Origin of the sequence: Leifsonia sp. NPDC102414 (assembly GCF_044765685.1) — a bacterium.
Lineage (GTDB): Bacteria > Actinomycetota > Actinomycetes > Actinomycetales > Microbacteriaceae > Leifsonia.
On record NZ_JBIWKN010000001.1, the window covers coordinates 1,083,934 to 1,140,673 of the forward strand.

Annotated in this window: 50 protein-coding genes and 1 other RNA gene (2 of these 51 running past the window's edge); 26 read left to right on the forward strand and 25 right to left on the reverse strand. The window is 69.1% G+C overall.

The annotated features are described in order from the left end of the window. From acnA to dut, 5 genes are all read right to left on the reverse strand, one after another. Window positions 1-7 carry the beginning of an aconitate hydratase AcnA gene (acnA, locus tag ACIRCZ_RS05215; protein ID WP_402850361.1) on the reverse strand. It extends 2,807 nt beyond the left edge of the window, so the window shows 7 of its 2,814 coding nt (coding positions 1-7); the start codon lies at window positions 5-7; the stop codon falls past the left edge of the window. Between the two features lie 145 nt (window positions 8-152). Beyond that, on the reverse strand, window positions 153-2,528 hold the full coding sequence (locus ACIRCZ_RS05220; RefSeq protein ID WP_402850364.1) for an HAD-IC family P-type ATPase: 2,376 nt from the start codon (window positions 2,526-2,528) through the stop codon (window positions 153-155). Between the two features lie 3 nt (window positions 2,529-2,531). Continuing rightward, window positions 2,532-3,326, reverse strand: a complete 795-nt coding sequence (locus ACIRCZ_RS05225; RefSeq protein ID WP_082581463.1) for a DUF3159 domain-containing protein — start codon at window positions 3,324-3,326, stop codon at window positions 2,532-2,534. Between the two features lie 10 nt (window positions 3,327-3,336). Further along, window positions 3,337-3,963, reverse strand: a complete 627-nt coding sequence (locus ACIRCZ_RS05230) for a DUF3710 domain-containing protein (protein WP_055896254.1) — start codon at window positions 3,961-3,963, stop codon at window positions 3,337-3,339. Beyond that, window positions 3,960-4,418 (reverse strand): dUTP diphosphatase, encoded by a 459-nt coding sequence (gene dut / locus ACIRCZ_RS05235; RefSeq protein WP_402850369.1) that lies wholly within the window; start codon window positions 4,416-4,418, stop codon window positions 3,960-3,962. Before dut ends, ACIRCZ_RS05230 begins: the two co-directional genes overlap by 4 nt. Before the next feature lie 38 nt (window positions 4,419-4,456). On the opposite strand from dut, the gene ACIRCZ_RS05240 reads away from it, so the two are divergent. Next, window positions 4,457-4,903: a DUF3093 domain-containing protein gene (locus tag ACIRCZ_RS05240; RefSeq protein ID WP_055896248.1), complete on the forward strand. Its 447-nt coding sequence runs from the start codon at window positions 4,457-4,459 to the stop codon at window positions 4,901-4,903. A 10-nt stretch (window positions 4,904-4,913) separates the two neighbouring features. Here ACIRCZ_RS05240 and ACIRCZ_RS05245 read toward each other — a convergent pair whose 3' ends face one another. Further along, a complete protein-coding gene (locus ACIRCZ_RS05245; RefSeq protein WP_026307201.1) occupies window positions 4,914-5,207 on the reverse strand; it encodes a DUF4193 domain-containing protein in 294 nt (97 codons plus the stop codon). A 206-nt stretch (window positions 5,208-5,413) separates the two neighbouring features. Here ACIRCZ_RS05245 and sepH point away from each other — a divergent pair, with 206 nt between their 5' ends. Both sepH and ACIRCZ_RS05255 read left to right on the forward strand, forming a co-directional pair. Continuing rightward, a complete protein-coding gene (gene sepH / locus ACIRCZ_RS05250; RefSeq protein WP_402850377.1) occupies window positions 5,414-6,583 on the forward strand; it encodes a septation protein SepH in 1,170 nt (389 codons plus the stop codon). A gap of 53 nt (window positions 6,584-6,636) precedes the next feature. Then, the gene (locus ACIRCZ_RS05255; RefSeq protein WP_402850380.1) at window positions 6,637-7,905 is read left to right on the forward strand and encodes an acyltransferase family protein; all 1,269 of its coding nucleotides are present in this window, start codon (window positions 6,637-6,639) and stop codon (window positions 7,903-7,905) included. Here the strand turns inward: ACIRCZ_RS05255 and ACIRCZ_RS05260 are convergent. After that, on the reverse strand, window positions 7,853-8,989 hold the full coding sequence (locus tag ACIRCZ_RS05260) for an alkaline phosphatase family protein (protein ID WP_402850383.1): 1,137 nt from the start codon (window positions 8,987-8,989) through the stop codon (window positions 7,853-7,855). The genes ACIRCZ_RS05255 and ACIRCZ_RS05260 overlap by 53 nt on opposite strands. A 64-nt stretch (window positions 8,990-9,053) precedes the next feature. On the opposite strand from ACIRCZ_RS05260, the gene ACIRCZ_RS05265 reads away from it, so the two are divergent. Continuing rightward, on the forward strand, window positions 9,054-11,531 hold the full coding sequence (locus tag ACIRCZ_RS05265) for a DNA topoisomerase (ATP-hydrolyzing) subunit A (protein ID WP_402850386.1): 2,478 nt from the start codon (window positions 9,054-9,056) through the stop codon (window positions 11,529-11,531). Window positions 11,532-11,622: 91 nt separating this feature from the next. Here the strand turns inward: ACIRCZ_RS05265 and ACIRCZ_RS05270 are convergent, their stop codons facing one another. Next, window positions 11,623-13,707 (reverse strand): type IIA DNA topoisomerase subunit B, encoded by a 2,085-nt coding sequence (locus ACIRCZ_RS05270; RefSeq protein WP_055896235.1) that lies wholly within the window; start codon window positions 13,705-13,707, stop codon window positions 11,623-11,625. 212 nt (window positions 13,708-13,919) lie between these two features. Between ACIRCZ_RS05270 and ACIRCZ_RS05275 the strand changes: the two genes are divergently transcribed. Genes ACIRCZ_RS05275 through alr form a run of 3 tightly spaced genes read left to right on the forward strand, consistent with a single transcriptional unit; the run spans window position 13,920 to window position 15,986 of the window. Continuing rightward, window positions 13,920-14,156, forward strand: coding sequence for a hypothetical protein (locus tag ACIRCZ_RS05275; protein ID WP_402850389.1), 237 nt, complete (start codon window positions 13,920-13,922; stop codon window positions 14,154-14,156). Between the two features lie 31 nt (window positions 14,157-14,187). Then, window positions 14,188-14,913, forward strand: coding sequence for an alanine racemase C-terminal domain-containing protein (locus tag ACIRCZ_RS05280; RefSeq protein ID WP_402850392.1), 726 nt, complete (start codon window positions 14,188-14,190; stop codon window positions 14,911-14,913). Beyond that, complete coding sequence (gene alr / locus ACIRCZ_RS05285) at window positions 14,910-15,986, forward strand: alanine racemase (RefSeq protein ID WP_055896226.1); 1,077 nt, start codon at window positions 14,910-14,912, stop codon at window positions 15,984-15,986. The genes ACIRCZ_RS05280 and alr overlap by 4 nt, the downstream gene beginning before the upstream one ends. A 258-nt stretch (window positions 15,987-16,244) precedes the next feature. On the opposite strand, the gene ACIRCZ_RS05290 is transcribed toward alr, so the two are convergent. The 5 genes from ACIRCZ_RS05290 to ACIRCZ_RS05310 all read right to left on the reverse strand — a co-directional run bounded on the left by ACIRCZ_RS05290 (window position 16,245) and on the right by ACIRCZ_RS05310 (window position 22,092). Next, window positions 16,245-16,961: a type 1 glutamine amidotransferase gene (locus ACIRCZ_RS05290; protein ID WP_055896223.1), complete on the reverse strand. Its 717-nt coding sequence runs from the start codon at window positions 16,959-16,961 to the stop codon at window positions 16,245-16,247. Beyond that, window positions 16,958-18,232 (reverse strand): MurT ligase domain-containing protein, encoded by a 1,275-nt coding sequence (locus ACIRCZ_RS05295; RefSeq protein ID WP_055896220.1) that lies wholly within the window; start codon window positions 18,230-18,232, stop codon window positions 16,958-16,960. The genes ACIRCZ_RS05290 and ACIRCZ_RS05295 overlap by 4 nt, the downstream gene beginning before the upstream one ends. Window positions 18,233-18,241: 9 nt before the next feature. Next, on the reverse strand, window positions 18,242-19,555 hold the full coding sequence (locus tag ACIRCZ_RS05300) for an RNA polymerase sigma factor (protein ID WP_055896217.1): 1,314 nt from the start codon (window positions 19,553-19,555) through the stop codon (window positions 18,242-18,244). A gap of 235 nt (window positions 19,556-19,790) precedes the next feature. Beyond that, window positions 19,791-21,131, reverse strand: coding sequence for a nitrate/nitrite transporter (locus tag ACIRCZ_RS05305; RefSeq protein WP_402850398.1), 1,341 nt, complete (start codon window positions 21,129-21,131; stop codon window positions 19,791-19,793). Window positions 21,132-21,159: 28 nt separating this feature from the next. Beyond that, the gene (locus ACIRCZ_RS05310) at window positions 21,160-22,092 is read right to left on the reverse strand and encodes a proteasome assembly chaperone family protein (protein WP_055896211.1); all 933 of its coding nucleotides are present in this window, start codon (window positions 22,090-22,092) and stop codon (window positions 21,160-21,162) included. 130 nt (window positions 22,093-22,222) lie between these two features. Here ACIRCZ_RS05310 and ACIRCZ_RS05315 point away from each other — a divergent pair, with 130 nt between their 5' ends. The 3 genes from ACIRCZ_RS05315 to sucB all read left to right on the forward strand — a co-directional run bounded on the left by ACIRCZ_RS05315 (window position 22,223) and on the right by sucB (window position 26,868). After that, a complete protein-coding gene (locus ACIRCZ_RS05315; protein ID WP_402850401.1) occupies window positions 22,223-23,755 on the forward strand; it encodes a leucyl aminopeptidase in 1,533 nt (510 codons plus the stop codon). A 109-nt stretch (window positions 23,756-23,864) separates the two neighbouring features. Then, the gene (gene lpdA, locus ACIRCZ_RS05320) at window positions 23,865-25,238 is read left to right on the forward strand and encodes a dihydrolipoyl dehydrogenase (protein WP_055896205.1); all 1,374 of its coding nucleotides are present in this window, start codon (window positions 23,865-23,867) and stop codon (window positions 25,236-25,238) included. A 64-nt stretch (window positions 25,239-25,302) separates the two neighbouring features. Next, a complete protein-coding gene (gene sucB, locus ACIRCZ_RS05325) occupies window positions 25,303-26,868 on the forward strand; it encodes a 2-oxoglutarate dehydrogenase, E2 component, dihydrolipoamide succinyltransferase (RefSeq protein ID WP_402850405.1) in 1,566 nt (521 codons plus the stop codon). On the opposite strand, the gene ACIRCZ_RS05330 is transcribed toward sucB, so the two are convergent. Continuing rightward, window positions 26,869-28,707 carry a hypothetical protein gene (locus tag ACIRCZ_RS05330; RefSeq protein WP_402850408.1) on the reverse strand — a complete coding sequence of 613 codons (1,839 nt, stop codon included), beginning with the start codon at window positions 28,705-28,707 and terminating at the stop codon, window positions 26,869-26,871. Window positions 28,708-28,817: 110 nt separating this feature from the next. On the opposite strand from ACIRCZ_RS05330, the gene lipB reads away from it, so the two are divergent. Genes lipB through ACIRCZ_RS05345 form a run of 3 tightly spaced genes read left to right on the forward strand, consistent with a single transcriptional unit; the run spans window position 28,818 to window position 31,199 of the window. After that, on the forward strand, window positions 28,818-29,465 hold the full coding sequence (lipB, locus tag ACIRCZ_RS05335) for a lipoyl(octanoyl) transferase LipB (RefSeq protein ID WP_402850411.1): 648 nt from the start codon (window positions 28,818-28,820) through the stop codon (window positions 29,463-29,465). Then, window positions 29,462-30,451, forward strand: a complete 990-nt coding sequence (gene lipA, locus ACIRCZ_RS05340) for a lipoyl synthase (protein ID WP_402850414.1) — start codon at window positions 29,462-29,464, stop codon at window positions 30,449-30,451. The genes lipB and lipA overlap by 4 nt, the downstream gene beginning before the upstream one ends. A gap of 49 nt (window positions 30,452-30,500) precedes the next feature. Further along, window positions 30,501-31,199 carry a DUF4191 domain-containing protein gene (locus ACIRCZ_RS05345; RefSeq protein WP_055896192.1) on the forward strand — a complete coding sequence of 233 codons (699 nt, stop codon included), beginning with the start codon at window positions 30,501-30,503 and terminating at the stop codon, window positions 31,197-31,199. A 108-nt stretch (window positions 31,200-31,307) separates the two neighbouring features. Here ACIRCZ_RS05345 and ACIRCZ_RS05350 read toward each other — a convergent pair whose 3' ends face one another. Then, window positions 31,308-31,745: an RDD family protein gene (locus tag ACIRCZ_RS05350; RefSeq protein WP_402850417.1), complete on the reverse strand. Its 438-nt coding sequence runs from the start codon at window positions 31,743-31,745 to the stop codon at window positions 31,308-31,310. 139 nt (window positions 31,746-31,884) lie between these two features. Here ACIRCZ_RS05350 and glnA (ACIRCZ_RS05355) point away from each other — a divergent pair, with 139 nt between their 5' ends. Further along, window positions 31,885-33,309: a type I glutamate--ammonia ligase gene (gene glnA, locus ACIRCZ_RS05355; protein ID WP_055896186.1), complete on the forward strand. Its 1,425-nt coding sequence runs from the start codon at window positions 31,885-31,887 to the stop codon at window positions 33,307-33,309. 258 nt (window positions 33,310-33,567) lie between these two features. Here the strand turns inward: glnA (ACIRCZ_RS05355) and ACIRCZ_RS05360 are convergent, their stop codons facing one another. From ACIRCZ_RS05360 to glnA (ACIRCZ_RS05370), 3 genes are all read right to left on the reverse strand, one after another. After that, a complete protein-coding gene (locus ACIRCZ_RS05360; RefSeq protein WP_268765813.1) occupies window positions 33,568-33,699 on the reverse strand; it encodes a hypothetical protein in 132 nt (43 codons plus the stop codon). Between the two features lie 137 nt (window positions 33,700-33,836). Then, window positions 33,837-36,860: a bifunctional [glutamine synthetase] adenylyltransferase/[glutamine synthetase]-adenylyl-L-tyrosine phosphorylase gene (locus ACIRCZ_RS05365; protein WP_402850422.1), complete on the reverse strand. Its 3,024-nt coding sequence runs from the start codon at window positions 36,858-36,860 to the stop codon at window positions 33,837-33,839. 5 nt (window positions 36,861-36,865) lie between these two features. Further along, the gene (gene glnA / locus ACIRCZ_RS05370; RefSeq protein ID WP_055896181.1) at window positions 36,866-38,203 is read right to left on the reverse strand and encodes a type I glutamate--ammonia ligase; all 1,338 of its coding nucleotides are present in this window, start codon (window positions 38,201-38,203) and stop codon (window positions 36,866-36,868) included. A gap of 103 nt (window positions 38,204-38,306) precedes the next feature. Between glnA (ACIRCZ_RS05370) and panB the strand changes: the two genes are divergently transcribed. Then, window positions 38,307-39,158: a 3-methyl-2-oxobutanoate hydroxymethyltransferase gene (gene panB, locus ACIRCZ_RS05375; protein WP_082581462.1), complete on the forward strand. Its 852-nt coding sequence runs from the start codon at window positions 38,307-38,309 to the stop codon at window positions 39,156-39,158. Here the strand turns inward: panB and ACIRCZ_RS05380 are convergent. Then, complete coding sequence (locus ACIRCZ_RS05380) at window positions 39,155-39,367, reverse strand: SPOR domain-containing protein (RefSeq protein WP_055896176.1); 213 nt, start codon at window positions 39,365-39,367, stop codon at window positions 39,155-39,157. The genes panB and ACIRCZ_RS05380 overlap by 4 nt on opposite strands. 12 nt (window positions 39,368-39,379) lie before the next feature. Between ACIRCZ_RS05380 and map the strand changes: the two genes are divergently transcribed. From map to ACIRCZ_RS05420, 8 genes are all read left to right on the forward strand, one after another. Then, window positions 39,380-40,246, forward strand: coding sequence for a type I methionyl aminopeptidase (map, locus tag ACIRCZ_RS05385; protein ID WP_402850427.1), 867 nt, complete (start codon window positions 39,380-39,382; stop codon window positions 40,244-40,246). A gap of 62 nt (window positions 40,247-40,308) precedes the next feature. Continuing rightward, on the forward strand, window positions 40,309-41,064 hold the full coding sequence (ppgK, locus tag ACIRCZ_RS05390; protein WP_055896171.1) for a polyphosphate--glucose phosphotransferase: 756 nt from the start codon (window positions 40,309-40,311) through the stop codon (window positions 41,062-41,064). Window positions 41,065-41,295: 231 nt separating this feature from the next. Beyond that, window positions 41,296-41,385, forward strand: a complete 90-nt coding sequence (kdpF, locus tag ACIRCZ_RS05395; RefSeq protein ID WP_157480388.1) for a K(+)-transporting ATPase subunit F — start codon at window positions 41,296-41,298, stop codon at window positions 41,383-41,385. Continuing rightward, complete coding sequence (gene kdpA / locus ACIRCZ_RS05400) at window positions 41,385-43,031, forward strand: potassium-transporting ATPase subunit KdpA (protein ID WP_402850432.1); 1,647 nt, start codon at window positions 41,385-41,387, stop codon at window positions 43,029-43,031. Before kdpF ends, kdpA begins: the two co-directional genes overlap by 1 nt. Window positions 43,032-43,034: 3 nt before the next feature. Beyond that, window positions 43,035-45,212, forward strand: coding sequence for a potassium-transporting ATPase subunit KdpB (kdpB, locus tag ACIRCZ_RS05405; RefSeq protein WP_402850435.1), 2,178 nt, complete (start codon window positions 43,035-43,037; stop codon window positions 45,210-45,212). 18 nt (window positions 45,213-45,230) lie between these two features. After that, entirely contained in the window at window positions 45,231-45,839 is a 609-nt protein-coding gene (gene kdpC, locus ACIRCZ_RS05410; protein ID WP_402850438.1) for a potassium-transporting ATPase subunit KdpC, read from the forward strand. A 2-nt stretch (window positions 45,840-45,841) separates the two neighbouring features. Next, window positions 45,842-48,346 (forward strand): DUF4118 domain-containing protein, encoded by a 2,505-nt coding sequence (locus tag ACIRCZ_RS05415; RefSeq protein WP_402850441.1) that lies wholly within the window; start codon window positions 45,842-45,844, stop codon window positions 48,344-48,346. Next, on the forward strand, window positions 48,343-49,071 hold the full coding sequence (locus tag ACIRCZ_RS05420; protein ID WP_402850444.1) for a response regulator: 729 nt from the start codon (window positions 48,343-48,345) through the stop codon (window positions 49,069-49,071). Before ACIRCZ_RS05415 ends, ACIRCZ_RS05420 begins: the two co-directional genes overlap by 4 nt. On the opposite strand, the gene ACIRCZ_RS05425 is transcribed toward ACIRCZ_RS05420, so the two are convergent. The 5 genes from ACIRCZ_RS05425 to ACIRCZ_RS05445 all read right to left on the reverse strand — a co-directional run bounded on the left by ACIRCZ_RS05425 (window position 49,008) and on the right by ACIRCZ_RS05445 (window position 53,761). Then, complete coding sequence (locus ACIRCZ_RS05425; protein ID WP_402850447.1) at window positions 49,008-49,448, reverse strand: hypothetical protein; 441 nt, start codon at window positions 49,446-49,448, stop codon at window positions 49,008-49,010. The genes ACIRCZ_RS05420 and ACIRCZ_RS05425 overlap by 64 nt on opposite strands. 54 nt (window positions 49,449-49,502) lie before the next feature. After that, window positions 49,503-49,882, reverse strand: an RNA gene (gene rnpB, locus ACIRCZ_RS05430) — RNase P RNA component class A. 91 nt (window positions 49,883-49,973) lie between these two features. After that, window positions 49,974-50,708 carry a zinc ribbon domain-containing protein gene (locus ACIRCZ_RS05435; protein WP_402850450.1) on the reverse strand — a complete coding sequence of 245 codons (735 nt, stop codon included), beginning with the start codon at window positions 50,706-50,708 and terminating at the stop codon, window positions 49,974-49,976. 55 nt (window positions 50,709-50,763) lie between these two features. Next, the gene (locus ACIRCZ_RS05440; RefSeq protein WP_402850453.1) at window positions 50,764-51,582 is read right to left on the reverse strand and encodes a Nif3-like dinuclear metal center hexameric protein; all 819 of its coding nucleotides are present in this window, start codon (window positions 51,580-51,582) and stop codon (window positions 50,764-50,766) included. A gap of 10 nt (window positions 51,583-51,592) precedes the next feature. Further along, entirely contained in the window at window positions 51,593-53,761 is a 2,169-nt protein-coding gene (locus tag ACIRCZ_RS05445) for a purine-cytosine permease family protein (protein WP_402850456.1), read from the reverse strand. An 80-nt stretch (window positions 53,762-53,841) separates the two neighbouring features. Between ACIRCZ_RS05445 and ACIRCZ_RS05450 the strand changes: the two genes are divergently transcribed. Next, on the forward strand, window positions 53,842-54,651 hold the full coding sequence (locus tag ACIRCZ_RS05450; RefSeq protein ID WP_402850459.1) for a thymidylate synthase: 810 nt from the start codon (window positions 53,842-53,844) through the stop codon (window positions 54,649-54,651). After that, complete coding sequence (locus ACIRCZ_RS05455; RefSeq protein WP_402850462.1) at window positions 54,648-55,127, forward strand: dihydrofolate reductase; 480 nt, start codon at window positions 54,648-54,650, stop codon at window positions 55,125-55,127. The genes ACIRCZ_RS05450 and ACIRCZ_RS05455 overlap by 4 nt, the downstream gene beginning before the upstream one ends. Window positions 55,128-55,190: 63 nt before the next feature. Here ACIRCZ_RS05455 and ACIRCZ_RS05460 read toward each other — a convergent pair whose 3' ends face one another. Further along, on the reverse strand, window positions 55,191-55,838 hold the full coding sequence (locus tag ACIRCZ_RS05460) for a DUF1345 domain-containing protein (protein ID WP_235500500.1): 648 nt from the start codon (window positions 55,836-55,838) through the stop codon (window positions 55,191-55,193). Window positions 55,839-55,906: 68 nt separating this feature from the next. On the opposite strand from ACIRCZ_RS05460, the gene ACIRCZ_RS05465 reads away from it, so the two are divergent. Continuing rightward, window positions 55,907-56,740 carry the 5' portion of an aminotransferase class I/II-fold pyridoxal phosphate-dependent enzyme gene (locus ACIRCZ_RS05465; protein WP_402850466.1) on the forward strand. 468 nt of this gene lie beyond the right edge of the window, so the window shows 834 of its 1,302 coding nt (coding positions 1-834); it begins with the start codon at window positions 55,907-55,909; its stop codon lies beyond the right edge, outside the window.

The following is a 56,740-nucleotide window of genomic DNA, read 5'->3' on the forward strand; positions in this document are numbered from 1 at the left end:
CAGACACGTTGCCCTCTCCTTCATCGGCAGGCCTGGTGACGCATGCCTTCGAATGTCCATCTTGGTTGTCCGTCGAACCGAGTTTCCAGCAAGGCAATCCTAAGTCCGCCGCTGGAAAAGATATCTTGACGTCAAGATAAATCTACCACGCGTCAGACGCGATCGAACACCAGGCCGCGCCGTCTGGCGAAGCGATAGAACAGTTCGATTCCCGCCGCTCCCACGGCTCCCACCGCGATGCCCCAGGCCAGCTCGGGCGACAGCGGCACGTGCATCTGGAAGAACTCCGCCGTGGCCGGGATCACGCACACCAGCACCATCGCCGCCGCGACGGACGCGAGCAGCGCGAGCCGCGGTCCGCTGAGCGGTCTGGTCAGCACGCACAGGATCCACAGCGAGACGCAGAACAGCGCGATCGTCGTCACGCTCCTCGCCTCCCGCAACGGGATGCTCCGATACAGCGGCAGGTAGGCGATCACCGCCGTCGCCCCCGCGATCAGTCCGGTCGGGATGGAGTACCGCAGCACTCGGCGAAGCACGCCTGGCGTGTAGATGCGGGCGTTGGGCGCGAGCGCAAGGAAGAACGACGGGATGCCGATGGCGAGCGTCGAGACGAGCGTCAGCTGCCGAGGCAGGAACGGGAACGGCAGCAGCAGTGCTGCACTGACGAGCGCGAGGACGATGCCGTACACGGTCTTCGCCAGGAAGATGTTGGAGACGCGCTCGACGTTCGCGATCACCCTGCGGCCGAAGGCGAGCACGTCCGGCAGCTTGTCGAAGCGGTCGTCGAGCAGCACCAGCCGACTGACCGCCTTGGTCGCCGCCGTCGCGCTGCCCATCGCGATGCCGAGGTTCGCATCCTTGATCGCCATCGCATCGTTCACGCCGTCGCCGGTCATAGCGACCGTCCTGCCCTGCTCCCGCAGCAGCCCGACCGCGGTGCGCTTCTGTTCGGGGCTCACCCTGCCGAAGATGTCGGCCGTGGCCAGTGCATCGGCGAGAGCTGCGTCGCTGTGGAGCGTGGACGCATCCACTGCCTCGCCGGGAAGGTCGAGGGTGCGGGCGATGGCGGCGACCGTGATCGGGTTGTCTCCGGACATGATGACGACGCGCACCGCCTGCTCGCCGAAGTACCCGAGCGTCTGCCTCGCTTCCGGCCGCACGGTCTCGCTCAGCACGATGAGCAGCGCCGGCAGCACCTCCCGGCCGTCGAGCGGCACGTGCGAGCCCGGCGGCAACTGCTCGACGGAGCGGGCGAGCGCGAGCGTGCGCTGGCCTGTGGCAGCGATGGCGTTCGCCCTGGCCAGCTCGTCCGGATGCGCGGCGAGCACCATCTCCGGCGCTCCGAGCAGCCAGGACGACTCCTCGCCGTCGACCGCCATCACGAGCCCGCTGTACTTGGTGGCCGAGGAGAACGGCACCCTCCGCAGCACGCGGAACCGGTCGGACGTGAACGCGCTCGACAGGATGCCGGACGTGGCGTTGCCAGCGTCGTCCGCGCCGAACGCCGCGAGCGCGATCCGCGCGAGTTCCTCGGGGACCGCGTCCCCCGCCGCCTCCGTCCTGTCGAACACCAGCTCGCCTGTGGTGAGCGTCCCCGTCTTGTCGAGGCAGAGCACGTCCACGCGAGCGAGCACCTCGACGGCGGCGAGCTCCTGCACGAGCACCTTCCTCGCGGCGAGCTGGATCGCAGCGACGCCGAACGCGAGGCTCGTCAGCAGCACGAGGCCCTCCGGGATCATCCCGACGACCGCGGCGACCGCATCCAGCAGCGCCCTCCGCCAGCGGGCATCCACGAACAGCTCGCTCCACCCGCCGTACGCGAGCACGCGACCGACCAGGGTGATCAGGATGACGGGGCCGAGAATCCAGGACAGGTACACCAGGATGCGGTTGGTCGCGTCGCGCAGCTCGGAGTGCACGAGCGTGTGGCGGCGGATCTCGCTCGTCAGCTTGCTCGCGTACGAATCGGCCCCGACCGCGGTGACGACCGCGTACCCGGTGCCGGAGGCGACGTGAGAACCGGAGAGCAGCGTTGCGTCGTCGTCCTTGAACACCGGGTCGGACTCCCCCGTGAGCATCGACTCGTCCAGCGACAGCCCTGTGCTCTCGACCACGCGCGCGTCGGCAGGCAGCTGATCGCCTGGTCGCAGCACGAGCAGGTCGTCGAGCACCACGCCCTCGACGGGTACGGTGACCACGGCGCCGTCGCGGCGCACCCTGCTCTCCGGCGCGGCGAGCAGGGCAGCGCGGTCCAGGACGATCTTCGCCCGCACCTCCTGCACGATGCCGATCAGCGCGTTCACCACGACGACGCCGTAGAAGAAACCGTCGCGCAGGTCGCCGAGCACGATCACCGCCACGAAGCAGACGGTCAGAATGCCGTTGAAGAGGGTGAAGATGTTCTCGCGGAGGATGTCGCCGATGGAGCGCGAACTCGGCTGACGCTGGGTGTTGCCGCGACCGTCCCTGTGACGCTCGGCGACCTGTGCGCTGGTCAGCCCCTCCCTGGTTCGCGCATCCAGCATGGCCTACCCCTCTGCTGGCTTCTTCTGCGGTGTCGGGAACTGGCCGCGCACGACGAACCAGGTGATCAGGAGCAGCGGCGCGTAGAGCGGGACGCCCATCAGCAGCTTGGTCAGCGCGAGAGCACTCGTCGCCGCGTCCGTGTGGGCGAGGTAGAGCGGGACCTGCACGAGCAGCCTGGCGGCGAACAGCAGGAACCAGAGGAAGGTGAGCGCCTGCATCACCCGGAATTTGCTGCGCACGCTGCGCCAAGCGAGGCCGTCGCCCATCAGGTATCCGGCGGCGAGACCGATGAGCGGCCAGCGCACCAGGATCGAGATCAGGAGCGCTGCGCCGTATGCGGCGTTCGTCCAGATGCCGAGGATGAAGTTGTCCTCGCCGCGCCCGGTGATGAGCGCGAGGATCGCGGAGATGCCGACGCCGAGCAGCCCGGCGATGGCCTGGGTCACCGGCGTCTTGCCGATGATCCGGATGGCGGTGAACACCACGGCGACCGCAACGGAGCAGCCGATCGACAGCGGGACGTTCTGCGTGAAGGTGAACAGGATCAGGAAGACGAGACCGGGGACGATCGTCTCGGCGAGACCACGGATGCCGCCGAGCGCGCCGAGCAGGGCGACGCCGGTCGGGGTGTCGCTGTCGGCGAGCTGGCCGAGGCCCGACTTCTGCGCGGCACGGGCGAGGGACTCGCCGATGGTCGCTGCGGCCTTCTCGTCTGGATCCAGCTGCTGCGGGTCGCTCTGCTGCGCATGCTCGGTCGAGCGCTCTGCGTCGTGCTCCCTGTCGGAGCGGTCGGTCACGGTGTCCTGCCTAGAGGGAGGTGTAGCTGTCAGGGCCGGCCTCCGGCGCCGTCGGCATCCGGAGCGGGATGAGGTCGCGCGGCGGCATCGGCGAGTTGCCCCTGACGACCACGATGCTGCGGAACAGGTCTTCGACGAGGGCCGCGGCCTCCGGCTTGATGGCCGCGTCGCCCGCGATCACGCCGCGGAGGAACCAGCGGGGGCCGTCGACGCCGACGAAGCGTGCCACGCGGGTCTCCCCTGGACCGCCTGCTGGGGCGGCGACGGGGATCTCGGCGACGAGCTCCGGTCCGAACACGCCGTCGCGCTCGGAGGTGCGACCGCCCTGACGGTTGACCTGCTCCGTGATCTGCTCGCGGATCTCGTGCCAGAGCCCGCTCGAGCGCGGTGCGGCGAACGGCTGGACCTGCAGCGTCGAGTTGGCGTAGTCCAGGCCGACGGCGACGACCCGCTGCGTCTCCTCCTCGACTTCGAGGCGGAGGTGCAGGCCTTCGCGCGGGAGGATCTTGACGCCGCCGAGGTCGACGTACGGACGCACAGGGTTGGCCTCGCTCTCGTCGAGCGGACCCTCCGTCTCGCGGTCCTCCGGCGCCGACTTCTCCCAGCTGTCGCTGCCGGTGTCGTTGCTGTCGCTCAAGCGTGTTCTCCTGACTGGGTGACTGTGTAGCCGGACGAACCGAAGCCCGCTGTTCCGCGGTGGCTGTCCTGCAGACGGTCGACGGGCACGAAGACGGCCCGCGTGACCGGCATGACGATCAACTGGGCGATCCTGTCGCCGACGGCGATATCGTACGGCATCGAACTGTCGGTGTTCAGAACGGTCACGCGGATCTCTCCGCGATATCCAGCATCCACGGTTCCCGGTGCGTTCACGATCGTGATGCCGTGCTTCGCCGCCAATCCGCTGCGAGGAACCACAAAGCCGGCGAAGCCGTCCGGGAGGGCGATAGACACACCGGTCGGCACCGTGTGGCGCTCTCCTGGGGCCAGAGTCACGGCCTCGGCAGCGCACAGATCGGCTCCGGCGTCGCCCGGGTGGGCGTAGACAGGGAGGGTGTTCGCGACGATCGGAACATCAACGGTATCGGTCACGTGTCGAGGGTAGTGCAGAAGTCTGATCGAATAGGAGCATGGACCTGTACCGTGAGCGCCTGTGGGCGGCCCCCTGGCTCTACATTTCGACCGCCCTCGTGATCCCCGCGACCATCCTCGTCTTCGCGCCGATCAACATGGTGGTCGGGATCGTTCTCGCCATCGTCTTCTACCTGGCGATCGTCGGGATGATCATGGCGTCGGCCGCACCTGTGCGCGTGACGAAGAGCGAACTGATCGCCGGGCGCGCGAGCATCCCGCTGGAGTTCGTCGGAGAGCCGACCGCGTACACGGGTGACGACGCATCCCTGCAGCGCGGCCGGCTGCTGGATGCGCGGGCCTGGCTGCTCATCCGCGGCTGGGTCAAGCCCGTCGTCAAGGTGCCGGTGCTCGACGCGAGCGACCCAGCGCCGTACTGGCTGATCTCAACAAGAAACCCGGACCAGCTGGTCCGGGTTCTCGATGAGGCTCGACTCGCGTCGTAACTGTTCGCCCTTAGGCGGCGCACTCCACACAGATCGGTCCGAGCTTGGTCTCGTGGTCGATCTGCGAACGGTGCTTCACCAGGAAGCAGTTCACACAGGTGAACTCATCCGCCTGCGGCGGGAGCACCACGACGTCGAGGTCGAGGTCCGACAGGTCGGCTCCCGGAAGCTCGTATCCACCCGGGTTGTCAGCGTCTTCGACGTCGACGACACCGGACATCTTGTCCGGAACTCGCTCCTTGAGGGCCTCGATCGACTCCGAGTCGTCTTCGGTCTTCCGCGGTGCGTCGTAATCCGTTGCCATGCCCATCCACTTCTCGTACTTAACGGCCGATTCTTCGCAATCGGCGGCCATAGTTTGCATCATCGGGGTGCGAATAGCAAACCACTCGGGTGCCTCTCGGCTATTGCTCGGTTTTCAACTTCCGGCACGCCACGGTTATTCCCCGGATTCCGCTCGTTTCCATGGCATCCTGGGCCGGTACGCACGCAGCTGGGAAGGCATCCACCATGCAGGATTTGAAGGTCATCGGGGTCGAGAACGGCGCTCTGCTCGCCGTCGGCGACGACGGTGAGCGGTTCCGCATCGCCGTCGACGATGTGCTGCAGTCGAAGATCCGCCAGGTCAGGCAGGAGACGTCGGCCACCGCCCCGAAGCTCTCGCCGCGCGAAGTGCAGGCGCACATCCGCTCCGGCATGTCCGCCGAGGACGTCGCAAGCGTCACCGGCGCTCCGCTCGACTACGTTCAGCGCTTCGAGGGACCGATCGTCGCCGAACGCGAACACATCGTCGCGAGCGCGCTGAGCGTGCCCGTGCACACCACCGTCGACGTCGATCCCCTCGGCGAGGGCAACACCTTCGGGACGGTCATCCGCGACAGGCTGGCGTCGCTCGGCGTCGCCGGAGAGCGCTGGGCGAGCTGGAAGGACAGCGAGGCAGGCTGGATCGTCAAGCTGGAGTTCACGGCCGACCAGATCGACCACGACGCCCGATGGGGCTACGACGCCCGCAAGCACGCCCTGGCCCCGCTCAACTCTGAGGCGACAACGCTCTCGCAGGCCGGCGAACTCAAGGGGGGCACCCTCATCCCTCGGCTGCGCGCCGTGATGCCGCACGAGGGCGAACCGGACGAGTCGCGTTTCGACAGCGGGGCCTTCACGTTCCCAGAGGCGCCCGACCTGCTCGGCCCGGAGATCACGCAGCCGCTCGAACCGCTGACGTACAGCCGCACGCCCAACGGCGCCAACAACTCGATCGCCGTCTCCGCCATCAAGCGCGCAGACGACGAGACCCCGCGCGACCTGCACCAGACCGCCGACCTGCTCGAAGCCCTGCGCCGCCGCCGCGGTGAGCGTGAGGCCGCTGTGTACGACGAGCCGGTGGATGTGCGCTCTGACACCCCCGAGCTCGGCGACGCGCCGTTCCGGGTCGTCGACGAGCCGATCGCGATCTTCGACACCCCCATCGACACCGCGCCGCCTGCGCCGGAGTCGCCGGCTCCCGCGCCGTCGTCCTCTGGGCCGTCGTCCTCAGCGCCGAATCCCTCAGCGCCGAATCCCTCAGCGCCGTCGTCCGACTCCTCGTCCGCGTCAGCGCGTGCGAGCAAGAAGGGCCGCGCATCCATGCCGAGCTGGGACGAGATCGTGTTCGGTGCGCGCACCGACGACGACCTCGCCTGAGAGCCGTGGCCGCCGCGTCCGTTCCTGTCCCGGCCGTCGCTTAGGATAATCGGATGCCATCCGCCCAGGCCTCATCGCGCTCCATCGCAGCCGGCCTGCGCGGTCACGACAATGCGCTGGGCCTCATCCGCCTGGTCCTCGCATTCTTCGTGCTCGTCGACCATACGTTCCCGCTCGGCGGGTACGGCCCCGACTTCGGTGGGCAGTACACGCACGAGCAGGCGAACCTCGGCGCCATCGCTGTCGGCGGGTTCTTCGCCATCAGCGGCTACCTCATCGCCAAGAGCGGCATGTCGACTGATCTGCTGCAGTTCCTCTGGCGCAGGGCGCTGCGCATCTTCCCTGGCTTTCTGACCGTTCTGCTGGTTGCCGCCTTCGTCGTCGGCCCTGTCATCTGGGTGCTGAACGGTCACACGCTCCTGTCGTACTTCTCGTTCGCCCCCGCGAGCCCGTGGCACTACCTGGCCTCCAACTGGACCCTCGCGATCGGCTCGTACGGCATCAGGGACATCTTCGCCGCCACCACGCCGTATGGCGTCCAGACGGGCGCCAGCGTGTTCAACGGCTCGCTGTGGTCCCTCACATACGAGTGGACCTGCTACCTCGTGATCGCCGTCCTCCTCGTGACGGCTGTGCTGCGCAAGGCGCGACCTGTCATCGCCGTGATCGTCGCCGCACTCTTCGTGGCGCAGATCGTGCAGGTCCTCCGGCCGCACGCCCTGGACGCCATCCTCCCCCTGCTGACGAACGAGTTGATGCTGCGCCTGAGCTACCCGTTCATGGTCGGAGCGCTCATCGCGGTGTACGCCCGTTCCATCCCCCTCGACCACAGGATCGGCGTCGCGAGCGGCGTCGTGGCGGTCGCGACGCTGTTCACCGGCGGTTATGCCGTCTTCGGCGTTCCCGCCGGCGTGTACTTCGTGTTGTGGCTCGGCGCGGTCCTCCCCGCGCCGCTGCGCCGCGTCGGCCGCACGAACGACTACTCGTACGGCGTCTACATCTACGGCTTCCTGGTGCAGCAGACCCTCGCGTACTTCGGGCTGTACAAACTCGGCTTCTTCCCGTTCCTGCTCGGCGCCACCATCGTCACCGCCGGATGCGCGTGGCTGTCCTGGCACATCGTGGAGAAGCGCGCGATGATGCTCAAGGACTGGGGTCCCGGACGCGGGATCGCTCACTGGTGGCAGTGGACCACCGCTGCCATGCGCATCCGCCCCCGGCAGTTGCCGCCGGCGCCGGTCGATCCGAACGAGGCGGAGCTTCCTCCGGTCAGCCCGCAGCCCCGAACCGGAGCAGAGGAACCCGCGTCTCGTCCGCAGTGAGCGAGCCGTGCTGGCCGATCATGCCGCGGCCCGAGTCCAGCGGGTCGCGGGAGTCGTAGTAGGCCACCCGCTTGCGCGCACCGACCAGCACATCGCCGATCCGCGGCGCCACCTTCGGATGCACGGACGGCCCGAACCAGCCGGCGTCGACCGCCTCCTGCCTGGTCGCGATCCACGCCCTGTCCCCCTCGACGGACCGCCAGCGCTCGGCGACCGCGGTGGCGTCCTCCGGACGATCGAGGTGCAGGTGCAGGAAGCGCGGCTCCCCCGCGATCAGCCGGACGCCGTCGATCAATTCTGGTGCGGTGTCGAAGAGGACGTGTCCGCTCACCGGCACGTCCACGACGCCGTGGTCGGCGGTGAGGAGCATCCCCTGCTTCGGGCCGAGCCGTCGCGCGAGCGAAGCGACCAGGCCGTCCAGGGCCTCCAGGGCGGCGGTCCACTCCGGCGACTCCCAACCCTTGGCGTGGGCGAGCTGGTCGAGCTCCGCGACGTAGAGGTAGGTGAGGCCGGGCCCCGGCGCCTGCAAGACCTCGGTGGCCGCCTCGAAGCGGTCGGCCATCGTCCGGCCGCCGACGAACTCGGCGCCCCGCAGCACGGCAGCCGTGAATCCGGAGTCGCTGTACTTCTGCAGGCCGATCGCGTGGGTGGCGACCCCCGCATCCCGAGCCTGCTCGAACACGGTGCGCGAGCGCTGCCAGGTGGCGGGGTCGAGACGGTCATCCCAGCCGCTGAGCTGGTTGACCACCCTGTCGTTGGCCGTGTCGAGCACCCGGTAGCCGACCAACCCGTGCTCGCCAGGCGTCGTTCCGGTGGCGAGCGTGGCGAGAGCGGACGCCGTCGTCGTCGGGAACCCGGCGTCGATCGTCGTCGCCTTGCCGAGGCGCGGGGCGAGTGTGCGGGCGTGACCGGAGCGGGCGCGCAACGACGACGCGCCGAGGCCGTCGACGACGAGAACCACCACGTGATCGAGGGCGGGCAGGTCGAGCGCATTCGCACCGCCGCTGAGCGCCGCCAGGGAACTTGGCAGAACAGCGGCAAGGCTCGCTCGCGTGGTGAAGGCGGCCGGTAGCATGGGGGGCATCCGGCCCAGTTTGTCACACCCGTGACCGCCTGCGGCCCCTCTCTCCCCTCCCGAGATTGCACGAATGACACCAGCAGACGACCAGGCCGCCGCGGGCACCACTGAACGCATCGAAGACGTCGACGTCACGACCGAGATGCAGGGCTCCTTCCTCGAGTACGCGTACTCCGTCATCTATTCGCGAGCACTCCCGGATGCGCGCGACGGCCTGAAGCCCGTGCAGCGGCGCATCCTGTACCAGATGACCGAGATGGGCCTGCGCCCCGACCGCGGGCACGTCAAGTCCGCGCGCGTCACCGGCGAGGTGATGGGAAAGCTGCACCCGCACGGCGACAGCGCCATCTACGACGCCCTCGTGCGCATGGCGCAGGACTTCACCCTGCGCGTGCCGCTGATCGACGGGCACGGCAACTTCGGCTCCCTGGACGACGGTCCCGCGGCACCCCGCTACACGGAGGCGCGCCTCGCCGCCGCGGCTCTCGCGCTCGCGGAGGACCTGGACGAGGACGTCGTCGACTTCGTCCCCAACTACGACAACCAGCTCATGCAGCCGGATGTGCTCCCCGCCGCCTTCCCGAACCTCCTGGTCAACGGCGCGAGCGGCATCGCGGTCGGCATGGCGACCAACATGGCGCCGCACAACCTCATCGAGGTGGTCGGTGCGGCCCGTCATCTGCTCGCGCATCCGGATGCGACGCTCGACGACCTGATGGAGTACGTGCCAGGCCCCGACCTGCCGACCGGCGGAACGATCGTCGGCCTCTCCGGCGTCAGGGATGCGTACGCCACCGGCCGCGGCAGCTTCAAGACCCGCGCCAAGGTCGCCGTGGAGTCGATCACCGCGCGCAAGAGCGGCCTGGTCGTCACCGAGCTGCCGTATCTGATCGGCCCGGAGAAGGTGATCGAGAAGATCAAGGACGGCGTCAACTCCAAGAAGCTTTCCGGCATCTCCGACGTCACCGACCTCAGCGACAGGCAGCACGGCCTGCGGCTCGTGATCGGCATCAAGACCGGATTCAGCCCTGAGGCGGTGCTCGAACAGCTCTACCGGCACACGCCGCTCGAAGACGGCTTCTCGATCAACAACGTCGCGCTCGTCGAGGGCGGCCCGCAGACCCTCGGACTGCGCGAGCTGCTGTCGGTGTACCTCGGCCACCGCATCCAAGTGGTCACGCGCCGCTCGCAGTTCCGGCTCGCCAGGCGCAAGGAACGCCTGCACCTGGTCGAGGGCCTGCTGATCGCCATCGTCGACATCGACGAGGTCATCCAGGTCATCCGCACCAGCGACGACACCGAACAGGCGCGCACCAGGCTGATGGACGTGTTCGACCTCAGCACCCTGCAGGCCGACTACATCCTCGAACTACGCCTGCGCCGCCTGACCAAGTTCTCCCGTATCGAGCTCGAGACGGAGAAGGCTCAGCTCGAAGCAGAGATCGCCGAGCTCGAAGAGCTGCTGTCCAGCCGCGACCGCATCAACGCCCTCGTCTCCGACGAGCTGGAACAGGTTGCCGTGAAGTTCGGCACGCCGCGTCGCACCCTGCTCACGGAGGCGCGTCCGTCCATCGCGACGGCGTCGGCGCGCGGCAAGCAGCAGGTCGTGCTCGAAGTGGCCGACGTGCCGTGCCGGGTGCTGCTGTCGACCACCGGCCGCATCCTGAGGGTGGACCAGCAGCCGGGAGACGATGGCGGTCTCGACCGCATCGCCGCTCCCGCCAGGCGCAGCAAGCACGACGCGATCCTGTCGCAGCTCGACACCACGACGCGCACCGAGATCGGCGCGGTCACGAACCGCGGCAGGCTCATCCGGTTCTCCCCGGTCGACCTGCCCGCCGCTCCCGTCAACTCGATCCAGCTCGGCGCCGGCGTGAAGATCGGCGACTACCTCGCGCTCGCCGACCGCAAGGAGCGCATCCTGGCCGTCGTGTCCCTCGATGCCCCGCGGGCGATCGCGCTCGGCACGAAGCAGGGTGTTGTGAAGCGGGTCACCGCCGGCGACTGGGCCAACAAGCCGGAGTTCGAGATCATCGCGCTCAAGGCGGGCGACGAGGTGATCGGCGCTGTGCAGGGCGATGAGACGGACGAGCTCGTGTTCGTGGCGAGCGACAGTCAGCTGCTGCGTTTCTCCGCCTCCGCCGTGCGCCCGCAGGGACGCTCGGCCGGCGGCATGGCCGGCATCAACCTCGGTGCGGATGCGCGGGTCGTCTTCTTCGGAAGCGTTCCGGCCGACGAGAAGGATGAGACGGTCGTCGTCACCATCGCGGCGGGCGGAGACACGCTGCTCGGCGCAGACCCCGGCAGCGGCAAGCTCAGCGAGTTCGCCGAGTTCCCCGCCAAGGGCCGTGCGACCGGCGGGGTGCGCTCCCAGCGCTTCCTCAAGGGCGAGACCGAGCTCCAGCTCGCCTGGGTCGGTCGCGCGCCCGCGCTGGCCGTCGCCCCCGACGGGGCAGCCCGCACGCTCCCGGACACCCCCGTCCGCCGCGACGCCTCCGGCGCCCCCCTCGACATGGTCGTCGGCTCCATCGGCCGCCGCCTCGCCTGACCCCGCCCCAAGCAATCGAGCCGGGACTTGTGCACGTCCGACACGGCGTGTCGCGTGCATAAGTCCCGGCTCGATTTTCAGGGGGGGCGGGTCAGGCGTCGATGCGGGCCCGGGAGAGGTCGTCTGCTCCGGCGATGATGAACTCCTTGCGCGGGGCGACGTCGTTGCCCATCAGGAGCTCGAAGACGCGCGACGCCTGCTCGGCGTCGGGGACGCGCACGCGGCGCAGGGTGCGGTGGTGGCGGTCCATCGTCGTGGTCGCGAGCTGGTCCGCATCCATCTCGCCGAGTCCCTTGTAGCGCTGGATCGGCTCCTGGTAGCGCTTGTTGCGCTTCTTGAGATCGGCGAGCACCGCCTGCAGTTCGGCCTCCGAGTACGTGTAGATGGTCTCGTTCGGCTTCGAGCCAGGGTTGACCACGATCACGCGGTGCAGCGGAGGAACCGCGGCGAACACCCGCCCCTCCTCGATCATCGGCCGCATGTAGCGGAAGAACAGTGTCAGGAGCAGGGTCCGGATGTGCGCACCGTCCACATCCGCGTCGGACATGATGATGACCTTGCCGTAGCGGGCCGTCGCCAGGTCGAAGCTGCGGCCCGAGCCGGCCCCGATCACCTGGATGATCGCCGCGCACTCCGCGTTGGAGAGCATGTCGGAGACCGACGCCTTCTGCACGTTGAGGATCTTGCCCCGGATCGGCAGCAGCGCCTGGTACTCGCTGTCGCGTGCGCGCCGCGCCGTGCCGAGCGCAGAGTCGCCCTCCACGATGAACAGCTCGCTGTTGGCCACGTCGCTCGACCGGCAGTCCACCAGCTTCGCCGGTAGGGATGAGGTCTCCAGCGCGTTCTTGCGTCGCTGCGTCTCCTTGTGGGCGCGTGCGGAGATGCGGGACTTCATCTCGGCGACCACCTTGTCGAGCAGCAGTGCGGACTGCGCCTTGTCGTCGCGCTTGGACGAGCCGAATCGCTCCGCCATCGCCTTCTGAACCACCTGCGCGACGATCGCGCGCACGGCGGGGGTGCCGAGGATCTCCTTGGTCTGCCCCTCGAACTGCGGCTCGGGCAGACGCACCGTGAGCACGGCGGTGAGCCCGGCCATCACGTCGTCCTTGTCCAGCTTGTCGTTGCCGACCTTGAGCCTGCGCGCGTTCTGCTCGACCTGCGCACGGAGGAACTTGAGCATCCCCTGGTCGAAGCCGGTCTGGTGGCTGCCGCCCTTCGGAGTGGCGATGATGTTGACGAAGCTGCGCATCACCGTGTCGTAGCCGGTGCCCCAGCGCAGCGCGATGTCGACCTGGCAGTCGCGCGTGAGCTCGGTCGGCAGCATCGCCCCGCTGTCGGAGAGCACGGGGACCGTCTCGGTGAAGGTGCCGTTGCCCGTCAGGCGCCAGGTGTCGGTGATCGGGCTGTCCGGCGCGAGGAAGTCGACGAACTCGGAGATGCCACCCTGGTACTCGAAGGTGGTCTTCTCCCCCTCATCGCTGCGCTTGTCGTCGATGCTGATCGAGAGGCCAGGCACGAGGAACGCGGTCTGCCGCGCGCGGCCGATCAGGTCCTCCCCCTGGAAGTTCGCGCCCTTCGTGAAGATCTGCCGATCCGCCCAGTACCGGATGCGCGTCCCCGTCACGCCCTTGGCCGCCTTGCCGACCACCCGGAGTTCGCTGTTCTTCACGAACGGCGTGAACGGCGCATCGGGGCTCGGCTCGTTCTTCCCGTCGTCGAAGATGCCCGGCTCTCCGCGGTGGAACGACATCGCCCAGACCTTGCCGTCGCGGTCGACCTCGACGTCGAGTCGCTCCGACAGCGCGTTGACCACCGAAGCGCCCACGCCGTGCAGGCCGCCGGACGCCGCATACGAGCCGCTGCCGAACTTGCCGCCTGCGTGCAGCTTGGTGAAGACGACCTCGACGCCGGACAGCCCTGTCTTCGGTTCGATGTCGACGGGAATGCCGCGCGCCTTGTCGCGCACCTCGACGCTGTCGTCGCTGTGCAGGATGACGTCGATGCTCGTGCCGTGACCGGCCAGCGCCTCGTCGACGGAGTTGTCGATGATCTCCCACAGGCAGTGCATGAGACCGCGCGAATCGGTCGAGCCGATGTACATGCCTGGGCGCTTGCGCACCGCCTCCAGCCCCTCGAGGACCGAGAGGTGTCTGGCCGAATAGTCCGAGCTCGCCACGAGCGCTCCTTGCGATTCCGATGCGCCGGATGGGTGCCGGCGTCACACAACTTCCAGCCTACGTACTCCCGCATGCACGGCCCGCCACCGACACCCGGCTGAGTGTGTGCTACGCGTTCAGCGAAATAGCGGGCAAATCGCGCAGTGTTGCCCGCGGAACGTGGTTCTATAGAGATACCGAGTTCACGGTTGCGATCTGAAAGGAGCATCACATGTCGACGATCACCACGGAGAACGGTGCGGTTGACGAGCTCGCATCGGGGCCGCAACTGACGGCGGCCGACCGTTGCGACAGCTGCGGAGCCCAGGCATACATCCGCGTCGCCGTGAATAACGGCGAGCTCCTGTTCTGCGCCCACCACGGCAAGAAGCACCAGGAGAAGCTCTCGCAGATCGCGCACAGCTGGCACGACGAGACGGCACGTCTCTTCGAAGAGCAGCGCGCGTAACGCGTCCGGCGACGCTGCAGCGACCCAGACGATGAGTGGACGGCCGACCGGCGTGCGAAGGCGCGCCCACATCGACCTCGACTCCATCCTGGCCAACGCTGCAACAGCCGGTTCACCCACCGACCTCGCCGCCGACCTTCGCGCCGACGCGTACGGCCACGGGCTCATCCCCGTGGCACGTGCGCTGTCGGATGCGGGGGTCGACGGTTTTCTCGTCTCCCGGCTCGAAGACGCGGCCGCTCTGGCAGACGCCGGGCTCACCGGGGCGCGCGTCGCCGACCAGGATGCGCGGGGTGCCGCGCCCGGCGCGACCGTGCTCGGCCCCGAGCTGTTCGGTCTGACGGCGGGCGCGCATCCATCGGCCACCGCCATGCGATTGGTCGGCGAGATCATCGCAGTTAAGCGCGTGGCCGCCGACAGCGGCGTCTCATACGGCTACACCTATCGGACCCCGCACGAGACGACGCTCGCGCTTGTCGCCCTCGGCTTCGCCGACGGAATCCCGCGCGTCGCCACCAACAAGGCGCCCGTCCGCATCGGCGAGTACACCGGCCGGGTGACGGGCCGCATCGCGATGGACCAGTTCGTGGTCGACCTCGACGGCCGCAACGCCAGCCCTGGCGATCCTGCCGTGCTCTTCGGCGACGCCGCGCTCGGCGAGCCGACCGTGCTCGACTGGGCGGACGCCATCGGCATCGCCGCCCCCGTCATCACCTCGCGGCTCGGCCGACGCATCGAGAGGGTCTACAGCGCATGACCATCGTCGACGCCATCGCGGAACCGCTGCCGCGCGCGGTCATCGACCTCGCCGCTCTCCGCCACAACGTCTCCCGCCTGGCCGCGCTGATCGCGCCCTCCGAGTTCATGCTCGCCGTCAAAGCGGATGCGTACGGTCACGGCCTGCTGCCGGTCGCCGAGGCGGGCATCGCCTCCGGTGCTGCGTCGCTCGCGGTGCTCGAGATCCCCGCCGGTCTCGTGCTGCGTCACGCCGGGGTCACCGTTCCGCTGCTCGCCTGGCTGCACGGCCAGGACACCGACTGGCGCGCCGGCATCGAGGCTGACATCGAGCTCGGCATCTCCGCGCGCTGGCAGCTCGACGCCATCGCGGCAGCGGGAGCCGACCGCCCGGCCGTCGTTCACCTCAAGGTCGACACCGGGCTCAGCCGCAACGGCGCCACCCGCGAGGACTGGCCAGGCCTGGTGGATGCGGCTGTCGCTCTGCAAAAGCAGGGCATCGTGCGCATCCGGGCTGCCTGGTCGCATCTCGCCGACGCCTCGATCGAGGACGACGAGGCCGCGCTCGCCCAGTTCCGGGAGGCGGTCACCGTCGCCGAGGAGCACGGTGCGACGTTCGAGATCCTGCACCTCGCGGCCAGCTCGGCCGGAATCCGGATGCCGGAGGCGCGCTTCGACCTGGTGCGCGTCGGCATCGCCGCCTACGGCGTCTCCCCCTTCGACGACAGCACGGGAGCCGACCTGGGGCTCGTCCCGGCGATGCGCCTTGAAGCGCCGGTCACCCACATCCACGTCGGCGGCACGACGCACGCGCGCATCGGCATCGGCTACGCGGACGGTGTGCCGACCCTCGGCATCGCCAAGGCGCACGTCGCCATCGGCGGCCTGCCGTGCCAGGTGCTCGCGGTCGACGCGGACTCGATGCTCGTCGACGTCGGCGCGAGCCGCGTGGACGTCGGAGACACGGCCATCCTGTTCGGCCCGGGAGTGAACGGCGAGGTCATCGCCGAGAAGTGGGCGGACTGGGCGGAGACCATCGCCGACGAAATGCTCACCGGCGTCGCTGCGCGCGTCCCCCGCGTCTACGTCGGCTGACGCGCGCACGCCTGCGCACCCCATCCGTATTCTCCTTCCCGACGGAGAACCCGTCGCAAACGAGGCAGAACTCCGTCTGAACGGAGAACCCGACCGCGCGTCGCGCCGGATCTCCTGCGTTACGCAAAACAGGAGCACTTGGCCGACACGCCGTCCACATCTCCGTCCGAACGGAGATACGCGCGGGGATGCCGCAGAACTCCGTCCGAACGGACTGGCACGCGCGAACGCAGCTGGGCGCTGGTGAGGATGCGCGGGCTAGAGCTTGACGCCGAGACGCTCGGCGATCGCGCGGCGCGCGTTGGCCGCGTAGCGGTCGACGCTCTCGGTCTGCGGCACCGGAGGGACCTCCCCGCGCAGCGCGGTGGCGAGCAGCCGGTCGGCGAGCGACGGGTTCATGGGCAGCAACGGACCGTGCAGGTGCGTGCCGATGGATGCGGCCAGCACGACGCCCTCGGTCTGGCCGCCGTCGTTGCCCGTTCCGCTGACGATCTGGCCGAACGGCTCCGCGCCCTCCAGCGTGGTCACCGCAGAGTGGTTCTCGAATCCGGCGACCGTGCCCTGTGCCGTGCGCACGACGATCTCGCCGACGTGCCGGACCGCTCCGAGCTGCGCGCGCGTTGGGAAGACACCTGCGCCGGCGAGGCGTTCGCCGTCCGCCGTGACCAGTTCGCTGCCGAGGAGCTGCCAGCCGCCGGCGATCGCCAGGATCGGGATGCCGCCATCCCGCCACGCACGAAGAGCAGGCGCGATGCGCTGCACGTCCTCCAGCACGGCGCGCTGCGACGACAGCGGACCGCTGCCGATGTGCACGATGTCCGCCGCGTCGGGAAGCACGGCTCCGACCTGGTGCCGCACGACCTCGGTCTCGATTCCGCGCCATCCGGCGCGCTCGACCAGTGCGGTCACATTCCCGGCGTCGCCGTTGATCCCGAGCTCGCCGGGGTACAGGTGCAGGATGCGCAGCACGCTCATCGTTCGCCGCCCTCCAGGTCGAGGAACCCGAGCTGCTTGCGGATCAGCATCATCTGCTCGTAGTTGACGATCATGGTCTTGGTGCCCGTCGCGGGTTTGGGGAGCGCGAGGAACGCGGTGAGCGCCGGCTTCAGCTCCGGCACCACCTGGTCGACCGGGATGCCCGCGTACGCGAAGCGCGTGGCGAACTGCCACGCCTTGGTGCCGGACACCACATCCACGTGCTCGATCGAGGAGAGGTCGATGTCGTAGATCCAGGACGGGTCCGGCGTCCCCTCGTCGACGGCCACGAAGACCTGCTCGGGCGGCGCGCTCAGGTAGTCGAGGTTGAGCTGCAGGCTCGGCGGGTTCTTCATCATGATGATCTCGATGTCCTCGTCGCCGACCCGCAGGGTCTCGCCACGTCCGTACACGGTGCGCAGCGACGCCATCGCGGCGACCACCGCCTCCGGGCGGAACCGCTCTCCGAGCACGCGACGGGCCATCGCCGTCGCCCCCGCCGCATCCACCGCGTAGTGCAGCCCGCGGGCGGGAAGCGCGACCTGCACGTTCTCGCCGCCGAACGCGAGACGGGCGCTGCGCGCGTCCAGCTCGCTGACGAACACCGCGGGTACGGGAAGCGCACCGGCAGGGACTCCGGAGACGTCCTTGACGTTGGCCAGGCCGTTCGGGGAGGCATCGATGATCGACGGCGCCACCGCGAAGGTCGAGACGTCACGCCCCTCGGCGAGCAGTTCTGCTCCGACGCGGGCGAGACTGTCGTCGTCAGCGTTGACCACGACGAACTCGGAGGAGGACGCGCCGATCGACCGCAGCATCCCGACCACCCTGGTCGGCTCGAAGAACCGGTTGAGCTGGTCGATCTGCACGTTGAGCAGCAGAGAGCCGCGCGGCTTGAGGATGGTCGCCAGGTCGACGCCGTACGCCTCGTCCACCTCGATCACGCCGACGTCCGCGCGCACGCGCCCGTCGAGCGGAACCGTCGCGAGCAGCGCGGACGCGATGCCCTGCGGCAGGTTCCCGCCGGACGGATTGGTGAACACGGTCAGCCCGTGCTCGCGCAGGATGCCGGTGAGCATGTTCGTCGTGGTCGACTTGCCGTTCGATCCGGAGACGAACACGACGCCGAGCGGAAGCTCGGCGACGGCGCGTTCGAGGAACTTCGGCGCGATCGCGAGGGCGACCCGTCCCGGCACGGCAGAGCCGCCGCCGCGCAGGCGCAGCAGCCAGCGGGCGAGACGACCGGCGACGACCGCTAGCCTGTAGCGCACTCCCCCGGCCTACTCGAGGTAGTCGCGAAGCGACTGCGACCGGGACGGGTGGCGCAGCTTCGCCATCGTCTTCGACTCGATCTGACGGATGCGCTCACGCGTCACCCCGAACGTGTCGCCGATCTGGTCGAGCGTCTTCGGCATACCGTCGCCGAGCCCGAACCGCATCCGGATCACACCGGCCTCGCGCTCGGACAGCGAGTCGAGCAGGCTCTCGAGCTGCTTCTGCAGCATCGTGAAGCCGACAGCGTCCGCGGGGACGACGGCCTCGGTGTCCTCGATCAGGTCGCCGAACTCGCTGTCGCCGTCCTCACCGAGCGGGGTGTGCAGGGAGATCGGCTCTCGACCGTACTTCTGCACCTCGATGACCTTCTCCGGCGTCATGTCGAGCTCGCGGCTCAGCTCTTCCGGCGTCGGCTCGCGGCCCAGGTCCTGCAGCATCTGCCGCTGGACGCGGGCGAGCTTGTTGATGACCTCGACCATGTGCACCGGGATGCGGATGGTGCGGGCCTGGTCGGCCATCGCGCGGGTGATCGCCTGACGGATCCACCAGGTGGCGTACGTGGAGAACTTGAAGCCCTTGGTGTAGTCGAACTTCTCGACGGCACGGATGAGGCCCAGGTTTCCTTCCTGGATGAGGTCGAGGAACTGCATCCCGCGCCCGGTGTAGCGCTTGGCGAGGGAGACCACGAGTCGCAGGTTGGCACCGAGCAGGTGGCTCTTCGCCCTCTGGCCGTCGCGGGCGACCCACCTGAGCTCGCGCTCGAGCTCCTTGGTCATGTTCGGCGTGTTCGCGAGCTTGTCCTCGGCGAACAGGCCGGCCTCGATGCGCATCGCGAGCTCGACCTCCTCCGCCGCGTTCAGCAGGGCGACCTTACCGATCTGCTTGAGGTAGTCCTTGACAGGGTCGGCCGTCGCGCCGGTGATCGTGGTGGAGTAGACGGGGATGTCGTCGTCCTCGTCGACCGCGCGCAGCACGAGCGCACCCGTCGGGAGGGGCTCTTCGACAACGGCGGGCTTCGCGTCGTCGTCGTCCGACTTCTCGTCGGCGTCGTCGCTGTCGTCTGCGACAGCCTCGACCTCGACCTCAGCCGTCTCTTCCTCGTCGATCTCGACGGCGTCGTCGTCGCCGATCTCGTCGCCCTTGGCCTTGGTCGCGCCCTTCTTGGCGGGAGCCTTCTTGGCCGGAGTCTTCTTCGCGGGAGCCTTCGCCGCCGTCTTCTTCGCTGCTGTCTTCGTCGCGGTCTTCGCCGCTGCCGTCTCGGTGACCTCGGCCTCGGTCACCTCGGCCTCTGGAGCTTTCGTTGCTGCACGGGTTGCCATGTGAACACCTTTCATACCAAGCGGAGGGGCCGAGAATCCGAAGCGCCTTGGCCTGGCTCAGGTTGCGTGCGGACATTACTAAGACCCATGTCAAGTCCTGGGTGTGTGCGCCGAGCATTCAGAATGCTCCGAGCCCCTGGATATGAACGGGTCCGATCAACAATTATTGCACGTTTCATGGGCACCCCCGACCAAACGTGCGCCATCCGCCCTGCGCTGCCGTCCTGCCGGTCCGTCAGCCTGCCGCCCCTCGTCCGCGCCTCTTCCACGCGTCGGAGAGTAGAACCCACAACGGGGCCACTTCTATTCCCTCATCCTCGGAGAGCAGGCGGCGCGTGCGGCGCCTGGCGTGGATGAGGAAGCCCACGCCGATGCCGACGATCAGGTACTGGATGGCGAACGCCCAGCGGAACGAATCGAGAGCGTAGAGGTCGGCCGCGCCTCCCGCCGCGATGTGCGCCGTGTTCTGCGCATCGAGGGCGACGCCGATCAGGAACATCATCACGAAGCTGGCCAGAAAACCGCCGACGTTGACGATGCCGTTCGCAGAGCCGAGGCTGTGCAGCGGGTTGGAGGTGCGCGCGAAGTCGAAGCCGATCAGCGAGCCTGGGCCGCCGATCCCGATGGCGACCAGCAGCACGATCAGCAGCCAGAGCGGCGGAGTCCCCGGCCAGAGCAGCACGACGGCCCAGACCACGCCCATCATCGCCACGATCGCGAGCACGAGGTTGCTGCGGCGCAGCGGATACCGCGCCGTCAGCACGCCGAGGATCGGACCGGAGATGAGTCCGGCGACGACGGCGACGATCAGCAGTCCCGAGGCCTCCGCAGGGTCCATGCCGAGCGCGAACACCATGAAGGGCAGCCCCCACATCAGGCTGAACACGGTCCCGGAGGACTGGGTGACGAAGTGCGACCAGAAGCCGAGCTGCGTGCCGGGTCTGGCGAGGCTGATCCGCAACTGGCGAAGCGACTCACCCCAGCTCGCGGGGCGCGGTCCCTCCGTCGAGCCGACCGGGCGGTCGGAGATCGCGACGACGATCCCGATCAGCGCGATGACCGACAGCGAGGCGGCGCTGAGAAAAGCGGTCGTCCAGCCGGCCTGGTGCAGGATGAGCGCGAACGGGATCGCGGACAGCACCTGACCGAGCTGGCCGATGTTGCCGATCCACTGGGACAGCTGAGGCACGAGCCTCCCCCTGAACCACGAGTTGATCAGCCGCATGAGCGAGGTGAAGACCGTCGCATCCCCTGCCCCGACCAGGATGCGCCCGATGATCGCGACCCCGATGGTCGGCGCGAACGCCACGGTCACCTGACCGACGATCATGAGTGCGGTGCCCACCGCCATCAGGGTGCGGGAGCCGACCCTGTCGATGAGCACGCCGACCGGGATCTGCATGGCGGCGTAGACGATGAGCTGCACGACGGCGAGCGTCGACAGCACGGACGCCGTGCTGTGGAAGCGCTCCGTGGCGGAGACCCCGGCGACGCCGATGCTGGTGCGCTGCATGACAGCGACGAGGTACGCGAAGACGCCGACCCCGAAGATGAGCCAGGAGCGCCGCGAATTCACCTCACCAGCGTATTACCGCCTGGGTGCCTCAGGATGCGGTCGGGCCGTTCTCCTCGTCGCCGTGGCGACGGAAGGCGAGGAAGTTCTCCAGCTCGGCGGCGATCTCGTCCGCGCTCGGCAGCTCGCCGTCGCGGTCGGTCAGCGGCGACCGGAGCTGGTTGTCCTCCATATAGCTGTCGTGCCGCTCCTCGAGAGTGCCGACCAGGCGGCCGAGCTCCGCGTTCTGGTCGACCTGCTCGTCGATGTTCGCGACGAACTCCCTGTCTTCCTGACGCAGCCGGTCGGTGGGGAAGATCAGCCCTGTCGCGGCGCTGATGCTGTCGAGCGCCGCGATCGCCGCCGCAGGGTATTCGGTGTCGGCCAGGTAGTGCGGGATGAGCAGGATGAACCCTGCGATCGGATACGAGAGCTGCTGCAGCCGGAACTCCAGCAGGTGCAGGGCGTTCGCCGGCACCTGGGTGTGCGGCTTCCAGATGGACATGGAGTCGATGAGGTCGGTGCGGTTGCCGCTGACCGTGACGCCGATGGGACGGGTGTGCGGCACGGGCATCGGGATGGAGTGCACCCAGGTGACCGACTTGACCTTGAGCCTGTCGATGAGGTCGAGGACGGCCTGCGTGAAGCGCTCCCACTGGAAGTCCGGCTCGAACCCGGAGAGGAGGAGGAACGGCTGGCGGAGCTCGTCGTACGCGAGGTAGAGCTTGAGCGACGCCGGCTGGTAGTCGGTGAGGTGGTCCTGGTCGAAGTAGATGATCGGCCTGCGGGCGCGGTAGTCGAGCAGGATGTCCGTGTCGAACGTGGCCACGACCTCGTTGTCGAGGGTGCCGAGCAGATAGGTGCCGAGCTGGGTGACGCCGGAACCGGCGTCGGCGAAGCCGGTCAGACCGGCGACCAGGTTGAGCCCTTCCGGCACCTCGGAGAGGGGCTCGTTCAGGTCGTACAGCTCGGCCGGATCATGCATATTTCAACTCTAGGCCGACCGTTCCGGCCCGACGCTGCGAACGGGCTTCGAAGTCGCACGCCCACAGCGAACACGCACCCCCGACCCCCACCGCACTGGCGCACCGGGGCCGAACGGCTAGATTCGAAGCATGACCGTCCCCTCTCTTTCGCTCTCGTCCTCCTCCGTCGTCTCCCCGGCAGGCGACGTGCTCCTGATCGGCGCGCGCGCATCCGGCGGCTCGATCGTCGTGACGGCCGCCTCGGCCGTCGAAGACGTCGTGCGCGCGGCTGGCGATGTCGCAGCGCAGCTCCAGGCCGTCGGCTTCGGCGGCGGCAAGGACGAGCTGGTGCGGCTGCCTGGCAGCGGGACGGGCCCATCGCTCGCGGTGATCGGACTGCCGGAGCCGGTGGATGCGGACGCGCTGCGGTACGCCGCTGGCAGCGGAATCCGCCAGCTGGCCGGCACGGCCGCGGTGACGGTCGCCCTGCCGACGGACGGCGACGAGCAGCTCGCGGCCGCGCTGGAGGGCGCGGCGATCGGCTCGTACGCCTTCACGGAGTACCGCGAGGCGTCGAAGGCGTCGGTGAAGGCGCCTGTCGCATCCATCGACGTCGTCGGGATGCCTGCCGGCGCATCCGGCGACGACGCATCCGGGGCTGACGCTCTCGTCGCCCGCGCTGTCGCGTCCGCAGAGGCCGTCGCGCTCGTCAAGGACCTCGTCAACGCGCCGCCGCTCGACCTCTACCCGGCGACCCTCGCCGACGCCGCAGAGCGCGCCGCCGCCGGGCTGCCGGTCGAGGTGCGGGTGTGGGACGAGACGCAGCTCGAAGCAGGCGGCTTCGGCGGCATCCTCGGGGTCGGCCAGGGCTCCGCCAGGCCGCCGCGACTGGTCAAGGTCACCTACGCGCCCGCGGGAGCCGGGAAGCATCTCGCGCTGGTCGGCAAGGGCATCACGTTCGACACCGGCGGGCTCTCGCTCAAGCCGCCGACCGGGATGGTCGGAATGAAGTACGACATGACCGGCGCCGCCACGGTGCTGGCCGTCGTGCTCGCCGCCGCCAGGCTCGCCCTCCCCGTGAAGGTGACGGCCTGGCTCTGCATCGCGGAGAACATGCCGTCCGGCTCGGCGATTCGGCCGAACGACGTGCTGCGCATCCGCGGGGGCAGGACCGTCGAGGTGCTGAACACGGATGCGGAAGGCCGTCTGGTGATGGCGGACGGACTGGTCGCGGCGAGCGAGGAGCAGCCGGACGCGATCGTGGACGTCGCGACGCTCACCGGCGCTGCCATGGTCGCGCTCGGCACCCGCTACGCCGCCGTCATGGGAGACGACGCCCTGGTCGGCGAGGTGGTCGAGGCCGCGAAGGCGTCCGGTGAACTGCTCTGGCCGATGCCGCTGCCCGGCGAGCTGCGCGCGACCATCAACTCCGAAGTCGCCGACATCGCCAACGCGAACCCTGGCAACACCGCAGGCGGGATGCTGCTCGCAGCCGTCTTCCTGCAGGAGTTCGTCGGACGCACAGGAGATGCTGAGGATTCGCCGCGCATCCCGTGGGCCCACCTCGACATCGCCGGGCCGGCCAAGGGACCTGCCTCGCCATACGGTTTCACCGGCAAGGGACCGACCGCCGTCACGGTGCGAGCGCTCATCCGGTTGGCCGAGGACTTTTCCCGGAAGTAGTAGGGTCGTATGGGCAAGAAAAATTCTTGCCGCATTCAAACGCCTGCCCACGAGTGACCCCTCGGGGCAGGGTCGTGTCACGAATCTTGATGCGCGAGGGAGTAGCTGGGTGTCTGAGCAGAACTTTGACATTGTGGTACTCGGCGGTGGGAGTGGAGGCTACGCAGCAGCGCTGCGTGCGGCCGAGCTCGGTTTCACCGTTGGGATGATCGAGAAAGACAAGGTCGGAGGCACCTGCCTGCACCGGGGATGCATCCCCACCAAGGCGCTGCTGCACGCGGCCGAGGTGGCGGACTACTCGCGCGAGTCGTCGAAGTACGGCATCGTCACCGAGTTCCAGGGCATCGACATCAACGGTGTGACGGAGTACCGCCAGGGCATCGTCGCCAAGAAGTACAAGGGACTGCAGGGCCTGGTCAAGGCTCGCAAGATCACGGTCATCGAGGGTGAGGGTCGTCTCACCTCCCCCACCACCGTGCAGGTCGGCGAGGACACCATCGTCGGCAAGAACGTCATCCTCGCGACGGGCTCGTACTCGCGCTCGCTCCCCGGTCTGGAGATCGGCGGCCGCGTCATCACGAGCGAGCAGGCCCTCGAGCTGGACTTCGTCCCGAAGAAGGTCGCCGTGCTCGGCGGCGGAGTCATCGGCGTCGAGTTCGCCAGCGTCTGGAAGTCCTTCGGCGCTGACGTCACCATCATCGAGGCGCTCCCGCACCTCGTCCCCAACGAGGACGAGACCATCAGCAAGTCGCTGGAGCGCGCGTTCCGCCGCCGCGGCATCGACTACCGTCTCGGCGTCCGGTTCTCCGGCGTCACCCAGAACGACGACGGCGTCGTCGTCACGCTCGAGAACGGCGACACCGTCGACGCCGAGCTGCTGCTCGTCGCCGTCGGCCGTGGCCCGTCGACGGCCAACCTCGGCTACGAGGAGGCAGGCGTCACCCTCGACCGCGGCTTCGTGATCACCGACGAGCGTCTGCAGACCAGCGTTCCCGGCGTCTACGCGGTCGGCGACATCGTCCCCGGCCTGCAGCTCGCCCACCGCGGCTTCCAGCAGGGCATTTTCGTCGCGGAGGAGATCGCGGGCCTGAACCCGATCATCGTCCCGGATGTCAACATCCCGAAGGTCACGTACTGCGACCCCGAGGTCGCCTCTGTCGGCCTCTCGGAGGCCAAGGCCGTCGAGCAGTACGGCGCTGACAAGGTGTCGAGCTACGACTACAGCCTGGCCGGCAACGGCAAGAGCGAGATCATCGGCACCAACGGTTCGGTGAAGGTCGTCCGCGTGATCGACGGCCCCGTGGTCGGCGTCCACATGATCGGCGCCCGCGTCGGCGAGCTCATCGGCGAGGCACAGCTCGCGGTGAACTGGGAGGCGTACCCGGAGGACATCGCCCCGCTCATCCACGCGCACCCCACGCAGAACGAGTCGCTGGGCGAGGCGTTCCTGTACCTGGCAGGCAAGCCGCTGCACACCCTTTAGTCCGCCGCCGGTCGGCGCGACTGCAATAAACTACTGAACGAATTGGTTTGAAGGAGACAAGCTCATGAGCGAATCCGTCAGCCTCCCGGCACTCGGCGAGAGTGTCACGGAAGGCACGGTCACCCGCTGGCTGAAGAACGTTGGCGACCGTGTCGAGGTGGACGAGCCCCTGCTCGAAGTCTCGACCGACAAGGTCGACACCGAGATCCCCTCCCCCATCGCGGGCGTCATCGAGGCGATCCTGGTGCAGGAGGACGAGACCGTCGAGGTGGGCACTGCGCTCGTGACGATCGGCGACGGCTCCGGCGGAGGCGAGGCTCCGGCCGCTCCCGCCGCCGCGGCCGCACCCGCCGAGGCTGAGGCCGCACCGGCTGAGGCCGCGCCCGCTGAAGCCGCTCCGGCCGAGGCCGCGCCCGCTGAGGCGGCAGCGGAGGCTGCACCTGCGCCCGCCGCAGAGGCTGCTCCCGCACCGGCTGCTGAGGCCGCACCGGCCGCGCCCGTCGCTGCTGCTCCCGCACCGGCTGCGGAAGCTGCACCGGCACCCGCCGCCGCACCGGCTGCCGCACCCGCACCGGCACCCGCCGCCGCACCCGCGCCCGCCGCCGCACCGGCACCCGCCGCCGCACCCGCGCCCGCCGCTGCTCCGGCTCCTGCCGCGGCTCCGGCTCCTGCCGCGGCTCCGGCTCCTGCCGCAGCTCCCGCATCCTCGGGTGGCGCGCACGCCGGCAACGCAGGGTATGTCACCCCGATCGTCCGCAAGCTCGCGAACGAGCAGGGCATCGACCTGTCGACCGTGACCGGAACCGGTGTCGGCGGACGCATCCGCAAGGAGGACATCCTCTCCGCGGCTGCCGCTCCCGCTGCTTCTGCTGCCCCGTCGACCGCTGCTGCTGCACCGGCGCCCGAGGTGTCGCCGCTGCGCGGCACGACGCAGCCGATGTCGCGTCTGCGCAAGGTCGTGGCCGAGCGCGCCGTCGTCTCGATGCAGTCGTCCGCTCAGCTCACCTCGGTGGTCGAGGTCGACGTGACCAAGGTCGCCGTGTTCCGCGACAAGGTCAAGGCCGACTTCCAGACCAAGACCGGCGTCAAGCTGTCCTTCCTCCCGTTCTTCGCTCTGGCCGCCGCCGAGGCGCTGAAGACGTACCCCGTCATCAACGCGACCATCGACGGCGACTCGATCGTCTACCCGGACCACGAGAACATGTCGATCGCCGTCGACACCGAGCGCGGCCTGCTCACCCCCGTGGTGCGCAACGCCTCGGAGCTCGACCTCGCCGGTCTCGCCAAGGAGATCGCGGACCTCGCAGAGCGCACCCGTGAGAACCGTCTGAAGCCCGACGAGCTCGCGGGCGGCACGTTCACGCTGACCAACACCGGTTCGCGTGGCGCGCTGTTCGACACTCCCGTCGTGTTCCTCCCCCAGGTGGCCATCCTCGGCACCGGCATCGTCACGAAGCGCCCCGTCGTCATCTCGGCAGACGGAACCGACTCGATCGCGATCCGTTCCACCGTCTACCTGGCCCTCTCGTACGACCACCGGATCGTCGACGGCGCCGACGCGTCCCGCTTCCTCGTCGCGGTGAAGAACCGTCTCGAGGGCGGCAACTTCGAGGCGAACCTCGGCATCTGATCACGGGAACACCTCCCGCAGTCGCCAGCCGGCCTCGCTCCTGACCATCAGGAGCGAGGCCGGTTCGCTTTTCGGCGTGCGAGCCCTGTCCGGTGCCACAGACACCAGCGCGGCGTCGCCCCAGCGCTGCATGAGCTCCACGGCGGCACCGGCGTAGTCGAACTCCTCTGCGAGGACGGCACCGTCGAGCGCGGCGCGATCCGACTCCGCGAGCGGCGACCCCGCCTGCACGATGTCGTTCAGGCAGGCCGCCTCTCGCGCCTTCGCCGCGAAGCACGCATAGCGGGCACGCAGCAGCACGGGAGCGGCCTCCACGGGCTCCCCGTCCACGGGCGCACCTGCGGCGCCTGGCACCCCGGGCGGTGAGGATGAGGGCGGGGACGACGGCGGGGCCGGCGACGGCGGAGAGGATGACGGTGAGGACGTGCGTTGATCCTCCGGCGCCGGCCCAGACCGCCCCGATCCCGTCCTCGCTGCCGGCGCACCCGAGCGTGTCCCGCTCGCTCCACCCGCTCCCACGCCATCGCTGCCCGCTCCCGCACCGTCCGCATCGGCCGGGCCGGGGAGGAGCACGAGGACGGCGCCGATGGCGACGACAGGAGCGACCGCAACGGCCACGAGCTTCTTGCGCACTGCCAGCCAGGCGCGCAGTCGGCCTGTGACGTGTGCGACCGGCTGTCCGTCGAGGAGGACGTCGGTGACCGCCGCGACCGGTTCGTATGCCGATAAGGGGGAGAGCGCGGAGGCGGCTGAGCGGTGCGGCAGCGCCTCCGCACCTCCCCGGTCGGTCTCCGGCCGACGCTGCTGATCACGTCGCACCGCCGAGCGCCGGGCATGATCGGCGGCGACGCGCAGCCCCGCAGCGACGAGCTCGCCGTGCGTCCGCCGAGGTGTCCGGCTGCCCTCCCCACCGGCGCCCAGGCCGACGACCGGTGCGGACCCTGCGTGCGACTCGACAGTCGCACCCGCCCCGTGAGCTCCGACCTCCCTGGCAGCACCGCCCATCGCACGCATCCCTGCCGCCCCGATCCCTGCCGCACTCGCTCCTGCCGCGTCCACGTCCTCCCCCAGGCGCACGATGCCGGGTTCGACCACCGCGAGCACGCCGGAGATCGCCCGTTCCCACGGGCCGGCGTTAGATCCGGCGTGCGCCACAGGGACCGAGAGCGCAGCATCCACCGCGTCGAGCAAGCGCCAGCCGCCCGGTGAGGGAACGAGCGTGCACAGCTGCTCAGCGATGGCGCGATACGCGCGGCGGTCCGACAGAGCGTCGGCGTCCGTGAGTGGTCGCGCATCCCGGAGCCCGTCGACGGCTGGGCAGCCGTCCGGCCGGAACGCGATGCCGTCGGCGGTGAGTCCGCCCACCGCCCACCCCGCCTCGTGCAGGGCGCCGAGACCGGAGGCGGTGCCGATCAGGATGGTCACTGCCTCGTCCGCTCTCACCATCCGGCGGCGATCGAGCAGCGCGGACAGCGTTCCGCCCTGAGCGTGTTCCAGCATCAGGAACTCGACAGTGCCTGACCGATCCGTCTCCACGCTTCCGTCGGGCGGCAGCCCCGCCAGCACCCCGACGACGTGCTCCGACCTCGCCTCCCTGCGCGCCGCCGCCTCCCACGCGGAGCCTGGCGCGGCGGCGGCGCGCACCCGCGCGCACAGCACTACGGGATGCGGGCGCTCCGGAAGCATCACCACCTGGCGGAGCTCCCGCGCATCCACTGACAGGGTCGTGAGCGTCCGCCACCCCCGCTCCCTGGCGCGGGCGGCGGCGAGGCGAGCGAGGTCGGGGGTTCGAGACAGGGTGGCGCGTGCGCGGTGGACGGCGTTCAGTTCGTTCGGCATGACGCCATTTCAGAGCATCCGGGAGCGCATCGGAGCTCGCGCAGCGAATCCGTGGACAACGCGCACCGCCCCCGAGTTGTGGAGAACCGGTGACCACATAGACTGGCTGCGTGGTCGACTACGTCGTCACGGGGCTAAGCGCCAACTCCGTGCCGTATTCCGAGGCCCTTCAGCAGCAGCGTGCCATGCACGCTGATGTCGTTGCAGGCCGGGCGCCAGATACTGTCATCCTCCTCGAGCATCCCTCGGTGTACACCGCGGGCAAACGCACGGAGCCCGACGAAAGGCCGACAGACGGGACTCCCGTCATCGACGTCGACCGCGGAGGGAAGATCACCTGGCACGGGCCAGGGCAGCTCGTTGGATACCCGATTCTCCATCTCTCCGAGCCCATCGACGTCGTCGGCTATGTCCGGCGACTCGAGAGCATCCTGATCGACGTGCTCGCCGAACTCGGCGTCACGGGCGAGCGGGTGGACGGCAGATCGGGGGTGTGGATCCGCGGCGTCCAGCGCGACGAGAAGATCGCCGCCATCGGTATCCGCGTCGCAGAGGGCGTCACCATGCACGGCTTCGCGCTCAACTGCTCGAACACCTTCGAGGCGTACGACGCCATCGTCGCGTGCGGCATCCGGGATGCGGGGATCACCTCGATCAGCCGCGTGCTCGGCCGCACGGTCACCCCGGAAGACGTCGTGCCCCTCATCGTGGCCCGCTTCGACAGAGAATTCGACACCGAACGGGAGACCGCCGCGTGAGCGCAGTGCCAGAGGGGCGCAAGATGCTGCGCCTCGAGATCCGCAACGCCCAGACCCCCATCGAGCGCAAGCCGGAGTGGATCAAGACCAAGGCCAGGATGGGGCCCGAGTACCAGCAGTTGCAGAGCCTTGTGAAGAGCGAGGAACTGCACACGGTGTGCCAGGAGGCCGGCTGCCCCAACATCTACGAGTGCTGGGAGGACAGGGAGGCGACCTTCCTGATCGGGGGCGCCCAGTGCACCCGCAGGTGCGACTTCTGCCAGATCGACACAGGCAAGCCCGCGGACTACGACACAGACGAACCGCGTCGCGTCGCCGAGTCCGTGGCGAAGATGGACCTGCGCTACGCCACCGTCACCGGCGTCGCCCGCGACGACCTCGACGACGAAGGCTCCTGGCTGTACGCCGAGACGATCCGCGAGATCCACCGGCAGAGCCCTGGCACCGGCGTCGAGATCCTGGTGCCGGACTTCTCCGGCAACCCCGACTACCTCGGCGAGGTCTTCTCAGCCCAACCCGAGGTGTTCGCGCACAACGTCGAGACGGTCCCGCGCATCTTCAAGCGCATCCGGCCGGCGTTCCGCTACGAACGGTCGCTCGACGTCATCACGCAGGGACGCGCCGCCGGGCTCATCACCAAGTCCAACCTCATCCTCGGGATGGGCGAGGAACGCGAGGAGATCAGCCAGGCTCTGCGCGACCTGCACGATGCAGGCACCGACATCATCACGATCACCCAGTATCTGCGGCCGAGCCCTCGGCATCTGCCGGTGGCCAGGTGGGTGCATCCAGACGAGTTCGTGGAGCTGAAGGAGGAGGCGGAGGCCATCGGCTTCCTCGGCGTGCTGGCCGGTCCGCTCGTGCGTTCCTCGTACAGGGCAGGCCGGTTGTGGGCGCAGTCGATGGAGGCGAAAGGCCGCGACGTGCCGGAACAGCTCCGTCATCTGGCGGATGCGTCGCTCGGCTTCGCGCAGGCCGTCTCCTGACCGCGAACAACGTCACTGCGCGGGCAGCCGAGCCGGTATCCTTGTGACTATGGCACGCAAGGACAAGTCCACCAAGGAGCCCGGTCGGCTCAAGCAGATGTGGCAGGTCTTCCAGATGACCCGCCGCTACGACAACCGGGCGGTGTTGTACATCGTGGGCGGCATCGTGCTGCCGATCATCGTCGGCGTGCTGCTCGCGATCTTCCTCTCGGACGGCAACGGCTTCACGATGGCGATGTGGATCCTCGCCGGTGTGCTCGCCGGTGTGCTGGTGGGCCTCATCATCCTCGGTCGCCGCGCCGAGCGTGCCGCGTACTCGCAGATCGAGGGCCAGCCCGGAGCGGTCGGCGCCGTGCTGCGCAGCTCGCTCAAGCGCAGCTGGCGCGGTTCGGAGATGCCGGTCGCCGTCAACGGCAAGACCCAGGATGCGATCTACCGTGCCACTGGCCGCGGCGGCGTCGTCCTCATCAGCGAGGGTCCGAAGACCCGCACCCAGCGGATGATCGACGAGGAGCGCCGCAAGGTCACCCGTGTGCTTCCGAACGTGCCCGTCACGACGATCAGCGTCGGGCCGGATGCGGACGCCACTCCCCTTCACAAGATCCCGCGCGTGCTCGCCAAGATCAAGCCGACGCTGACCAAGGCCGAGGTGATGGCCATCAGCAACCGTCTGCAGTCGCTCGAGAACGCCATGCCGATCCCGAAGGGCATCGACCCGATGAAGGTCCGCGCCCAGCGCGCACGCTGACCCTCGCGTCCCCAGCGATCGAGCCGGGACTTATGCACTATCGCGACCGGCGAGTCGCGTGCATAAGTCCCGGCTCGATTCTTGCTGTCGAGGGTGGGGGCGGCAGGGTCAGGCTCGGATGAGGACGGTGCCGGCGATCTTGTCGTGGAAGCCGCGCTGGTCGGAGTCCCAGACGAGCGCGGGGATCACGACCGCGAGCAGCAGCGATCGGACGACGGGGCGCCACAGGCCGACCCAGCCTCCGCGGATGGCGACCACGCGCATCCCGAGCACCCGGTGGCCGATGCCGCCGCCGATGGTCGGGATGAAGACGATCTGCATGAGCACGAAGATGCCCGTCGTGGCCCAGCCGTTCGCGATTCCGTCGACCCGGAAGAACGCGAACGAAATAAGATAGGCGATCGCCCAGTCGATCACGATGGCGCCGATCCGGCGCCCTACGCGGCCGACGGACCCCCTGCCGGACTCCGGGAGTCCCAGTCGTTCACCGGGATAGCGACTCGGAGCGATGTTGCCGTTGCTGGACGATTGCGGGTTCTGGGGCACTGGACGAGTTTACCGGCCACGGGTATGCGTAACACGCCGGAAACATTTGCGTCACCCCGGGGAAACTCCGTCCCCCTACGTTGGGTCTTGGGCTGCAGGTGCAGTCCACCACCTCAATCCATTTTTGGGAGTCCTCCGCATGTTCCGTGATTCTTCCGAGGTGCTCAAGTTCATCAAGGACACCGACGTCAAGTTCCTTGATATCCGCTTCACCGATCTGCCCGGTGTGCAGCAGCACTTCAACATCCCCGCGTCGACCGTCGATGAGGAGTTCTTCTCCGTCGGCCAGCTCTTCGACGGATCGTCCATCCGCGGCTTCGCGTCCATCCACGAATCGGACATGCAGCTCATCCCCGACGTCTCGACGGCGTACGTGGACCCCTTCCGTGCCGAGCGCACGCTCATCATGGTCTTCGACATCTACAACCCGCGCAACGGCGAGATCTACTCGAAGGACCCGCGCCAGGTCGCCAAGAAGGCGGAGAAGTACCTCGCATCCACCGGCATCGCCGACACCGCGTTCTTCGCTCCGGAGGCCGAGTTCTACATCTTCGACGACGTCCGCTACGAGGTGAACCAGCACTCCAGCTTCTACTCGGTGGACTCCGAGGAGGGCGCCTGGAACACCGGTCGCGTCGAGGAAGGCGGAAACCTCGCCAACAAGACCCCGTACAAGGGCGGATACTTCCCGGTGTCTCCCGTCGACAAGCAGGCCGACCTGCGCGACGACATCTCGCTGAAGCTGATCGACGCCGGCCTCATCCTGGAGCGCGCACACCACGAGGTGGGCACCGGCGGCCAGGCCGAGATCAACTACCGCTTCGACACCATGGTGCACGCGGCGGACGACATTCTGAAGTTCAAGTACATCGTGAAGAACACGGCTGAGCTGTGGGGCAAGGTCGCGACCTTCATGCCGAAGCCGCTGTTCGGCGACAACGGCTCGGGGATGCACACCCACCAGTCGCTGTGGAACGACGGCAAGCCGCTGTTCTATGACGAGGCGGGCTACGGCGGCCTCTCCGACATCGCCCGCTGGTACATCGGCGGCCTGCTCAAGCACGCCCCGGCCGTCCTGGCGTTCACCAACCCGACCGTGAACTCGTTCCACCGTCTGGTCCCCGGCTTCGAGGCCCCGGTCAACCTGGTCTACTCGGCCGGAAACCGCTCGGCGTCCATCCGCATCCCGATCACGGGCACCAACCCGAAGGCGAAGCGCATCGAGTTCCGCGCCCCTGACGCGTCCGGCAACCCGTACCTCGCGTTCGCCGCCCAGCTCATGGCCGGCCTCGACGGCATCAAGAACCGCATCGAGCCGCACGAGCCTGTCGACAAGGACCTCTACGAGCTCCCGCCCGAGGAGGCCAAGAACATTCCCCAGGTCCCCGGCACCCTCGCCGAGGTTCTGGATGCGCTCGAGGCCGACCACGAGTTCCTGCTCGCAGGCGGCGTGTTCACCCCGGAGCTCATCGAGACCTGGATCGACTACAAGCGCGAGAAGGAGATCAAGCCCCTCGCGCAGCGTCCGCACCCGTTCGAGTACGAGCTGTACTTCGGCGTGTAGCCGGCGTCCCGCGTCAGCTCGCGGGAGTCACGACGTCGCGGGCGCGCTGCCCGCACAGAGTCCGCACGAGTTGCAGGACCGGCCGCGAAAGCGACCGGCACCGCAGCTCGTGCGGACTCGTCTGTTTCCAGACCGCGCGTACCCGGGCGGTCGTGTGGTCGCTACCCTCCCGACGGGTTCTCCACCGGCGTCCCGTCGGGATCGGTGCCGTGCTCCGGATCGACGCCGTCCGGGTGGCTGGTCGTCTCCGGCCGCTGCTTATCGGTCATCCGCGCCACCACCAGAAGCGGTGTCCTTGCCGTCGTCCGGCGACTCGGCGTCTGTGCCTGAGCCATCGGGCAGGTCGTCCGGGTCCGGATGCGTGGTGTCGCGCTCAACCATGTCGGTCATCTCCTCGTTCGTTTCCTCGTCCGCTTAGGAGTCGGACTGTACGCCGCAGGCTCCGGGATGCTACCCCCGGCCCCGTGGCTGTCGGGCTGGCGGCACCGGCGCCGGCATCGGCGCCGGCGCCGGCGCCGGGTGCGTGCTCAGACCGAGGGTGTCGGCCTGTCGGGCTGGCCGTAGAACGAGCGCTCGAAGACCGCGCGGGCGCGGCGGGTGACGGCGAGGTAGTCCTCTTCGAGGCGGCTGGCCGAGCCCGGCGGGTACTCCATCAGGCGGGCGACGCCGTCGAGGGCGACGCGATCCGAAGGGAGGACGTCGGCCGTCTTGTTGGTCCAGAGTGTCATCGCCGACCTGGCGCGGGAGGCGAACACCCAGGCGTCGCGGAGCTTCGCGGCGTCCTCCGCTGTCACGTACCCGGTCTCGGCGGCGACGCGGAGCGCATCCAGGGTGGATGTGGTCTGCAGATCGGGCACAGCGGCTGCATGCTGCAACTGGATGAGCTGCACGAACCACTCCACGTCGCTCAGCGAGCCGCGGCCGAGCTTGAGGTGCCTGGCCGGGTCTGCGCCCTGCGGGAGGCGCTCGCTCTCGACGCGGGCCTTGATGCGCTTGACCTCGCGGACGGCCTGCTCGGCGATCGCCGCCGGGTAGCGCACGTCGTCTGCCACGCGCTCGAAGTCGTCGAGGAGGCCGGCGTCGCCCGCCACCCCCCGTGCGCGCAGCAGTGCCTGGGCCTCCCAGGTGAGCGACCAGCGCTGGTAGTACGCGCGATACGAGTCGAGAGATCGGACAGGGGTGCCGTTCTTGCCCTCCGGCCGCAGGCCGATGTCCAGGTCGAGCGGGAGGACGTTGTCCTCGGTGAGCCTGCCCAGGTCGGAGACCACCTGCAGGGCCGCGCGGTGCGCAGCATCCTGGTCGTCGCCGAGAGCGCGGAACACGTACATCACGTCGGCGTCGGACCCGAAACCGAGCTCGCGGCCGCCGAACCTGCCCATCCCGATCACCGCGAACTCGAACAGGTCCCGGTCGTCGCGGCTCTCCCTGATCGCCTCCAGCACACCGGCGATCACGTTCTCCGTGACCGCGGTGAGCCCCTGCGCCAGCTCCTCGATCGTGCTGAACCCGAGGATGCCGGAGAACGCCAGGCGCAGCACCTCGCGCCTCCTGGCGGCGCGCAGCGCGGACGCAGCGGACTCCGCTGAGGCGTGACGGCCGAGGATCGCCTTCGTCTCCTCGCGCAACAGCGCGGCCGACCGTGGTCGCAGGTCCTCCTCCGACTCCAGCCACGCCACCGATTCCGGGATGCGCCCCAGCAACTCCCCGGCGAACCGCGACCCGGACAGCACCCTGGTCAGCCGCTCTGCCGCCCCGGAAGAGTCGCGCAGCATCCGGAGATACCAGTGGGTGGAGCCGAGGTCCTCGCTGAGGCGGCGGAAGGTGAGCAGACCGTAGTCGGGATCGGCGCCGGCGGCGAACCACTGCAGCATCACGGGGAGCAGATGCCGCTGGATGGTCGCGCGCCTGGACACCCCGCCGGTGAGCGCACCGATGTGGGCGAGCGCACCACGCGCATCCCGGAAGCCGATGGCGGCGAGGCGGGCCTCTGCCTGCGCGCTCGTCAGTCCAGCCTGGCCGGTGAGGTTCGTGTCTTCGCTGGGGGTGGAGGCGACGGCGCTCAGCAGTGGCCGGTAGAACAGCCGCTCGTGCAGCCCGCGCACCCGGTGCTTGATCGCGTTCCAGCGCTCGAAGAGCTGCTCGGCGCCGGGTGCGAGCCCCGTGGCCCGCGCGAGCACCCGCTGGTCGCTCTCGTCGCGCGGCATCAAGTGTGTGCGGGACAGGTGGCGCAGCTGCAGTCTGTGCTCCATCAGGCGCAGCGTGCGGTAGTCGCGCGAGAAGTCGGCGGACTCCTCGCGGCCGATGTAGCCCTGCGCGGCCAGCGCGGCGAGGGCGGAGAGGGTGTCGCGCTGCCGCACCAGGTCGTCCGTCTGCCCGTGCACGAGCTGGAGCAGCTGCACCGTGAACTCCACGTCGCGCAAGCCGCCGGGGCCGAGCTTCAGCTGGTAGTGCACCTCATCGTCCGGGATGTTGTCGGTGACCCGCTCGCGCATCCGCTGCACGGACTCCACGAAGTTCTCCCTGGACGCGCTGCTCCACACCTTGGGGGCGAGTGCGGTGACGTAGCGCTCCCCCAGGTCGAGATCCCCGGCGAGCGGGCGCGCCTTCAGCAGCGCCTGGAACTCCCAGCCCTTCGCCCACCTGTCGTAGTAGGCGATGTGCGATTCGAGAGTGCGCACCAGAGCGCCGTCCTTGCCCTCTGGACGCAGGTTCGGGTCGACCTCCCAGAGGCCGGGCTCGATGGCAGGATCGTGGATGCCCCGCATGGTCAGCATCGCGAGCCGCGTGGCGATGTCGACGGCGCGGCCGGAGGAGACGCCTTCCTCCTCATCGCCCTCCGCGACGTAGATCACATCCACGTCGCTGACGTAGTTGAGCTCGCGGGCGCCCGCCTTGCCCATGCCGATGATCGCGATGCGCGTCGCGCGCACCTCCGCCTCCGGGAACCGGCCGGGGCCTGTTCCGCTGGTCTGCCGCCTGGCGATCGCCAGCGACGCCTCGAGCGCCGCGCCCGCCAGGTCGGAGATGGTGGCGGCGACCGCGTCGAAGCCGTCGACGGGATCCGCCTGCTCCAGGTCGAAGCTCGCCACCTGCACCAGGCGCCTGCGATACCGGATGCGCAGAGCGGTCCAGGCCTCCTCCTCTGTGACAGAGGCGAAGCCGTCGACCGCGCCGACCGCATCCAGCAGGTCGTCGCGCAGCTCGGCGGCCGACGGGAGGCGCGTGACGGGCTCGCTCAGCGCATCCAGCTGGTCCGGCTGCCGCAGGAAGAACTCGCCGATCCCTTCGGACGCGCCGATCACCTTCAGGATGCGCTTGGCCGCGTCCTGCCTGCGCAGGTACGGGGCTGCGCGGTCGGGAGCACGGCGCACCAGGGCGAGCGTGCAGCCGAGTGCCGTGTCAGGGTCGGCGGCCACCGAGAACGCGGGAAGCGCGTCCTCGACCGTCACCCCGGTGAGCGCTGCCAGCTCGTCGAGCTGAGCACGCACCGAGCTCAGGCCGACGAAGCCCGACCGCGCGAGAGTGGTCAGTGAGAGCTGGTCGCGCGGCACGGCGCCTAAAGGATCTCGAGGTTGGTGCGCAGCTCGTACGGCGTGACCTGGGCGCGGTAGGCCGACCACTCCTGCCGCTTGTTCAGCAGCACGTAGTTGAAGACCTGCTCGCCGAGGGTCTCCGCCACCAGCTCCGACTCCTCCATCAGCGAGATGGCGTGGTCGAGGCTCGCGGGGAGCTGGTTGTATCCGAGGGCACGGCGCTCAGCGTCGCTGAGGGCCCAGACGTTGTTCTCGGCCTCCGGCGGCAGCTCGTACTGCTCCTCGATGCCCTTGAGGCCGGCGGCCAGCATGAGCGAGAACGAGAGGTACGGGTTGGCCGCGGAATCGATGGCGCGGTACTCGACGCGCGAGCTCTGGCCCTTGTTGGGCTTGTAGAGCGGGACGCGGACGAGCGCCGACCGGTTGTTGTGTCCCCAGCAGACGAAGCTCGGCGCCTCATCGCCGCCCCAGAGGCGCTTGTACGAGTTGACGAACTGGTTGGTCACGGCGGTGATCTCCGGCGCGTGGCGCAGCAGGCCGGCGATGAAGTGACGGCCGACCTTGGAGAGCTGGTACTCGGCGCCTGCCTCGAAGAACGCGTTGGTGTCGCCCTCGAACAGCGACATGTGGGTGTGCATCCCCGAGCCGGGGTGGCCGGAGAGCGGCTTCGGCATGAACGTGGCGTACACGCCCTGCTCGATGGCGACCTCTTTGATCACCGTGCGGAAGGTCATGATGTTGTCGGCCGTGGTGAGGGCGTCCGCGTAGCGCAGGTCGATCTCGTTCTGACCCGGCCCCGCCTCGTGGTGGCTGAACTCGACGGAGATGCCGAGGTCTTCGAGCATCCTGACCGACCGGCGACGGAAGTCGTGGGCTGTGCCGCCAGGCACGTTGTCGAAGTAGCCTGCCGAGTCGACGGGCTCCGGGCCGTTCTCGTCGAACGCCGAAGACTTGAGCAGGTAGAACTCGATCTCGGGATGCGTGTAGAACGTGAACCCGCGGTCGGCCGCCTTCTCCAGCGTGCGCTTGAGGACGTTGCGAGGGTCGGACACCGACGGCTGCCCGTCCGGGGTGGTGATGTCGCAGAACATGCGCGCTGTCGGGTCGATCTCGCCGCGCCACGGGAGGATCTGGAACGTGGTGGGGTCCGGATGCGCGAGCAGGTCGGACTCGTAAGCGCGGGTCAGGCCTTCGATGGCGGAGCCGTCGAAGCCGAGCCCCTCGCTGAACGCGCCCTCCACCTCGGCGGGCGCGATGGCGACGGATTTGAGTGTGCCGACGACGTCGGTGAACCACAGCCTCACGAACTTGATGCCACGTTCCTCGATCGTGCGAAGAACGAAGTCGCGCTGCTTGTCCATCCTGCCCCTTTCGTCAGCCTTCCCAGACTAGTGGTTTCGAGGGCTCGATTCAGGCGCCGGGCTCGTCCGTTTCCGAGTCTGAACGCGTCATTAGACTGAGGCCATGTCAGAGCAGTCTCCTATGCCGTCCGCCCACCCGACGACGTCGTCGATGCAGTCGCTCAAGCGCGTCCGCACCAGGCACTTCCAGGCCGCGAAGGAGGAGGGCGCCAAGTTCACCGGCCTCACCAGCTACGACCAGCTCACCGCGCAGATCTTCGACGCGGCAGGCATCGACTTCCTGCTGGTCGGCGACTCGGCGGGCAACAACGTGCTCGGCTACGAGACGACCCTCCCGGTCACGGTCGACGAGCTGATCCCGCTCACCCGCGCGGTGGCCGGTGCTGTCAAGCGCGCGTTCGTCGTGGCGGACATGCCGTTCGGCTCATACGAGACGGGGCCGCTGGAGGCGCTGCACACAGCGGTGCGGTTCATGAAGGAGACGGGAGCCCACGCGGTCAAGCTGGAGGGCGGCGTTCGCAGCGCGGAGCAGATCCGCCGGATCGTGGATGCAGGCATCCCCGTCATGGCGCACATCGGCTTCACGCCGCAGAGCGAGCACGGGCTCGGAGGCCACATCATCCAGGGTCGCGGCGAAGGCGCTGAGCAGCTGCTCGCCGACGCGCACGCTGTCGAGGACGCCGGCGCGTTCGCGGTGGTCATGGAGATGGTGCCTGCTGAGGTGGCGGCGCGGGTCACGGCCGAGCTGCGCATCCCGACCATCGGCGTCGGCGCCGGCCCGGATGTGGACGGGCAGCTGCTCGTCTGGACGGACTGGGCAGGCTTCACCACCGGCCGCATCCCGCGCTTCGTGAAGCAGTACGCCGATCTGCAGGGGGTCCTGACCCAGGCGGCGACCGCGTACAAGGCGGACGTGCAGGACGGGACGTTCCCCGCCCCCGAGCACAGCTTCTAGCGGTTCTCCGCCGCGTCGTCCTCAGCCCACTTGGCGCTGTTCTCGCGCAGCTTCTCGAGGGCGTTCTCCGCCTCGGCGTGCGTGTCGAACGGGCCGACGCGGTCGGGGGCAGGCGACAGGAAACCCTGTTCGACCTGGCCGGTCTTCATGTTGTACCAGAACTTGTGTTCGGCGTCCTGGGTGATTCCGTGGTCATTCTCGCCGGTCATAAGCTTGATCCTATGCCCAAGGATTCCGCCGGTCACCTGATTCCGGGACGCGTCAGTCCCCTGCGCTCCGTCCCCGCCGAGATCGCCAGGCCGGAGTACGTCGGCAAGAAGGAGCCGTCTCCGTACACCGGATCGGACGTGTACACCCCGGACGAGATCGAGCTGATCCGCGAGTCCGGCCGGATCGCCGCCCGGGCCATCGCGCTCGTCGGCGAGAACGTGCGGCCCGGCGTCACAACGGAAGAGCTCGACGTGATCGGGCACGAGTTCCTGATCGCGAACGGGGCGTACCCGTCCACGCTCGGGTACCGCGGCTTCCCGAAGTCGATCTGCAGCTCGGTCAACGAGGTGATCTGCCACGGGATCCCAGACGACACCGTGATCGAGGACGGCGACATCGTCAACATCGACATCACCGCGTACAAGAACGGCTTCCACGGGGACAGCAACCAGACCTTCACCGCCGGGACGGCCACCGAGGAGGTCGCGCTGCTCGTCGAGCGCACCCGCGAGGCGCTGAACCGCGGGATCAAGGCCGTGGCGCCCGGCAGGCAGGTCAACGTGATCGGCCGCGCCATCGAGTCGTACGCCAAACGGTTCGGCTACGGCGTCGTGCGCGACTTCACCGGCCACGGCGTCGGCGCGGCCTTCCACTCCGGCCTGATCATCCCGCACTACGACTCCGCTCCACTGCACGACGATGTGATGGAGGTCGGCATGGTGTTCACCATCGAGCCGATGCTCACCCTCGGCACGCACGAGTGGGACATGTGGGAGGACGACTGGACGGTCGTCACCCGCGACAAGAGCATCACGGCGCAGTTCGAGCACACGCTCGTCGTCACCGAACGCGGCGCGGAGGTGCTCACGCTTCCCTGAGCGCCGGCGGGCTCGCGGCAGGGCTCGCACGCCGCGCATCCACTGCGGGGTAGATTCGTGCCATGAGTTCGAAGAACCAGGCAATCGGAATCGACATCGGAGGAACCGGGATCAAGGGAGGTCTCGTGGACCTCGACACCGGAGAACTCATCAGCGACAGGGTCAAGCTGCCGACGCCGGAGGGCGGCAAGCCGGACGACATCGTCGAGACCACCAAGGAGATCGTCGAGAAGCTGGCCGCCGAAGACCCGGATGCTCCTGTCGGCGTCTGCTTCCCCGCCATCGTCAGCCACGGGGTCACCCTGTCGGCGGCGAACGTGTCGAAGAAGTGGATCGACCTGCGCGCGGAGGACCTCTTCGAGAAGGGGCTGAAGCGCGACATCCACTTCGTCAACGACGCCGACGCCGCCGGGTACGCGGAGACCAGGTTCGGCGCGGCGAAGGACAAGGACGGCCTCGTCATCATGACGACGCTCGGCACCGGCATCGGCTCCGCCCTCATCTACAACGGCGTCCTCATCCCGAATGCCGAGCTCGGCCACCTGGAGATCGACGGCCACGACGCGGAGTCGAAGGCGGCGTACTCGGCGAAGGAGCGCGAGGACCTCAGCTGGGAGAAGTGGGCGAAGCGCCTGCAGACCTACTACTCGACCCTCGAGTTCCTGTTCACACCCGACCTCTTCATCGTCGGAGGCGGCGTCTCCAAGAACTACAAGGACTTCCTTCCCCTGCTCGACCTGAAGACGGAGATCGTCCCCGCCGTGCACCGCAACAACGCGGGCATCCTGGGCGCGGCCGCCCTCGCTGTCCGGTCCTGACGCCGCCTCATCGCGTCGCTCGTTAGGGGCGCGTATGGCTTCGGCCGGCGGGCGTTAGGGATGCGTTAGGACCGGCTCCCGGCGCCCGCCCAGGGTGTGGACTCTCACCGTCGCGTCGATCGGCGCGGCATCCTCACGGATGGAGAGAGTCTTGCTGGACGTCGTCTACCTCCTCGGAATCGTCGTGCTCGCGCTTGTCGTCGGGCTCGTCGGCCGGGGGGTCGAGAAGCTGTGATCGTCATCAATGTGATCAGCGCCCTGCTCGCGGTGGCCGCGATCGCCTACCTGGTGGTCGCCCTGGTGAAGCCGGAGCGCTTCTAGTGGTGCTCTGGCTGTTCGTCGCCCAGTTGGCGACGCTCGCGCTGATCCTCGCCATCGCGTACCGCCCGCTCGGCGACTACATGGCGCGTGTCTTCACCTCGCCGAAAGACCTGAGGGTCGAACGCGGCGTCTACCGGATGATCGGGGTCGACTCCTCCGCGGAGCAGTCCTGGCCCGCCTACCTCAGGGGCGTGCTCGCGTTTTCGGTGGTCGGCATCCTGATCGTCTACGGTCTGCAGCGGCTGCAGGAGTTCCTGCCGTACGCGCTCGGCCTGCCCGCCGTGCCGGAGGGACTCGCCTTCAACACTGCGATCTCGTTCGTCACCAACACGAACTGGCAGTCGTACTCGCCGGAGGCGACCATGGGCTACACCGTCCAGATCGCCGGGCTCGCGGTGCAGAACTTCGTGTCGGCCGCTGTCGGCATCGCCGTGGCCGTCGCGCTGGTGCGCGGGTTCGCCCGCCGGTCGAGCGGCACCATCGGCAACTTCTGGGTGGACATGCTGCGGGCGACCGTGCGCATCCTGCTGCCGCTCGCCGTCGTCGCCGCGATCGTGCTGATCGCCGGGGGCGCGATCCAGAACTTCGCCGGCTTCCAGCACATCACGACGCTCACCGGGGCGACTCAGAGCATACCTGGAGGGCCTGTCGCCTCGCAGGAGGCGATCAAGCTGCTCGGCACGAACGGCGGCGGGTTCTTCAATGCGAACTCGGCGCATCCGTTCGAGAACCCGGCCGCGTGGACGAACCTGGTCGAGATCGTGCTGATGCTCATTATCCCGTTCTCGCTCCCCCGCACCTTCGGCACGATGGTCGGCGATCGCCGCCAGGGCTACGCGATCCTCGCGACGATGGGCGTGCTGTTCCTCGCCTCGCTCGGCGCGATGACCGCGTTCGAACTGTCGAGCGGGTCGCTGGAGGGCAAGGAGCAGGTGTTCGGCATCCTGGGCTCCACCCTGTTCAACACCACGAGCACCACCACCTCCACCGGCGCCGTGAACTCGATGCTCGACAGCTACAGTCCGCTCGGCGGCATGATGGCGATGGTCAACATGATGCTCGGCGAGGTCGCCCCTGGCGGCGTCGGCGCCGGGCTGTACGGGATCCTCGTGGTCGCCGTGATCGCGGTGTTCATCGCCGGGCTCATGGTCGGGCGCACCCCGGAGTATCTCGGCAAGAAGCTCGGGCCGCGCGAGATCAAGCTCGCGAGCCTCTACATCCTGACCACGCCGACCCTGGTGCTCGTCGGCACCGGCCTGAGCTTCGCCGTCCCGGCGATCAGAGCCGACGTGGAGAAGACGTCGATCTTCAACCCGGGACTGCACGGCTTCAGCGAGGTGCTGTACGCATTCACCTCCGCCGCGAACAACAACGGCTCGGCGTTCGGCGGGCTCACCGCGAACACCCCGTGGCTGAACGCTGCGCTCGGCACCGCGATGTTCCTCGGGCGCTTCCTCCCGATCGTGTTCGTCCTCGCCCTGGCCGGCTCGCTCGCCGGACAGGCGAAGATCCCGGCGACAGCCGGCACCCTTCCGACCCACCGGCCGCAGTTCGTCGGCCTGCTCGTCGGAACCGTGCTGCTCGTGTCCGCCCTCACCTATTTCCCCGTTCTCGCGCTGGGTCCCCTGGCGGAAGGGCTGCAGTAGACCATGACCACCATCACACCAACGCAACACCCCGCTCCTCACCAGGAGCCTGGGTCGGACGAGAAGCGCCGCACACCCGCCGGCGCGTTCTCCATCGCTCAGCTCGTGGCGGCGCTCCCCGGGGCGCTACGCAAGCTCGACCCGCGGTTCATGTGGCGCAACCCCGTCATGTTCATCGTCGAGGTTGGCGCCGTGCTCACCACCGTGCTCGCGGTCGCGCAGCCTTTCCTCGGCAGCGACGGCACCGGTTCGGGAGCGAGCGGCGGCCAGCAGAACCTCGCGTTCACCTGGGGCATCGCTGTCTGGCTCTGGCTCACCGTCGTCTTTGCCAACCTCGCGGAGTCTGTCGCGGAGGGCCGTGGCAAGGCGCAGGCCGCCAGCCTGAGGGCGACCCGCTCGACCACGGTCGCCAACCGCGTCGCCGGGTACGACGAGTCCATCGATCCGGATGCGGTCCGCTCCGACATCGAGCAGGTCGCGTCGAGCGAACTGCGGCTGGGCGACCTCGTCGTGGTCACGGCGGGCGAACTCATCCCGGGAGACGGCGACATCGTGCGGGGCATCGCCTCCGTTGACGAGTCGGCCATCACGGGCGAGTCCGCCCCTGTGGTCCGCGAGTCCGGCGGTGACAGGAGCGCGGTGACGGGAGGCACCCGCGTGCTCTCCGACCGCATCCTGGTGCGGATCACCAGCAAGCCCGGCGAGACGTTCGTCGACCGGATGATCAAGCTCGTAGAAGGTGCGTCCAGGCAGAAGACGCCGAACGAGATCGCGCTGAACATCCTGCTGGCGAGCCTGTCGATCATCTTCGTGGTGGTCGTGCTGACGCTCGCTCCTGCCGCAGGCTACTCGAACGCTGCCCCGACGGTCCCCGTGCTGATCGCCCTGCTGGTGTGCCTCATCCCGACCACCATCGGCGCACTCATCTCGGCCATCGGCATCGCCGGCATGGACAGGCTGGTGCAGCGCAACGTGCTCGCGATGTCCGGCCGCGCTGTCGAGGCGGCGGGAGACGTGACGACGCTGCTGCTCGACAAGACGGGCACGATCACCTACGGCAACCGGCGCGCTGCCGAGTTCACCCCGGTCGGCGGCGCCGACAGCATGGAGCTCATCCGCGCAGCGGCGCTCTCCTCACTGAGCGACCCGACCCCGGAGGGCGTCTCGGTGGTGGCCCTCGCCGAACAGCTGGGCTACAGCCACCAGGGCGACATCCACGGCGAGATCGTCCCGTTCACGGCACAGACCAGGATGAGCGGCCTCGACCTGCCGGACGGCACCAGCGTGCGCAAGGGCGCGGCGAGCGCCGTCGTCGACTGGGTGCGCGAGTCCGGGCCTGCGGCGAGCTCCGTTCTGCACGACCTCGACGAGGAAGTGGAGCGCATCTCCCTGGTGGGCGGCACCCCGCTGGCCGTTGCGACCAGGGATGCGAGTGGCACCGCCAGCCTGCTCGGCGTGATCTACCTGAAGGACGTCGTGAAGGACGGCCTGGCTGAGCGGTTCGCCGATCTGCGCAGAATGGGCATCCGCACGGTCATGGTCACCGGCGACAACCCGCTCACCGCGAAGGCGATCGCTGCCGAGGCGGGGGTCGACGACTTCCTCGCAGAGGCGAAGCCGGAGGACAAGCTGGCCCTGATCCGCCGCGAGCAGGAGGGCGGCAACCTGGTCGCGATGACGGGCGACGGCACGAACGACGCGCCTGCCCTCGCGCAGGCGGACGTCGGCGTGGCGATGAACACCGGCACGTCGGCGGCGAAGGAGGCCGGCAACATGGTCGACCTCGACTCCGACCCGACCAAGCTCATCGACATCGTGCGCATCGGCAAGCAGCTCCTGATCACCCGCGGAGCGCTGACCACGTTCTCGATCGCGAACGACGTGGCGAAGTACTTCGCGATCATCCCCGCGATGTTCGTCGGGGCGTTCCCAGGGCTCGCGGCGCTGAACATCATGGGGCTGCACTCCCCCGCCTCCGCGATCCTGTCTGCGGTGATCTTCAACGCGATCGTCATCGTGCTGCTGATCCCGCTGGCGCTGCGCGGCGTGACGTACCGGCCGTCGAAGGCGTCCGCCCTGCTCGGCCGCAACCTGCTGATCTACGGCATCGGCGGCATCATCGCCCCGTTCATCGGCATCAAACTGATCGACCTTCTGGTCGCGCTCATCCCCGGATTCTAGGAAGAGGGAACACCAATCATGAACGGACTCCGTGGCGCGTGGCGTCACTACTGGGTCGCCATCCGGGCGATGATCGTGCTGACCATCGCGCTCGGCATCGTCTACCCGCTAGTCCTGACCGGCGTCGGACAGCTCGCCTTCCCAGCGCAGGCGAACGGCTCGCTCGTCAGCTCGGACGGAAAAACGGTCGGCTCGGCTCTCATCGGGCAGGGCTTCACCGATGCGAAGGGCAACGCGCTCGCCCAGTGGTTCCAGTCGCGGCCGTCCGCCGCGGGCGACGGCTACGACGGCGCTGCGTCGTCCGGCAGCAACCTCGGCCCGAACAACCCCGACCTGGTGAAGGCGATCAAGGAGCGCACGGCCGCCGTGGCGAAGGACGACGGGATCGCGGTCGCCGACGTCCCCGTGGATGCGGTGACCGCATCCGGCTCCGGGCTCGACCCGCACATCTCCCCCGCGTACGCCCGCGACCAGGTGCAGCGCGTCGCAGACGCCCGCGGCCTGCCGGTCGCCGCCGTGCGGAAGCTGGTCGAGTCTAAGATTCAGGGACGGGACCTCGGCTACCTGGGCGAGCCCACCGTGAACGTGCTCCAGCTGAACATCGCACTGGCGAAGATGGACGAGTAGACATGCCACGTGGCCACCTGCGGGTGATGCTCGGCGCCGCGCCGGGCGTCGGCAAGACGTACGCCATGCTCGAAGAGGGCAAACGCCTGCAGGCGCTCGGCAAGGATGTGGTGGTGGCGGTCGTGGAAACCCACGGCCGCTCCGCCACGTCCGCCATGCTCGACGGACTGGAAGTCGTGCCCCGCAAGACCGTCGAGCACCGCGGCATCGAACTGACGGAGCTCGACCTGGATGCGGTCTTGGCCCGCGCACCCCAACTCGCCCTCGTCGACGAGCTCGCGCACACCAACGCCCCTGGCTCCGAGCACGAGAAGCGCTGGCAGGACGTGGATGCGCTCCTCGCCGCCGGCATCGACGTGATGTCGACCGTGAACATCCAGCACATCGAATCGCTGAACGACGTGGTCGAGCAGATCACCGGCGCCCAGCAGCGCGAGACGATCCCGGATGCCGTGCTCCGCCGCGCGGATCAGATCGAGGTCGTCGACCTGGCGCCGCAGGCGCTGCGCGACCGGCTCGCCGACGGCAACGTCTACCCGGCGGCGCGCATCGACGCCGCCCTCTCCAACTACTTCAGGCTCGGGAACCTGACTGCTCTGCGCGAGCTCGCGCTGCTCTGGCTGGCCGACGAGGTCGACAGCTCCCTGCAGCGCTATCGCGCCGAGCACGGGATCTCCGGCACCTGGGAGGCGCGCGAGCGCGTCGTCGTCGCCCTCACAGGAGGACCGGAGGGAGACACCCTGCTGCGCAGGGGCGCGCGGATCGCTGCGCGCTCGGCCGGAGGTGAACTGCTCGCTCTGCACGTGACCAGCCAGGACGGACTCCGCGATGCGACGCCCGGCGCCCTTGCCGCGCAGCGCGCCCTGGTGGAACAGCTCGGCGGCAGCTATCACCAGGTGGTCGGCAGCGACATCCCGCGCGCGCTCGTCGAGTTCGCCAGGGGCGAGAACGCCACCCAGCTCGTCATCGGCGTCAGTCGCCGCAGCCGCCTCGCCGCCCTGCTCACCGGGCCGGGCATCGGGGCGACGGTGATCAGGGAGTCCGGCGACATCGACGTGCACATCGTGTCGCACTCCAAGGCCGGAGGCCGGTTCTCGCTCCCGCGCATCAGGGGCGGCCTCACCACCAGGCGCAAGGTTTACGGGTTCGCGCTCGCGATCGTCGGAGGACCGCTGCTCACCTGGCTGCTCACCAGCGTCCGCTCCCCAGACTCGATGACCAGCGACGTGCTGTCGTACCAGCTGCTCGTGGTGGTGGTCGCGCTGGTCGGCGGGATCTGGCCCGCCCTGTTCGCCGCGCTGCTGTCCGGCATCACGCTGGACTACTTCTTCGTCGATCCGCTGTACACGATCACGATCAGCGAGCCGCTGCACCTGCTTGCCCTCGTGCTCTACCTGGTGATCGCCGCCCTGGTGAGCCTGGTGGTCGACCAGGCGGCGCGGAGGAGCAGGGCGGCGAAGCGTGCGGCTGCGGAGGCCGAACTGCTCGCGACGGTCGCCGGCGGCGTCATCCGCGGAGAGAACGCGCTGCAGGCGCTTGTCACACGCACCAGGGAGGCGTTCGCGCTCACCGGCGTGCGCCTGCTCGACGGCGCCGACGTGGTGTCCACGGACGGCGAGCCGGCCGACGACGCGCACACCCAGAGCATTCCGGTCGGTACCAGGGGCACGCTCGAACTCTCCGGACGCACACTGGAGGCAGGTGACCGTCGCCTACTCGCCGCGATCGTGGCCCAGCTCGACGCCGCCCTCGAGCACCGCGACCTGCAGGCCACCGCAAGCGAGCTCGCCCCGCTCGCGCAGGCCGACCGGGTGCGCAGCGCCCTGCTGGCAGCGGTCGGCCACGACCTGCGCCGCCCGCTCGCCGCGGCGACCGCCGCCGTCACCACGCTCCGTCAGACCGACATCAGGCTGGCCAAGACCGACAGGGATGCGCTGCTCGAGACGGCGGAAGACAGCCTCGGCAACCTCGCCCAGCTCGTCACCAACCTGCTCGACGTGAGCAGGGTGCAGGCGGGGGTGCTCGCCGTCTCGCTGGCGCCGACCGACATCGACGACGTGGTCCCCGCAGTACTCGACGAGCTCGGCGTCGGCCCGGCAGAGGTCGAACTCGACCTGCCGGACGCGCTCCCGCCCGTCGCCGCAGACGGGGTGCTGCTGCAACGCGTGCTGGTCAACCTGCTCGGCAACGCCCTCCGGTTCAGCCCGGCCGATTCTCCCCCGGTGATCGCCGCCAGCGAGTTCGGCGGTTCGGTGCAGGTGCGGGTGATCGACCACGGACCCGGCATCCCCGACGAGCGCCGCGACGCGGTGTTCGTGCCGTTCCAGCGGCTCGACGACACGGACAACGACACGGGGATCGGGCTGGGGCTCGCGCTCTCCAAGGGCTTCGTCGAGGGGATGGACGGCACGCTCGAGGCGGAGGACACCCCCGGAGGCGGACTGACGATGGTGGTGGCGCTGCCTGTCGCGGCGACCGCCGGACCACAGGAAGGAGAGTCCGCGTGAGAATCCTGATCGCCGACGACGACCAGCAGATCCTCCGGGCGCTGCGCATCCTGCTGACCGCACGCGGCTACGAGGTCAGCATCGCCAGGAACGGGGCGGAAGCGCTCAGCCAGGCCGTCGAGCACCACCCCGATCTCGTGATGCTCGACCTGGGGATGCCGGAGCTCAACGGCATCGAGGTGATCGAGGGCCTGCGCGGCTGGACGTCCGTGCCGATCCTGGTCGTCTCCGGCCGCACCGACTCCGGCGACAAAGTGGATGCGCTGGACGCAGGCGCAGACGACTACGTCACCAAACCCTTCGCCGCCGACGAACTGCTCGCCCGCATCAGGGCGCTGACCAGGCGGCAGACTCCGTCGGCGGACGAGCCGGTCGTGACCTTCGGCGACATTGCCGTCGACCTGGCAGCGCACCAGGTGACCAGGCGGACGGCGGACGGCGACGAGTCCGTGCGCCTGACGCCGACCGAGTGGGCGATCCTCGAGGTGCTGGTGCGCAATCCGCGGCGACTGGTCACCAGGCAGGCGCTGCTCACCCAGGTGTGGGGACCCCAGTACACCAGCGACACCGGCTACCTGCGGCTCTACCTCGCGCAGCTGCGCAAGAAGCTCGAACCGGAGCCGTCGCACCCGCGGTACCTGCTCACCGAACCGGGGATGGGTTATCGCTTCTCGCCGGATGCCGAGCTCGACGCCACTCCCGGCGCCACTCCCGATCCCGTCTGACGGGGCCGGTTGAGGTCGAGGCGCGCCACGGTGGTCGCAGGGTCGCTCTCGTCCACCCTGTCGACGATCAGCGCATCCGGTGCGCACTGCCAGAGCGTCGACATCGCCCGCACCCCGAGCACGGTGATCAGCAGTGCGAGGCCCAGGGTCACGGTGAAGGCCGCCACCCAGTACGCCAGGTTGCCGACGGCGCTCTGGAAGAGATCTGCTCTGGAGGTGAACTCCACGGAGTCGACCGGCGGCGTCACGAACCGCGGCATCGTGAAGAAGAACCAGACGCAGAACCAGTAGCCGAGCGCGACGAGCACGATGACCAGCGCGGTCAGGGCGCTCGCGATCTCCGCGATCCGCCGCAGGTTCGCCTGCTTCGCCTTCACCCCTGCCTCGATCCGTCCCCTCGAGCATCCACCGCGGCTCCTGCGCCCCGGTGAGGAATGGGCCGGCTGCTACGCCGGGTTCTGTCCAGGTGCGTGAGCACCGTCGACGGCCATCTATCTCGGGACGGCGTTGCCGCCGCCCTCCAGCGGTCTACCCGGAAACTCAGCGAGCAGCCTCAACGTTTCCTGTCTGACCTTGCTCCGGGCGAGGTTTACCGAGCCGACCGGGTCACCCCGGTCGCTGGTGGGCTCTTACCCCACCGTTTCACCCTTACCCCGTGCCGATCCGAGGATCGGCGCGGGGCGGTCTGTTCTCTGTGGCACTGTCTCGCGGGTTGCCCCGGGTGGGTGTTACCCACCGCCCTGCTCTGTGGAGCCCGGACGTTCCTCGGCGGCCTGCCGAAGCAGACCGACGCGACCGTCTTGCCGGCCCATTCGCTCCCACACTATCGCAGCAGCGGATGCGGTCCCCGCACCCACAGGATGCTCGGAGCAGGCCGCCGCCGGCCGGCGCGATGAGCGGCCCTAGAGCCCCGACTCCTCGTTCCTGATCAGGATCGCTCCGCTGTCCGGGCAGAGCACCACGTCGTCGTCGGCCGCGCGGCGGATGACGGACAGATCGGACTCGGTGAGCTTCACGTTGCTGCCCATCGAGACGCCGCGCACGAGCAGGGCGGCGCCGATGCCGTAGCGGGCGCGCTGCTTCTCGTACAGCTCGATCAGGTCGGCGGGGATGCCGGAGACGATCGCAGTCCGGTCCTTCGCGAGAGCGGTGCGCTGCGCGTCCAGCTTCGCCAGCTCCTCCGCCTTGGCGGTCTCCAGCGCCTGCACCCGGCCGTCGAGCTCCGCCCGCTCGGCCTCGACGGCGGCGAGCGCGCTCTCCTGCTCCTCGACCCGCTCCATCACGGTGAGCTCGATCTCTTCGAGATCGTCGCGGCGCTTGCTCAAGGCGGTCAGCTCCGCTTCGAGCGCCTGGACGTCCTTGGTCGACGAGGTGTGCTGCAGGCGACCGCTGTCGCGTTCCATGCGGGCTTCGACGACGGCGACGTCGGACTCGACGCGCTTCAGCTCGGCCCGCGAGTCCTCGAGCTCGCCTGTGCGGGCGATCCAGCGGGTGCGGAGCGCATCCACCTCCGGCTGCAGGGCCGCCAGCTGGGCGAGCTGCGGCAGTGTCTTGGCCGCGTGGTCGAGCTGGGTCAGGCGGGTGTCCGCCGTCTGGAGGCGAAGGAGCTCGTTCTGGTCGGTGGGGCTGGCTTTCACGGTGGTCCGCTCTCTCGGTGCTGCTGGTGCTCGGTGGTCTGGATGGCTGGGGCGATCACTGCAGGATCGCGAAGTCCCACGGATCGGTTCGCAGGTCGCTGACCTCGATGACGATGCCGGGGAGCTCGGCCCTGAGCTGTTCGGCGGCGGTGTCGAGCCACAGCCACTCGCTGGCCCAGTGGGAGACGTCGAGGAGGGCTGGCCCTCCCCCGATGGCGGCCTGTTCGCGCGCCTCGGAGGCCGGGTGGTGGCGGAGGTCGGCGGTGATGTAGACGTCCGCGCCGCGGACGGCGTCAGAGCCGAGCAGCGAGTCGCCTGCTCCGCCGCACACGGCGACGGTGCTGACCGGCTGCTGGTAGTCGCCTGCCGCGCGGATGCCGCCGGCGGTGGCAGGCAGGATCTCGGCGAGGCGGCGTGCGAGAGCGCCGAGGGTGGTGGGCTCCGCGAGCGTTCCGACGCGGCCGATGCCCGTGACGCCGTCCGGCGACGGCGCGATCGGCGTGGTGCCGGTGACCCCGAGGAGGCGCGCGAGGACGGCGGAGGTGCCGTCCGCGACGACGTCGGCATTGGTGTGCGCGGCGATGAGCGCGCAGTCCGCCTTGATGAGACGGGCGAGGATCGCGCCCTTGTACCTGTCCTCCGCCACGCTGGTCACGCCGCGCAGGAGCAGGGGGTGGTGCGTCAGCAGCAGGTCGGCCCCGGCGTCGACGGCTTCCTCGACGGTCGCGGAGACCGCATCCACGGCCAGCAGGATGCGCTCGACCTGCGCGCCGGGATCGCCCGCCACGAGGCCGGGTGCGTCCCACGCCTCTGCGCCGGAGAGCGGCCAGAGTCGCTCGACGGTCTCACGGACGGAAGCAAGCGTGTACGGCACGGGATAGAGCCTACTTGCCGAGGGACAGCGCCGCGGTGTCGATCGCCTCCTCCTGTCGGCGCAGCGCAGGCACCCCGGCGACGATCGGCGTCAGGATGCCGATGCCGAGCGCGACGACGACGCCGATATCGGTCATGCCGATGTCACTGTCGGGCGCTATGCCGACCAGCCGGAACAGGTAGCCTTCCCAGCTCAGCCACGGCAGGTCGGACGAGATGAGCCCGAGGCCCACCGCCGAGGCGGCCACGAGCATCCACAGGTTGGTCCAGCGCCAGTCCGGGTATGCACCGCCGCTGTGCAGGAGGGACGGCTGGTGGAACCGTCTGGTGCGCAGCATCATCTCGGCGATGAACAACCCCGCCCAGGCCGCGACGGGCACGGCGAGGGTGGTCGGCAGGCTCCGCACGACGCTCGACAGGTCGCTCACCGTCGCCGCGAGCACGAACCCGGCGAGGGCGATCGCCCCGCCGACCGCCACGGTGCTCCAGCGCCTGCCGAGACGCGCGCCGAGCGCCTCCAGCGTGAACCCGCCAGAGTAGATGTTGAGCACCAGCCCGGAGATCAGGCTGAGCGTCACGGCCAGCAGCAGCGGCACGGGATACCAGGCAGGGAGCCCGAGCTGGGAGAAGGCGCTCACCGGGTTGGCCGCGAAGTCGTCGGCGAGCGCCGTGTCAGAAGCGGCGAGCATCCCACCGTACGAGATGAGGATGAACGGAGGAAGGGCTGCGCCGAAGGTGGCCCAGAGCATCCCGGTCGCCCCGGACGATGTCGGCCGCTGGTAGCGGGCGACCTCGGCGCTGCTGTTCGCCCAGGCCAGCCCGAGATAGCTGAAGACGAGCACGGCGCCGGTGATGACGCGCAGCCAGATCGCGTCCGGCGCTGCCAGCGCTGTCGGCAGGTCGACGTACCGCCAGGTCGCCGCGATCATCACCACGATCAAGGCAGCGGATGCGATGGTCAGCACGAGCTGCACCCGCGCCACCAGCGCGTAGCCGAAGTACGCGACGGCGAGCGCGATGCCGATGGCGACGACGAGGCCGACGGTGGTCGGAATCAGCGGCTCGGCTGCCCAGCCCTCCGACGTGAACAGCGCGCCCACCGCCGCCCCGGCGAGCCAGAGCAGCACGGCGCCCCAGAAGATCCTGGTCAGCAGAGCGAGAGCGGCGGGCACGACGTTGCCGCGCAGGCCGAAGGTCGCACGCGACACCACCATGGTCGGCTGCCCGCTCCACTTCCCGGCGAGCGTGCCGAGCCCGAGCGGCAGGAACGACAGCGCGACGCCGATCAGCGTCGCGACCAGCATCTGCCGCAGGCTGAGGCCGAGCGTGAACAGAGTCGCGCCGACGCCGACGCTGATCAGCGACGACGTGCCGGCGAACCACAGCCAGAACAACCGGGATGCGCGCCCGACCCTGCGCTCGACCGGCGTCGGCCGCAGGTCGGCGTCCTCCACCTCGAACAGCGGCGCAGGCACGGGCTCGTCGCCGAACAGGATGCGCTCGTCCGACGCGACTCGCTGACTCGCGACGGGAGCGGCGAGCGAGCCCGTCGGCAGCACGACGTCGTCTGCGTCGTCTGCGAGGTCGGCGTCGATCGCATCCGCCACCGGCCCCGCCGCCCCGAGGTCGTGTCCGGCCAGGGCATCGGCCTGCAGCACGGGCAGCGGCACGGAGTCGAGACTCGGCGCATCCGGGTGCTCCACCGGCAACGGGAGGAGCGGGAGCAGCGGCACGATCGGCACAGGCTCCGAGTCGCGAGGGGCCACCTCCTCCGGCACGAAGTCCAACGGCTCAGGCCGCTGCACCCGCGGTCCCGGATGCGCGGCGGCGGCGGGCGCGATCCACGCGCTGAACGTCGGCTGCGGGCCTGAGGTGCGGCGAGGGACGGGGAGGTCGTCGAAGCTGATGAGCTGGGTCGGGGTGCCGTCGGTGTCGGAGTCGGAGTCCGGCTCCGGCTCCGGCTCTGGCTCTGTATTCGGCGAAGTGCCTGCATCCGGCGCAGTTCCGGCATCCCGCGCGCGCTGGATCGGGATCGCCGCCGTCGCGCGGGCCTCCAGCACGCTCTCCAGGTGCTCGATCGCCGCCAGGGTGTCGTGCGCCGCCAGGTCGTGGCCGACGAGCTCCTTCACCTCGTCGTCGGTGAGGGAGGCCGGGTCCGGCTCGACCTCGTCGCCTTCCATGGGGCAAGACTAGCGACGAGTCGCGTCACGAAGCCGGTTCGCGCCCGCCGATTCGACCGATCGGCGTTACGATCGACTCGATGAGCGAGACGATCGAGACCCCGTACGAAGACCTGCTCCGCGACGTGCTCGCGAACGGAGCGCACAAATCCGATCGCACGGGCACGGGGACGCGCAGCGTGTTCGGCCGGCAGTTGCGGTTCGACCTCGCCGACGGCTTCCCGCTCATCACCACCAAGCGCGTGCACTTCAAGTCGATCGCCTACGAACTGCTCTGGTTCCTTCGCGGCGACAGCAACGTCGGCTGGCTGCGTGAGAACGGCGTCACCATCTGGGACGAGTGGGCGGACGAGAACGGCGAGCTCGGCCCGGTCTACGGCGTGCAGTGGCGCTCCTGGCCAGCGCCGGACGGCACGCACATCGACCAGATCAGCCAGGTGATCGACACCCTGCGCAGCGACCCGGACTCGCGCCGCATCATCGTCTCGGCGTGGAATGTCGCCGACATCCCGCAGATGGCCCTCGCTCCCTGCCACGCGTTCTTCCAGTTCTACGTCGCAGACGGCAAGCTCTCCTGCCAGCTCTACCAGCGCAGCGCAGACATGTTCCTCGGCGTCCCGTTCAACATCGCCAGCTACGCGCTGCTCACGATGATGGTCGCCCAGCAGGTCGGCCTCGAGCCGGGCGAGTTCGTCTGGACGGGCGGAGACGTGCACATCTACGACAACCACGTCGAGCAGGTCACCGAGCAGCTGTCCCGCGATCCGTATCCCGCGCCGACGTTGCGGTTCGCCCGCACGCCGGAGAGCATCTTCGACTACCGCTTCGACGACTTCGTGATCGAGGGCTACCAGCACCACCCGGCCATCCGGGCGCTGGTCGCCGTATGAGCCTCGCGCTCATCTGGGCGGAGGCGCACGACGGCGTCATCGGCGCGGGCGGCACCATGCCGTGGCATCTGCCGGAGGACCTGAAGCACTTCCGCGAACTCACCGGAGACGACACGGTGGTCATGGGCCGACGCACCTGGGAGTCGCTGCCCGACCGCTTCCGGCCGCTTCCCGGCCGCAGGAACATCGTGGTCACCAGGCGGGCCGACTGGCAGGCGCCCGGCGCTGTCGTCGCCCACAGCATCCAGGATGCGCTGGCCGCCTCCACCTCGCAGACCACCTGGGTGATCGGCGGAGCAGAGCTCTACCGGCTCGCCCTCCCGTCCGCCGACCGCGTCGAGCTCACCGAGATCGACCTCGCCGTCGACGGCGACACCCACGCCCCCGCCATCGACGCCTCCTGGACCAGCGATCCCGGCCCCTGGCTCACCGCCGCCTCCGGGCTCCGCTACCGCTTCACCCGCCTCACCAGATGATCGAGTCCGAAGTTGATCACCCGTCGCCCCGGCGTGTCGGCTGAACAACTGCAGACTCGATGATCAGGTGAGTCCGGCGACGAGGTTGACGGTGGTGGCGAGGATGACCGAGCCGAACAGGTACGACAGCAGTGTGTGCCGCAGAATGGCACGCCGGATGTGCGGGTTGCCGATGTTCGTGTCGCTCACCTGGAACGTCATCCCGAGCGTGAAAGCCACGTAGGCGAAGTCGCTGTAGCGTGGCGGCTCGTCCTGGTTGAAGTCGATGCCGCCCTCTGGCTGGTGATAGTACATCCGGGCGTACCGCAGGGTGTAGATCGTGTGCACGAGCGTCCAGGACAGGGCGACCGACGCGATGGCGAGCAGCGCCAGCCACGCCTGCGGGGCGCCGTGGACCTGCCGCGCGGCGACGAGCACGAACACGATCGCGACCACCCCGGCAAGGCTCGCGATCAGCAGCAGCAGGTCGGAGGCGGTCGTGCCGGGATCCTCCCTCGTCGCGTGCGACCTGGTCTCGTCGGCGTCCATCCGCCAGACGATGGACCACACCCACACGATGTACACGACGCACGCGCCTGCCCACCCGGTGATGAGCGCGAACTGCCACTCTCCGAGCAGGCCGGTGATCATTGCGACGATGAAGCCGAACAGGAACGCAGCGATCATCCGCAGCCGGGAACGGCCGCGAACGGTCTTCAATTGGTCTGACACATCTGTGATGTTCGCACAGCCTGCCCTGAGGCGGCCCGCGCCACTGCGGGCGCGGCTACGATCGGATCGTGACTTCCGCGCCATCGCCCCTCGCCGATCTGTCCCCCGACGCGCTCCGCACTGCGCACGCCGAGTTCTCTGCGGCATACGAAACGCTGCGCTCCTCCGGTCTGAAGCTCGATCTCACTCGCGGCAAGCCGTCCGCCGAGCAGCTCGATCTGTCGAACGACCTGCTGCACCTGCCGGACGGCGCATACCGGGATGCGGCGGGCACCGACCTCCGCAACTACGGAGGAGCGACCGGCCTGCCAGAGTTGCGCGCCATCTTCTCCGACGCCGTGCAGGTGCCCACCGCCCAGCTCCTCGCGCTCGGCAACGCCAGCCTGACCGTGATGCACGACGTCATCGTGCAGGCGCTGCTGCACGGCGTCCCCGGCGGAGAGCGCCCGTGGGGTGCGCAGCCGATCAGCTTCCTGGCTCCCGTGCCCGGATACGACAGGCACTTCACGATCTGCGAGCGCTACGGCATCCGCCTCATCCCCGTGCCGCTGAACGACGACGGACCGGACGTGGATGCGGTCGCCGCCCTGCTCGCGGCAGACGACAGCATCAAGGGCATGTGGTGCGTCCCCGTCTACTCCAACCCCAGCGGCGCGGTGTACTCGGAGGAGGTCGTCCGCGCGCTCGTCTCGCTGCCCGCCGCGCCCGACTTCCGCCTGTTCTGGGACAACGCGTACGCGGTGCACCACCTCACCGACGAGCGACCTGCACCGTTCGACGTGCTGACGCTGGCCGCCGAGGCAGGCAACCCCGACCGGCCGCTGGTGTTCGCCTCCACCTCCAAGGTCACCTTCCCCGGCGCAGGCGTCGCGTTCGTCGGCGGCTCGCCGGCCAACGTCGAG

What these genes read in the sequence shown, in the direction of transcription:
- ACIRCZ_RS05220 (WP_402850364.1), bottom strand. Translation starts at nt 2,528, where the DNA reads ATGCTGGATGCGCGAACCAGGGAGGGGCTGACCAGCGCACAGGTCGCC.
- ACIRCZ_RS05240 (WP_055896248.1), top strand. Translation starts at nt 4,457, where the DNA reads ATGGACCTGTACCGTGAGCGCCTGTGGGCGGCCCCCTGGCTCTACATT.
- ACIRCZ_RS05245 (WP_026307201.1), bottom strand. Translation starts at nt 5,207, where the DNA reads ATGGCAACGGATTACGACGCACCGCGGAAGACCGAAGACGACTCGGAG.
- sepH (WP_402850377.1), top strand. Translation starts at nt 5,414, where the DNA reads ATGCAGGATTTGAAGGTCATCGGGGTCGAGAACGGCGCTCTGCTCGCC.
- ACIRCZ_RS05255 (WP_402850380.1), top strand. Translation starts at nt 6,637, where the DNA reads ATGCCATCCGCCCAGGCCTCATCGCGCTCCATCGCAGCCGGCCTGCGC.
- ACIRCZ_RS05260 (WP_402850383.1), bottom strand. Translation starts at nt 8,989, where the DNA reads ATGCCCCCCATGCTACCGGCCGCCTTCACCACGCGAGCGAGCCTTGCC.
- ACIRCZ_RS05265 (WP_402850386.1), top strand. Translation starts at nt 9,054, where the DNA reads ATGACACCAGCAGACGACCAGGCCGCCGCGGGCACCACTGAACGCATC.
- ACIRCZ_RS05275 (WP_402850389.1), top strand. Translation starts at nt 13,920, where the DNA reads ATGTCGACGATCACCACGGAGAACGGTGCGGTTGACGAGCTCGCATCG.
- ACIRCZ_RS05280 (WP_402850392.1), top strand. Translation starts at nt 14,188, where the DNA reads ATGAGTGGACGGCCGACCGGCGTGCGAAGGCGCGCCCACATCGACCTC.
- alr (WP_055896226.1), top strand. Translation starts at nt 14,910, where the DNA reads ATGACCATCGTCGACGCCATCGCGGAACCGCTGCCGCGCGCGGTCATC.
- ACIRCZ_RS05290 (WP_055896223.1), bottom strand. Translation starts at nt 16,961, where the DNA reads ATGAGCGTGCTGCGCATCCTGCACCTGTACCCCGGCGAGCTCGGGATC.
- ACIRCZ_RS05300 (WP_055896217.1), bottom strand. Translation starts at nt 19,555, where the DNA reads ATGGCAACCCGTGCAGCAACGAAAGCTCCAGAGGCCGAGGTGACCGAG.
- ACIRCZ_RS05310 (WP_055896211.1), bottom strand. Translation starts at nt 22,092, where the DNA reads ATGCATGATCCGGCCGAGCTGTACGACCTGAACGAGCCCCTCTCCGAG.
- ACIRCZ_RS05315 (WP_402850401.1), top strand. Translation starts at nt 22,223, where the DNA reads ATGACCGTCCCCTCTCTTTCGCTCTCGTCCTCCTCCGTCGTCTCCCCG.
- sucB (WP_402850405.1), top strand. Translation starts at nt 25,303, where the DNA reads ATGAGCGAATCCGTCAGCCTCCCGGCACTCGGCGAGAGTGTCACGGAA.
- ACIRCZ_RS05330 (WP_402850408.1), bottom strand. Translation starts at nt 28,707, where the DNA reads ATGCCGAACGAACTGAACGCCGTCCACCGCGCACGCGCCACCCTGTCT.
- ACIRCZ_RS05345 (WP_055896192.1), top strand. Translation starts at nt 30,501, where the DNA reads ATGGCACGCAAGGACAAGTCCACCAAGGAGCCCGGTCGGCTCAAGCAG.
- glnA (WP_055896186.1), top strand. Translation starts at nt 31,885, where the DNA reads ATGTTCCGTGATTCTTCCGAGGTGCTCAAGTTCATCAAGGACACCGAC.
- ACIRCZ_RS05360 (WP_268765813.1), bottom strand. Translation starts at nt 33,699, where the DNA reads ATGACCGACATGGTTGAGCGCGACACCACGCATCCGGACCCGGACGAC.
- glnA (WP_055896181.1), bottom strand. Translation starts at nt 38,203, where the DNA reads ATGGACAAGCAGCGCGACTTCGTTCTTCGCACGATCGAGGAACGTGGC.
- panB (WP_082581462.1), top strand. Translation starts at nt 38,307, where the DNA reads ATGTCAGAGCAGTCTCCTATGCCGTCCGCCCACCCGACGACGTCGTCG.
- ACIRCZ_RS05380 (WP_055896176.1), bottom strand. Translation starts at nt 39,367, where the DNA reads ATGACCGGCGAGAATGACCACGGAATCACCCAGGACGCCGAACACAAG.
- map (WP_402850427.1), top strand. Translation starts at nt 39,380, where the DNA reads ATGCCCAAGGATTCCGCCGGTCACCTGATTCCGGGACGCGTCAGTCCC.
- ppgK (WP_055896171.1), top strand. Translation starts at nt 40,309, where the DNA reads ATGAGTTCGAAGAACCAGGCAATCGGAATCGACATCGGAGGAACCGGG.
- kdpB (WP_402850435.1), top strand. Translation starts at nt 43,035, where the DNA reads ATGACCACCATCACACCAACGCAACACCCCGCTCCTCACCAGGAGCCT.
- kdpC (WP_402850438.1), top strand. Translation starts at nt 45,231, where the DNA reads ATGAACGGACTCCGTGGCGCGTGGCGTCACTACTGGGTCGCCATCCGG.
- ACIRCZ_RS05415 (WP_402850441.1), top strand. Translation starts at nt 45,842, where the DNA reads ATGCCACGTGGCCACCTGCGGGTGATGCTCGGCGCCGCGCCGGGCGTC.
- ACIRCZ_RS05445 (WP_402850456.1), bottom strand. Translation starts at nt 53,761, where the DNA reads ATGGAAGGCGACGAGGTCGAGCCGGACCCGGCCTCCCTCACCGACGAC.
- ACIRCZ_RS05450 (WP_402850459.1), top strand. Translation starts at nt 53,842, where the DNA reads ATGAGCGAGACGATCGAGACCCCGTACGAAGACCTGCTCCGCGACGTG.
- ACIRCZ_RS05455 (WP_402850462.1), top strand. Translation starts at nt 54,648, where the DNA reads ATGAGCCTCGCGCTCATCTGGGCGGAGGCGCACGACGGCGTCATCGGC.